The following is a 55,999-nucleotide window of genomic DNA, read 5'->3' on the forward strand; positions in this document are numbered from 1 at the left end:
CAAAACCATGAGTGTTTTCGATTCAATTGTTCAATGGGAGAAAAGAACTGGCCACCTTGTTTTAAAAAGAACAATTCTATAGTTGGCGTAGATATAATCTAGTTTGTTTTTTAATTTTAACCATTATTTCAATCACACTGGAATCCAACCCGGATGAAGGTGACTTCCGCGGCTAAATGCTGCGCAGCATCCGATTTCGTGGCTTTTGATCGAACGACTTTGAACGCCTTTCGGGTTCATCAAGGGCATTCAGGAAGACTCAGAAGATTGTTCGGCTGGTCACCGTCCGCAGTCGTCTTCAGATATTTGTTTCCAGAAGCACTTACGGCCACAACCACATTTACGCGATCACCGGCAGGCTGTTCCACGTAGAATGCAAACTCACTGCTTTCGATGCCTTGAATGGCTCTGTCTAAATTGAGTTTCCAGCGGTTACCGTCTGGGTTCGTGCCGCCAATACTGCTTATGCGCTCCCAAGCGCTTTGTCGGTCAGTTTTTTTAATGCATCTAACTCTGGCGGTAATGGTCATAATAAATTCCTCCCAATAGCAACTGGAAGGTATCACACTTATGACGCGAATGTCGGGTTGGGTACTTTCATCGCCAATCAGGGCCATCGTAGTCGTGAGGTGGCTCTATTTCATTCCAGCGAGCGGCAACTTCACTGCATGACGCTTCAACACGCTCTCTAAAGCGTTCGTGTGAACGGCTTGCTTTGACAACTTTTGTCTCCGCAAGATCAACGGCCATGCACAGTCGGGGCAAAGGCTGCATTTGTCCGTCTTCCAAGGCCCACAATATCAGGGCGGATGCGGCGGCGAGCCTATCCGTTATTGCGGTTCGGTCGGAAGAAAACGCATATAAGAGGATCAAACCGCCAGCGAAAATTTCGCCATCTTGTGACTGTGTGACCAATGCGTCGAGCGACACTTTGAGCTTCACACCAGAAATAGATTTCAGGAGAGTCTTGGGGTTGGCCGATAGCTCATATCGGCCAAATCGTCGTGGCGTAAATGTGTCCTGAAATGCTCGAACCGCTTTTATACAGCGAAGCGCTTCGTCGCGATTGTATCCGCTTTCCATGAGCGTCCTGGCCTCAAGTTTACCTGCTAGGAAATCGAGTCCGTCTCGATCAAAATTGTCTGTGGTCAGAGCTCTCTTCAACGCTTGGCGTACTTGAGAGTACGCTGCAACTTCAACCTTTTTTGGGAATTTTGCGGCACATATTAATTTGGTGCGCTGTGTCGCATGCACTGTCGATAGATAGTCAGATATGTGGTTCACTGAGAACTGAGGATAGCGGTTAAATCCGTAGTTTGGAGTGTCAGTCATGGATGATATCGCTTTGATTGCAAAATTGGATAATGACACCACGCTTTACGTGTCACCCATGCACGACGAAACATATCGCGAGTATATTGAGGACGATACTCTCGGTGGTTCTATGGGTTATTTCATCACCCGCGAACGAAAAAATCAATTTGAAGTTCTCGCCAAGGCTGCAAATCTTGATGCAGCACGCGAAATTTTTGGCATGCTCACAGCTAATCTTCATGGTTCTCGATAAGGCGAGTAAGGGCACGAGTGCAAGTCAAGATCGATCTCGTATTTTATGGTTTTAACCACACCACAATCTGCTGTGGTTGACCTTACCCCTTGTAGAACCGTTTTTGCCCGCTTGACTGGACCCGATGACGCAAGAGCTACCCTCTGGGTTTACCGGTTTGAGGCTGTCTTGGAAGCTTACGTCACCAGGAACCCAAGACAGCATGTTTTGGGAGGTTCAAATGATAGATCTGCCCTAAATCGTTAGTCATCGAAATTAATGGCTTCTGTTTTGCCCCTCGTTTTCCAAACCATTTCTCGCCGATGGCGATTAGGTCTGTATTACCTGGTGTTTCAAGAAACTGATCGAGAAGCTTTTCGGTTAGCTCGGGGTCGGGTAGTGTGAAAAAATCGCCTGCCGCCTTGAGTTCGCTCGCATTCGCAGCTTCGTCGCCCAGGCGTTTTTGGAGCATCTTGCGGGTAATTGATGCTGGTGGATTGTATTTGGCAAAGGCCTCTGGAAAGACAGGCGCCATGAAATCAATGATATGCGTTTCTGTCTGAATCCACATATGAAAGGCTTCCGGGTCAGACGAAAGGCCCTGATCCCCCTGCCTTCCGAAACAGGCGACGTCTGGCTCGTCGTTGACGCACAGTGCAAATGCGCCGGCTACTGGCCGGGATGGAATTTTGTAATGTTTGTTAAGCAGGTAGGAGCCTAATGAGGCAAAGAATATGCATGCCTTCTCAACCTTTCCAATATCCTGCAGAATGCCATGAGCAATGCGGTAGATACGATTGTATTCAAACAGGGGGAACAAGAACTTTTTGCTGGTGAGCTTACTACCGTTCATTTGCTTTCATCATTTTTCGCGCTCCACGGGAGTTCCCGGTAAAAAGCATCGACCCGAGCAAAACATTCATCAAAATCCGGCACCTCCCCTATTTCGAGCTCAAGTGTTTTCCATTCCTCTTTGGCTCTGCGAATAATTTCCGGTTGGGACAGAGATTCAGGATGAGGTTCGATATGACGTGCCCTGCATTTTTTCAAAAGCACCTCACATAGCCGGCTTTTTTCATCCTTGTCCAAACTGAAACGCATTAGCAACGCATCTAGATCGTATATGTCCTGACGCCGGTAGCGGTTGCGCATTTCCTGTTGCAGCAGGGCACGAAGCTTCTCCGCCATCAGGTCGATCAGCGAATAGGCATAAAAAGATCCCCCCGTGTCGGCGAGATTCACGATTTGAATTGCCCCGACAGGTTCCCTGAAACTGATATCGACGTCCAGCACATTGGCTGCCCTTCCCTGCTCCAGCATGTCTGCTTGTCTGGTTCCCCGATCGGCATATGCAACTTTGAGCATCAGGGCCGGTCCTTCGGCTTTAGGGAAGAGTTTGGCATTGGGGAGATATCTGCACGACTGGACGGCACATATCAGTTCGGGGTAACCGAGCTCTGCTGTCGCCCGTGGAAAGACTGCGTCAAGTTCCTTCTTGAAATCATCAGCTATACCGGGTTCCGGATCGAGGCAGGCTGTGAAATCCAGATCACCGGTCTGGCGAGGGCTGCCATAAACAACTCCCATCAGAATCCCGCCTTTCAGAAAAACCTGGTGGCGATAGGATTGGATCATGCCGAGGGCTGTAAGGAAGACTTCGGTTGCCTGGCGTTCGTGATAGGCTTGGGGATCAGCCCTGGCCTTCTCCACCCACTCACCGATGTTCACTGTAACGCTTTCAGTCTGTTCTTCTTCACCCGACATTTATCGAAAGCATCCAATCTTCTGAGTATCTGTTTGCAAAGGGAGCCCCTGGATCCAGAATCCGACTACCGCCTCTTTGCGCAAATTGTTTCCATGCAAGAACGCGGGTATCCCGAATTCCGAGACGTTCTTCAAGGATGTACCCTGCCCGGACTTTGTGGATAGGTTTGGGAGCCACATCGATGCGCTTAATGATCTCTTCGGCATAGGTCTTGGCATGTTCCTCCCATGTTTCCAGAACGTGGAGCATGCCGCCACATCGCTCCGGCATGTCAACCATATCCAGAAACGTTTGACCAATCGATGCAACACGTGCGTACGATCCCCGGACCTGGCGCCACTCACCATGCATTTTGGTTTCAAGGGCATTGATTGCCCTCTTGCGCACGGTCTTGGGATGGTGAACTGCATGAAGCGGAACAACGTAGATATGCGTTTGCTCGGATAGATCGGGATAGTCAGCTATGAACTGCCTTGCCAAGGCTTCTGTAAGCTGTGCCGGCGAAGGCTGGGTGATGAATAATGGCTTCGAGCGTCTGTTTGTCAGCCCGTATTGTTGCATTGCGGACAGATGGGAAATGTAGCAATAGCGGTCAGCTAGGCAGACAATTTCGTCGGCCGACCTATCGCCTTCTGTTTGAACACGCCACATCCTGGAGTAATCGGCATCCTTGTGAAGCAGCCCCTCGTTCCGCAGAGCGTCTCGCACGCGGTAAAACGTTTCTTGAGAGGGAAATTCACCCCTCAGATATTTAACCTTTCCCTCGCGGTAAATATCCCAGACGTGTTTGAAAATTTCGTAGTTGGAAACCAGAGGGATCGAATCATCGATCAACCGCTCCGCTAGGGCTTCGCCCAAGCGGGTCATGCGTTTTATGTCTGTAAAAAATTGGTGCTTCTTGTCCATTTAAATCCGATTACAATACCTTTTACGTCCTAAGGACGTAAAAGGTATTGTAATCCGTTATATCCACACACCACCTAGAAGTCAATAATCGTTGACAAAACGAGTTCGCGTGATACCCTTAGGCACCCGTCCTTAGGACGGGTGCCTAAGGGTATCAGGGTAAACCTTCAATCCAAAAATTAGACAAAAAAATTTGACGACGAAGCCCGTTAATAAAGGAAACGCCCATTTCGTTAATTAAGCGCCGCCACTAATTAAATTGCTGAAAACAGCTGGCGGTCAGGAACTTGAACCGGAAGAGTCATGGCGCGCTTTAACAAAGCGGCCGATGTCAGCGGGAACGAACGTCCACTTTTTATTCGACTGACCATCCGACCCAGTAACCGCAGGCCGTTTCCACAGTCCGAAATGCTGTTCTAGTGACTCCAGAAAATACAACATGATCAGTGACAATATAAGAACGAACGCATTACTCACAGTTCCATAGATTGACATTTCGATTACGCTGAATACGCGACCCATCAACATCAACAAGGAACAAATAAAACCTAAAACGATAAGAAGTTTAACCTTTAAGGCGTTTCTCTTCCAAAACCGCTCGAAATGGCTCATCGAAATATGTGCTCGGATCATTTCCATGTCTTCTCGTGGAAAGGAAACTTGCCCATTTTCAAATGGAACCCCATGCATGGCACACATTTCGGCAATTTTCTTGCGATGTAGTGCCAACATTGCTTCGTAATAAATCGAATCTTCACCCGACAAGTCAGCCATTGCCTGCGAAACTTTCTTTTTGTTCCAATTTTTTCTGCTTCAGTTCATGGAAATAAAACTGATCGAACATCTTACAAATTAGCTGCACCTCTTGATCTGCGGTCAAATCTAGTCCGCATTCTTCCGCAAAGGTGCGAGCAGCCAAGACTGCCGATTTGACGATTTGTGTTGCAGCTTCTCGCGTGGGGTCTCCGTCTCCCAAAAACAGCCACGCTGGGGAAACGTCAAAGTCATGACATAGCGCCAAAACCACAGTGCTCGGGATCGGCGTGGCCCCTCTTTCGTAGTTTTTATATGCAGTGCCCGAGACCCCAAGATCTTTGGCAAATTGAAGCTGGCTCTTTCCAACGCGAACGCGGAACTCCCGTAGTCGGTTGTGCAAATCCATTTTTCGCCTTGCGTATAGACCGAATTGTGTCTATTTTCGCCTTTATTGACCCATATTCGCTGTATGGTGCCACGCCCACCTATTCCGTTCAAGGGAAAGGCTGAAATGAATCTAGAAACCCCGAAACAAGCCGCTGAACGTACAATCTTCACCGAGAAACGCATCCGTGCCTGGATCAGCCAGGGCAAGATCCGGCACGTGAGGATTGATGGGAGCCTGTTCCTTCCAGAAGGAGCAATTGAAGAGTTGATTGAACGAAGCACGATTGAGCCATGCCAAGACCCGCAGACCCACCAAAACTCAAAAAGCGCAAGAACCGGCCGTTCTTCTTCATTGTCTTCCACGATCCCGAGACTGGAAAAAGACGTGAGTGTTCAACAGGTACTTCGAACCGTGACGAAGCTGAGGAAAAGCTCGAAGACTTCCTGAGGGATAGGCGTACCCAACGAACAGGGCGCCCCGTTCCGCCACACAAAATGAAAATTGCCCAAACGTTGGATGACTACGCAAACTTCAAAATGGGAAAGAAAGCGGCAGAACGCCTGAGCTACTCGTTATCCAATCTCCTTACATTCTGGCAGGATAAAACCGTTGATCAGATCAACCCGGAGACGGTCGAGCAATACTGGAGGACGAGTTCTCGCAAGCGGTCGACCTGCCGCCGCGAACTCACGGACCTTAGATCCGCAGTCAATCATGCAATCCGAATGAACCGTTTGCAGGAGTTTCGCTTTCCTGAACTTCCAAAGGACGGCAAACCCAGGAAGCGATGGCTGACGCAGTCCGAGTATGTGCGCCTGTTTTGGGCTGCTGGCGATGAGTACCGAAGCAAATTCACTTTGCGGCTATTTCTGATGATCGCCTATTACACGGGAGCCCGTAAAAACGCGATCATGGAGCTGGAATGGTCGCAAATCGATTTCGAGGCGGGGATGCTGAATTTCAACAAGGAAGGCGCGGAGTTCGATGAGGAAGATGATCCAGAGGGTGGCAAACCTCGATCTTATATCCCGATGCCTCCGGAGCTATCGAGGCATCTGAAACGCAGGTTCGACCTTTATGGCGACAAGACCAACTTCGTCTTTCATCAAAAACACGATCCGACAAGACGCGTCAAAAGTATCGACAAAGGCTTTCGGCAAGCGGCAAAAAAAGCAGGCTTGAAGCAGGTCACACCACACACGCTTCGCCATACCCGCGTGAGTCTTCTGGTTCAGGCTGGCGAGAAAATCTCCGACGTCTCAGAGTACATGGCGATGAGCTTCCAGACCCTGGAGAAGGTCTATTCTCATTTCAATACGGACCATATTCGTGACATGGCGCAGCGATTAGGACGTTCGCGAAATGCTCGCGGAATCAATTCCAGGGAAAGAGAAATCCGGGAAAAATCGGAAAATTTCGAGAACACGGAAAATCGAGAAATCGCATGAATTCAATATCTTATGGATTTACACAATCCTCCGAAGGCAGAGGTCACAGGTTCGAATCCTGTCGGGTGCGCCAATTCTCCTGACTTTCATTATCTTGATCAGCCATTGGGCATTGGCTCGCTGCGATGGGCGTTTTTGCCTTTCTGTGAACACCCTTCTCTACCTGAATTTCAAAGCGACCAAATCGGGCGCTCAGAGGACCGGCCTGGGCAGGCAGGCTGCAGGATATTTTTGCGAAAGGACGGCTTTCTGTTCGTGGGCGGGGCCTGAGGGCACGTTGCAGCCCGTTTGCGGTTGACTGAAACGCAAACAGCCCCGATTGTAACCGGGGCTGTGCAGGTTGATCCGCTGGAAAAGGCCTGGACCTAGAACTCCAGGGCGCGGTCGCCGTTGGCGTCCTTGATGCGGGTCGGCAGGCCGATGCGGTTGAGGATGCCGAGGAAGGGATGCGGCGGCAGTTCTTCCACGTTGGCCATCTTCTTCACGTCCCATTCGCCAGTGGCGATCAGCATGGCAGCCGCGACCGGCGGAACGCCCGCAGTGTAGGAAATGCCCTGGCTGCCGACTTCCTCATAAGCTTCCTTGTGGTCGGCAACATTGTAGATGAACACCTCGTGCTCCTTGCCGTCCTTGGTGCCTTTCACGAAATCACCGATGCAGGTCTTGCCGGTGTATTCAGGCGCCAGCGAAGACGGATCCGGCAGACACGCCTTGACCACCTTCAGCGGTACGACTTCCAGTCCTTCCGCCGTCTTGACCGGCTGCTCGGACAGGAGGCCGATGTTCTTCAGAACGGTGAAGACGTTGATGTAGTGCTCGCCGAAGCCCATCCAGAACCGGACGTCCGCGCCGTCCATGTTCTTTGCAAGGGAATGCACTTCGTCGTGGCCACACAGATAGGCCATGCGCTTGCCGACCACCGGCAGGTCATATTCCTTGCCGATCTCGAACATCTTGTTTTCCTGCCACTTGCCCTGCTGCCAGGAATAGACCGTGCCGGTGAACTCCCGGAAGTTGATCTCCGGATCAAAGTTGGTGGCGAAATAGCGCTGGTGGCTGCCGGCGTTGATGTCGACGATATCGACCTCGGTCACCTTGTCGAGATAGTCGTCCTTGGCAAGGCGGGCATAGGCGTTGACGACGCCCGGGTCGAAACCGGCGCCCAGAATGGCGGTGACGCCCTTTGCGGCGCATTCCTCGGCCCGTTTCCATTCGTAGTTGCCATACCAGGGCGGGGTCTCGCAGATCTTGCCCGGCTCTTCGTGAATGGCCGTGTCGATATAGGCCGCTCCCGTCTCCAGACAGGCGCTGAGGACGGACATGTTCAGGAAGGCGGTGCCGACATTGATGACGATCTGCGCACCGGTTTTGCGGATCAGCGCGCTGGTTGCGGCAATGTCCAGAGCGTTGAGTTCGTGTCCTTCCAGAACACCCGGCTGCTTCAGCGCCTTCTTGGCATGCACGGTTGCGATGATGTCGTCGCATTTGGATTTGGTGCGCGAGGCGATATGTATATCGCCGAGAACATCATTGTTCTGAGCGCACTTATGCGCCACCACCTGAGCGACACCTCCGGCGCCGATGATGAGAACAGTCTTTTTCATTTGATAAAGATACCTTCCTTGGACCTTGGGGGTGTTCGGGGTTCAAGTCTCAAGACAGACTTTGCTCGTAGTCCTGGTACGAAAACTCACGAGCAACGTGGACAGTGCCGTCCACTTCCTTGACCGCAATCGCGGGCATTTTCACGCCATTAAACCAGTTTTTCTTGACCATCGTGTAACCCGCCGCATCTTGAATGGAAACCCGGTCACCGGTCTTGAGTTCGGCAGGGAAGTTGAACTCGCCGAATATGTCGCCGGCAAGGCAGGACTTGCCACAAATCATGTAGCTGTGCGGCCCTTCGTTGGGGGTCACCTTCGCGGTCTCGCGGTAAATCAGCAGATCGAGCATATGAGCCTCGATGGACGCATCGACGATGGCCAGGTTCTTGCCGTTGAAGAGCGTGTCGAGCACCGTTGTCTCCAGTGTGGTCGACCGGGTGATCGAGGCTTCGCCCGGTTCCAGGTAAACCTGAACGCCGTATTTTTCGGCGAAGGCCTTGAGGCGGTCGGCGAAGAGGTCGAGTGGGTAGTCGTCCCCCGTGAAATGGATACCGCCCCCCAGGCTGACCCATTCCGCCCGGCTCAAAAGCCCGCCGAACTTTTCCTCGATATCGCCAAGCATGCGGTCGAACAGCGCAAAATCGGCATTTTCGCAGTTGTTGTGGATCATGAAACCGCTGATCCGGTCCATGACCTTTTCAATCTTGGTGACGTCCCATTCTCCGAGGCGGGAGAAAGGCCGGGCCGGGTCGGCAAGGTCAAAACTGGAGGAGCTGACCATCGGGTTGAGGCGCAGCCCGCGCACGATGCCTGCGGATTTGTCCGCGAACCGTTCCAGCTGGCTGATGGAATTGAAGATGATCTTGTCGGCATGGGAGATCACTTCATCGATCTCGTAGTCGGCATAGGCCACGGAATAGGCGTGGGTTTCCTTGCCGAAGCGCTCATGCCCCAGCCGGACTTCGTTCAGAGAAGACGACGTGGTGCCGTCCATGTACTCGCGCATGAAGTCGAAAACACACCAGGTCGCAAAGCACTTGAGCGCCAGCAGGGCCTTCGCGCCAGACCGCTCTCGAACGTAGGCGATCTTCTCCATGTTGCGGAGCAGCTTCGCCTTGTCGATCAGATAGTAGGGTGTCTCGATCATCTGGTTCCGTCGCCATCGTTGCCTGCGACCGGTTCGGGCCGCGCGGACAGGTGATTGGGAGCGATTTCCGGTTGCCCGGTTGTCCGGACCGGCCGGTTCGCCACAAGGCGTTCCAGCTTCGCTGTCGGCGTGACGGATACCGTCTCCATGCAGGACCTTGCAAGGGCCCGAGACGTCTTTCTTTCAACTGCCAGTCAGCCGGTTGAACCGCAATCTCCCGGTTTATCCGAGCTGCTATGCTTTACGTGAATGGAACGCAGAACAGTTATGCAAAAATAGGAGGGAGATTCGTGCTTTCACTCATTGAAATCTTAACTTTCCTCCCGTATTTGTCCGGCAGATCAAATATTCACCAGCCCGCTCAAGAGTTGGGCAAATTCTGGAGGTCGGCATGACCCGGGACGATCTCATTCGCGAATACAAGGCACAGAGCGGCTCCTGGCCGGCGCTTGTCGGCGTTTACGCCGTTATCGTGGGTGCGATGGCTCTTTCCGGCTACCTGATGGTCGGCTGATCCCGCACGCCTGACGAAACGTCGGCAGAGTTTCAATCACCCCCGGAGCGACCTCCGGGGGTGATTGCATTTTAAGGCAGGCAAACCGCCGGCGATCAAACGTCGGCGGCTTCGCCAATGGAATCGGTGCCGCGCTCTTCCAGAAGCGTCGTCAGCCAGTTCGGATCCATTTCGGGAACCGAAGACAGAAGCAGATCCGTGTAGGGATGATGCGGCGGCGTGAACATCTCGTCCTTCGGCCCCTGCTCCACCACCTTGCCGCGCTGCATCACCACAACCTCGTCCGCGATGGAGCGCACCGTCGCCAGGTCATGGGTAATGAACATGTAGGCCAGGTTGAACTCCTGCTGCAGCCGATCGAGCAGCTTCAGGATACCTTCCGCCACAAGCTGGTCGAGCGCGCTCGTCACCTCGTCGCAGATGATGAAGGCCGGGTCGGCCGCCAGGGCCCTGGCAATGCCCACACGCTGTTTCTGGCCGCCGGAAAGCTCCGGCGGATAACGATTGTAGAATTTTGACGGGTCCAGCTCGATCAGGTCCAAAAGCTCGTCGACACGGTTTTTCAGTTTCGCGCCGTGCAGCCCGCCATAGAACTGGGCCGGACGACCGATGATCTCGCTGATCCTGATCTTCGGGTTCAGCGCGGTATCGGCCATCTGGTAGATCATCTGCGCCTGGCGAAGCTGATCCTTGCTGCGGTCCTGATAGCGCGGCGGCAACGGCTCGCCCTTGAACAGGATCTGCCCCTTGGTGGGCGGCAACAGACCGGTGATACAGCGCGCCGTTGTCGACTTGCCGGAACCGGATTCGCCGACAACCGCAACCGTCATGCCCGGATAGATGTCGAAGGAGACATCATCCAGCACCTTGGTCTTGCCGTAAGCCGCATCAATTCCCTGCACGGAAACGATCGGAATGGCACCTGCCTCGGTCGGCCGCTGCTTCTGCGGCCGCTGGAAGCTGCGGACGGCCCAAAGGCTCTTGGTGTAGTCCTCCTTGGGAGACCCGAGCATCTGCTCGGTCGGCGCCTCTTCGACTTCCTCGCCCTTGAGCAACACCTTGATAGTATCGGCCATCTGCGCCACCACCGCTAGATCGTGCGTGATGTAGATCGCCGCGGTGTTGAACTGGTCGACAATGTCCCGGATCGCCGCCAGAACCTCGATCTGCGTGGTCACGTCCAGCGCGGTGGTCGGCTCATCGAAGATGATGAGATCCGGCCGGCACGCCATGGCCATGGCGGTCATCGCGCGCTGCAACTGGCCGCCAGAGACCTGGTGGGGATAGCGGAAGCCGATTTCGTTCGGGTTGGGAAGGCGCAGCCGCTCGTAAAGCTCCATGGCGTCTTCCTGCGCCTCGACCCGCTTTTGAATGCGGTACTGGATCGGCGCTTCCGTGTGCTGGTCGATAATCCGGTGTGCCGGATTGAACGAGGCAGCTGCCGACTGGGCGACATAGGCGATGCGCGATCCGCGCAACGCCCGGAGATCGCTCTCCGGCGTCGTCGTCAGTTCCATGCCGTCGAACTCGATGGAGCCGCCGGAAATCCGGCAACCGTCGCGGGCAAAGCCCATGGAGGCGAGGCCGATGGTCGATTTGCCGGCACCCGATTCTCCGATCAGCCCCAACACTTCCCCCTTGTGCAGGGTAAGGTTGACGCCATGAACGATCTCGACCCATTTTTCGTCCGAGTATCCCTCGATCCGGAGATCGGTGACCCGAAGCAGTACGTCTTTTTTCGGCACCATTCTCAAACCTCCTTCAGGCCGGAAGACCGGAACAGCATCCAGTCGACGACGAAATTCACCGCGACAGTCAGAAGCGCAATGGCGGCCGCCGGGATCAGCGGCGTCATTTCGCCAAAGGAAATCAATGTCGCGTTCTCACGCACCATGGAGCCCCAGTCGGCGGTCGGCGGCTGAATACCGAGGCCAAGGAACGACAGGCCTGCGATCAGCAGGAACACGAAGCAGAATTCGAGACCGAATTCGGCGATCAGCGGTGCTGTCGAGTTAGGCAGGATTTCCCGGCGGATCAGGTACCAGGTGCCCTCGCCGCGCAGCTTGGCCGCTTCGATGTAGTCCATCACCACCACGTTGCCGGCAACCGCACGGGTAAGGCGGAAGACGCGTGGCGAATAGATGACGGCAACGACAATCACGATCACCACCAGGTTGGTGCCGAAGATACTGAGCATCAGCAGGGCGAAGATCAGTGACGGAACGGACATGATGACGTCTGCGACACGGCCGATGAACTGATCGAACCAACCGCCCTTGGTGGCAGCAAGCAGGCCTGCAAATGCTCCCATGAAGAAGGCCAGCATGGTTGCCAGCAGCGCGAGACCGACAGAGTTGCGGGCACCGTAGATGATACGGCTGAACATGTCGCGGCCGAGCTGGTCGGCCCCCAGAAGCATGGTTTCATCCGGCGGTGCAAAGGCCGACGAAATGACTTGCGCTTCACCGAAAGGTGCAATCACGGGGGCAAAGACCCCGGCGATGGCGTAGGTGAAGATCACGAACATGCCGAAGGCGGCCGTGAGAGGTGCGGTCCGCAACTCCTTGGAGACACCGGCGGGCGTGATGATGATCAGGAATTCCCGGAACGCGTAGGATGTTCCGGCGGCCAGTGCCAGAAGACCGGCAGCCGTAGTGATGAACCGCAGCGCCGGAGCGCCGCCGATGATCCCCGCGATGAAGGAGATCATCGTCAGGGAAAAGACAAGAATGAAGACGTTGCGCTTGTTGAAATAGGCCGCCAGGCAGGAAGCCCCGATCAGCAGCGCATAGTAGCCAATAACGAATGTGCTCATGTCGCTGCCCTTATTTCGGATGCCGCAAACGCGGATTGGTCAGGATCGCGCCCACATCGGCTGCCAGGTTCAGCAGGATGAAGGTTGCCGCGAAGATCAGACAGCAGGCCTGCACGATCGGGAAATCGCGTTTGGCAACCGCGTCCACCAGAAGCTGGCCCACGCCCGGATAGACGAAGACAACTTCCACCAGAACCACACCGGTAATGAGGTAGGCGAGATTGAGGGCGACGACGTTGATGATCGGCGCCCAGGCGTTGGGCAGAGCGTGTTTGACGATCACCTTCCAGGGCGGAACGCCTTTCAGCCGTGCCATCTCGATGTAGGGCGAGGCCAGAAGGTTGATGATCGCCGCGCGTGTCATGCGCATCATGTGCGCCGTCACCACCAGCACCAGGGTCAGCGCCGGCAGGAAGGTTCGATGCAACAGATCCCCGAAGCTCATGTCCGCGCTGAGGCTGGCAATGGCGGGGAAGTAGTTGGTCTTGACCGCCAGGTAGAGAATGAGGATGTAGCCGAGAAAGAATTCCGGAGAGGAAATCGATGTCAGCGTGACCACGTTGGCGACCCTGTCGAACAGGGTATTGCGCAGGAGAGCGACAATCACGCCGAGAACAATGGAAACCGGCACCGCGATGACAGCCGCGTAGGTCGCCAGGAAAAGCGTGTTGACGAACCGGTCGCTGATGGCAGCACTGACCCGCTCGCCAGAGACGAGCGAGACGCCGAAGTCACCGGTGAGTGCACCGCCGAGCCATTGGAAATATCGCAGGATCGCGGGCTGGTCGAGGCCGAGCTTCTCTCGCAGGGCGGCGACGGTTTCAGGCGTTGCTCCCTGTCCAAGAACGGCCTGGGCAATATCGCCGGGCAGCAGTTCAACTGCAAAAAAGATCAGGATAGAGACCACTAGTAGCGTGATCGCACCTAAGCCAAGTCTCTTTAGGACCAGCTGTAGGATGTCCCCCATTTGTCCCTCCAGAATAGGAAAGCCCGGCACGGCACATAGCGCCGCCGGACACATATCGGGCAGGTTCCTGTCAGCTCTTTTTGCTTTGCGTTGGCAGGAGCCCTGTCCGTCCAGGTCGGCCCGTCCCGCGTCCGGGGCAGGGCCAAATTGCAGGCGGCGGCCTTAGCCGCCGCCTAACCCCTCAATCAGGACTCGAACCACCAGCGGCTGGCGGCACGCGCGCCGTCATTTTCCCAGCTGGCAGCCAGTTTCTCGGGCGTGCCCACCTTCGCGCTGTTGGCGTAAACGAAGTTGTTGAAGAACGGGATGATGGTGCCGCCATCGTCCCGGGCCAGCATCGCCATCTCGCGGTACATTTCCGCGCGCCGGGTGTCGTCCAACTCGGCCTTGGCCTGAAGCAGAAGCTCGTTGAAGCGCGGGTTTTTCCAGTGAGACTCGTTCCAGGCCGCGTCGTTCTTGTAGGCCAGCGTGTACATGACATCAGGTGTCGGACGCGCACCCCAGGACACGAGACAGAACGGCTTCTTCAGCCAGACGTCGGAATAGTAACCGTCGTTCGGTTCACGCACGACATTGATGTTGATACCCGCCGCCTTGGCGTGTTCGGCATAAAGTACCGCCATGTCGACCGCACCCGCATAGACGCTGTCCGCGGTGCTGAGGCTGACCGTGAGACCTTCCGCGCCCGCTTTCTTGAGCAGGGACTTGGCCTGGTCCGGATCGTAATCACGCTGCGGGATGTCGTCCGGCCAGTAAGGCTGGGCCGGCGAATGGTGGAAGTCATTGCCCTTGGTGGCAGCACCGAAGGTGATCTTCTCGATGATGTCATCCCGGTTCATGGCCAGCTTAAGCGCGTTGCGCACGTCCGGATTGTCGAACGGTGCCGTGTCACAGAACATCGGCAGCGTGATCGCGCCCGCGGACGGGATGTTGTGGATCTTGATGTTCGGATTGCGCTGCAGCAGACCCATGGTCTTCAGCTCGATCAGCGAGACCGCATCCACATCGCCGGTCACAAGCGCCGTCTGACGAGCGTTCGGATCGTTCAGGGTGATCAGCTCGACCTTGTCGAAATAGGCGCCCTCACGGTGCCAGCCGTCATGCCGGCTGAGGCTGAACTGGACGCCGAACTCGCCGTTGTCGATCTTGTAGGGACCTGTGCCGTCGCCGGACTGCCAGTCGATCGTGCCGTCGTCGTTGGCCGGGCAGATCGCCATGTGATAGTCGGTCATCAGCCATGGGAAGTCGGCGTTGCCGCCGGACAGCTTCACGACAACGGTGTAGTCGCCATCCTTGGTGATGTCGGTGACATCCGTCAGCAGCGCCTTGGCTGCGGAGGTTGTCTTGTCGCCGCGGTGGTGGTTCAGCGATGCGATGACATCGTCAGCCGTCAGTTTCCTGCCGCTGTGGAACTCGGCGTTTTCAGTAATCTTGAAGGTCCATTCGGACGCATCCTCGCTGGCTTCCCAGCTGTCGGCCAGATCCGGCCCAAGCGACCCGTCGCCCATGATCATAGTCAGGTAGCTGCGGTGCGTGTGGGCGAGGAAAATCATCACGCGGGTCAGATAGGTACCCGGATCGTGAGAATCTGAGGTGTTGCCGTCGTGGATCCCCCAGCGGAACGTCCCGCCCTGCTTGGGCTGGGCTTTCGCCTCGGTCGACCACAGGCCTGTTGCGGTGCTTGCTGTCAATCCGGCCAGCACGGAATAGCGAAGGAAATCACGCTTACTGATTCCTCCCGTGCGGGCCGCTGCTTCAAGCCTTTCGAGCATCTCGGCATCTTTGGACTTCGTCATCTGTCTCCCCTTCCGGTTCTTCTTGAACAGTCACTTGCCAATTTCCCAAACGTAGCATCCGTTGTTTTTTTGTAACCATGATGCTCATTTGCGACATTTACATAGCAAAACACGAACTGCCCCTGCTCGGCCACCCCCATGGATAAATTCCTCATTTAAAATGTTTAATGTTGACTGGCTGCCCAGATATTGTGCACAGCAACATTATTATGAATGATTTTTGATTTTCAGACAGGCACGGAAAATGCTACGCGCGTATATTCTGGTCTACTGATACAGATCTCAGATAATTCTTTTAGATGAAAAACGATTATTCTCCAACAATGTCGGAAAATGCAGTGCCAGTTCGTATTTCGGCACTGTCGGGCGGTAAATCAGGCGCATTCTTCTTGTCAAAATAACCGATTACCGGAGAACAAGATGAGTGTTGCCCAACGCAGCCGCAGCGGCGGCCGTGCCGGCCGCCGGGCTATTCGCACCGCTCCCGACCATACCATGCAGCCCGGTCTGCGGCGCACCCTTCCCCTGTGCGAACCCATGGACGAAGAGCAGATCCGAAAGCTGGACGATGCCTCCATGGCAATCCTGGAAGAGGTTGGTATCGTCTTTCGCGATCCGATTGCCCTTGCAGACTGGAAGCGGGCCGGTGCCAAGGTCGAGGGAGAGAAGGTCTACCTGGACCGGGAGCTGGTGCGTGAGCTCATCAGTTCGATCCCATCCAGCTTCACCTATCATGCCCGCAATCCGGCAAAGAATGTCCCGCTCGGAGGAGATCGTTCGATCTTCGTGCCGATGACCGGGGCACCATTTCTGCGTGATCTCGACAATGAGCGGCGCAATCCAACGCTTGCGGACCTGGCCATGTTCCACAAGCTCAGCCACATGCTGCCGGCCCTGCATTCCAGCGCCCACCACATCGTGGAGCCCTACGACCACCCCATCAGCCACCGGCACCTGCGCATCACCTATTCTTCGATCAAGTATTCGGACAAGACCTTCATGGGCATGACGACAAGCCCGAAGAACGCCGAAGATGTCATGGAAATGTGCGCGATCCTGTTCGGTGAGGACTATCTGGAGACCCATCCGGTCACAACAGGAAACTGCAACGGCAATTCTCCGCTGGTTTGGGACGAGACCATGCTGGGAGCTATGCGGGCCTTTTCGAAACGGAATCAGCCCGTGCTCTGCTCCCCCTTCGTGCTTGGCGGAGCCAATACCCCGGCAAGCGTCGTCCCCGCCGTCGCCCAGCTCAACGCGGAAGCCCTGAGCGCCCTTGCCTACACCCAGGTGATCCGGAAGGGCGCACCTGCGATTTACGGGCATTATCTGTCGACGGTCTCGATGAAATCCGGTGCGCCGATGGCCGGCACCCCCGAGATCAGCCTGATGAACTTCATGATCGGGCAGATGGCGCGGTTCTACGATGTGCCCTGGCGGACCTCCGGATCGCTCGGCGGTGCCAAGACCTTTGACGCGCAAGCCGGGTATGAGAGCGCAGCAACGCTGAGCGCCGTTATCCATTCAGGTGCCAACTACGTCTGGCACGCGGCCGGCTGGAACGAGGCCGGGATGCATTGCTCCGTTGCCAAGTTCATCGTCGACGCCGAGCAATGCGCAATGGCCTACCGCATGGCGGAGGGCCCGCGCTGGGACGATTTCGACGAAGGCCTTGCCGCCATTCGCGACGTCGGCCCTGGCGGGCATTACCTGGGGCACCCGCACACCCAGGAGAATTTCCAGCGGGCGTTCTTCATGCCGGAGACCTTCGACAACAATTCCATCGAGCAATGGAAGGCCGAGGGAGAAGTGGAGATCACCGAACGGGCGCTTGGCATCGCCCGCAAGCTTCTGTCCGAGTATCAGGAGCCTGCTCTCGACCCCGCCAAAAACGAGGCCCTTCTCGACTACATCGCGCGGCGCGAGCGTGAAATCCCGGCGGCAGATGCGCTGAACCAGGACTATTGAACCGCGGTACCGGCCCAAAACCGGGCTGCCTGTGCATTCTCTTCTGCCCTACGAGGCGGTTCATGAAAATCAAGTCTGTCGAGCTCTTCCGCCATGACCTGCCGGTCAGGGGCGGCCCCTACAAGATGGCAAACGCCGAGGTCTGGTCTCTCCAGACCACCCTGGTCAAGCTGACTGCGGACAACGGACTTACCGGCTGGGGGGAAACCTGCCCCGTCGGCCCGACGTACGCCGAAGCATATTCCGGCGGAGCGCAGGCGGCGCTGCAGCAGCTCGCCCCCGCGCTGATTGGCCAGGACGTTCGGCCCCTGACGATCGGTCGTCTCATGAACGGCCAGCTCAACGGGCACAACTACGCAAAGGCGGCAATCGACATTGCCGTTCATGACCTGCTCGGCAAACATCTGGGCCTTAGGGTTGCCGACCTTCTCGGTGGTGTCGCAGCGGAACGCGTTCCCTCTTATTACGCAACCGGTGTCGGTGCTCCCGAAGAGATCGCCAGCATTGCCGCGGAGAAACGGGACGAAGGCTACCCGCGCCTGCAGGTCAAGATGAGCGGGAAGGACGTCGAGCGCGATATCGAGACGATCCGCAGGGTCTGGGACAAGATCGCCGGATCCGGCATGCGTCTTGCGGTCGACGGCAACCGAGGCTGGACCACACGAGACGCGCTGCGTGTCAGTCGCGAATGCCCGGATATTCCGTTCATTCTGGAACAGCCCTGTAACCGGATCGAGGACCTGGAGAAGATCAGGCCGCAGATCCACCATGGACTTTACATGGACGAGAACGGTGTCGACCTGGCAACGGTCATCCGTGCCGCCGGGCGCGGACTGGTCGATGGATTCGGCATGAAAGTGACCCGGATCGGCGGACTGCAGCAGATGGCTGCGTTCCGGGATATCTGCGAAGCCGTCTCGCTGCCACATACCTGCGACGATGCCTGGGGCGGCGACATCATCGCCGCCGCCTGCACCCATGTTGCTGCCACTGTGAAGCCGTCTCTGCTGGAAGGGGTCTGGCTTGCGGAACCCATGATCGAAGGCAGTTATTCCATCGGCGAAGGCGTTCGCATCCGGGACGGTCACATTGCCCTGCCACAAGGCCCGGGCCTTGGTGTCGAACCGGATGAGACCCTGTTCGGCACCGCCATGGCTTCTTTCTGAACTGGAGACCGACATGCGTTTTAAAGGCAAACGCGCCCTTGTGACGGGCGCCGCCGGTGGGATCGGCAAAGTCATCTCCCAGATGCTGCGGGCAGAAGGGGCACGCGTGGCTGCAGCCGACCGGAATTGCGATGCCGTTGATGCGGAAGTCCGGATTTCGGGAAACCTGCTGGACCCGGCTTATGCAGACGCACTGCCCCTCACGGCGGCCAAGGCACTTGGCGGCCTCGACATCATCATCAACAACGCCGGTGTCATTACCCGCGGACCGGTGACCGAGACCAGCGATCAGGACTGGGCGCTGTCGGTCGGGGTCAATGTCGAAGCTCCTTTCCGCATCTGCAGGGCGGGTATCCCGTTGCTGGCGGAGGCCGGAGGTGGGGCCATCGTCAACATCGCCTCTTGCTGGGGTGTTCATCCGTGCCCGAACCACGCTGTCTATTGCATGACCAAGGCGGCGATCGCTTCCCTGACCCAGTGCATGGGCCGGGACCATGCCCACCAGGGCATCCACATCAATGCCGTCTGCCCGAACGAGGTCGACACACCGATGCTGCGTACCGGGTTCGAAAAGCGCGGCTTTGATCCCGCAACGGCGATTGCCGAACTCGGCAGGACCGTTCCGCTTGGCCGGGTGGCGCGGCCGGACGATATCGCGGACGTCGTTCTGTTTCTTGCCTCCGATGCCGCGCGCTACATGTGCGGCTCGCTGGTTGAGGTCAACGGCGGGAAACCGGTGTCATGATGCGCTTCGAAGGAAAGATTGCCCTTGTCACGGGCGGGCGAAGCGGCATTGGTCGTGCCATTGCCCGGCGCTTGCAAAATGAAGGTGCCAGGGTCTTCACGGCCCAGCGCGGCGAGGATCCCGAGTTTGAGCATGTCCGGGCGGATTTTGCCGACATGGACGCCCCCGCCCGCATTATCGAAGACGTTGTAACGAACAGTGGCAGGCTGGATGTGCTCGTCAACAATGCCGGCCTGATGCGGGAAGCGGCGATCGAAGATATGTCGCTCGCCGACTGGCAACACTCGTTGGCGGTCAATCTGACCGCGCCTTTCCTGATGATCAAACATGCCTTGCCGCATTTGCGCCAGACACGCGGAAGCGTCGTCAATGTCGGCTCCATCGAAGGCATCGGCTGCAATCCGCTACACGCTGCCTATTCCGCCTCCAAGGCCGGGCTTCACGGCCTGACGCGCGCCGTTGCGGTCGATCACGGCAAGGACGGTGTCCGCTGCAACGCGGTTGCACCAGGCTGGATCGATACGGAACTCAATCTCGAATTCATCAAGGCGACCCCGGATCCAGATGCCTTCCGGCGCGATATTGGCAAGATCCACCCGGCTGGCCGGACGGGCAAGCCGGAGGAAGTTGCCGCCTTGGTCGCTTTCCTGGCAGCGGAGGAAAGCGGTTTCATAACAGGGCAGGTCTACACCGTTGATGGTGGCAGAATGACCCGGTTAAGCTTGCCCTGAAGGGCTTGAAGCGGTTCAAAATGCCTGCCGAATAGCGGACTTCATTGTCCTGACAAGATCCTGATTGGCGCTGGCTGCAACGCCGATGACAAGTTTCGACATGGGAGTCGAGGCAAACCCATGCTCGTTACCAAGCACCTTGAGGTGGCCCGCGAGAGTAGACCGACCCAGAAGCCCAATCGCAATACCCGCTTCCACGGCAGCCGTTACCCCCGCCACGCTCTGGCTTGAAAAGGCAATCCGGTAAGGCCTCCCTCTTGCCTCAAGCGATTTGAGGGCCGCCTCACGCCACCAGCAGGCGCGGTCGAAAAGGGCGACCGGAACCGGCTCTTCGGCCAGAAGATCCCGGTAACGCGACATTACCCAGCAGGTCGGGTCCTCGAAAACCACTTCTTCGTTTCTGCCGATCGTTTCCACCTCATAGACGGCAAGATCCAACCTTCCCCTGGACAGCAATTCCGGGAAATCGGTGCTGATCGTACAGGTTACCTCAAGCTCCACCTGCGGGTGCGATTGTGCGAAGGCAGACAGGATCTTCGCAAGCTTTGCCTGGCCATGGTCGTCAGGAATGCCGAGGCGAAGCTTTCCGCGCAAACCATCGGCGGTGATTTCCCTCAGGACGGCATCCAGCCGTTCTTTCACATCCCTTGCGACCGGCATCAGGCGCTGTCCGGTTTCCGTAAGTGTCACGCCGCGACCGGTCCGCTCGAACAGATCCCGCCCGATCACCTCTTCAAGGCGCATGATCTGAAGACTGGTTGCCGATTGTGATCGGCCAATCAGGCGGGCACCTTCCGTGACGCTGCCCGTCCCGGCAACCGCCAGAAAAGTTCGGAGGAGTTCACTGTCGAGATTATTCATCCAATTTTTCAATATCTGACATTTAAGATATTCGTTTCACCAATACTTAGATCACGCCTAGTCTGAAGCCGTCAATCACTGGAGGCCTTCATGGAAGGACAGACGGCAACAGCCACGTTTTCTGGATCCCGAAGAATTGCCGCCGGAGCCGGAGCTGGCCTTCTCGCCGGGCTTGTCTGGCTGTGGCCGCAGTTCTTCAAACAGGGGATCCTGTTCACCGGACAGGGTCTCCTTCAAGTTGCTCCGCTCGTCGTGCCGGGCATAGCCCTCACGGCCTGGATCATGGCCAGCGGTGCCGACAGGATCATCGGCCGCGCGTTTGAAGGACGGCTCATGCGCGCGGTCCTCGTGGCGTCTGCCATGGGGGCGATCACGCCGGTCTGCGGGGTGACGATCCTGCCTCTGATGGCCGGGTTGCTGGCAGCCGGGGTTCCCCTTGCCCCGGTCATGGCGTTCTGGCTGTCCTCGCCGATTACCGACCCGGCCATGCTGGCGACTACGGCGGCGACCCTCGGTGTCCCCTTTGCAGTCGGCAAGACCGTGGCGGCCTTCGGTCTGGGTGTATTTGGCGGATCCGTCACAGCAGCGCTCACGCGTGAGCGAAGCGGTGAAGCGGCGCTGCGGTCTGGTGGGCTCGCCGCGAAATTGACGGCGCGGTGCTGTGACGGCGCGACATCGTTTGAACCGCGTGTCTGGCGCAACAGCAGCCGGCGCAAGGCCTTCGCGCGGCAGGCAGCGGCAACGACACGGCTGATCCTGATCTGCCTGATCCCGGCCTTCTTTGCCGAATATGCGCTGAATGCAGCTCTGCCCCCGGGATCGCTGGCAGCCTATGTTGGCTCGAGCACCTGGTGGGCCATACCCGCCGCCGTCTTCGTCGGCGCACCGGCCTATATCGACGGTTATGCGGCCTTGCCGCTGACCCGCGGTCTCGTCGACAACGGCATGTCGCCCGGCGCGGCGATGGCGTTTCTGGTCTCCGGAGGTGTTGTCAGCATCTGGGGAGCACTTGCGATATTTCCCGTGCTGAAACTGCGCCCATTTCTGCTTTACCTGGTGCTTGCCGTTACCGGGTCACTGATCTCGGGCTATGTGTTCGAATGGGTCTACTGACGTCCGGTCGGTCTCTGGCCGGGATCATTCCTCGGCCGCGCGCCATTCCTTCCAGCGCAGCACGACATTGGCGCCGATTTCCCGGAATGGCTGTGGCGGCAGTTTTTTCGGCCGGGCTTCAGCACCGAAATGACGGGTAATACTGCTGGTCCGGCCCAGCGCGAGATCAGCAGCGCCCATGCCGGTCAGGGTTCCGCGTGCGGTGCCGAGACCGTTTTGCACGCAACCGGAAAACACGTCCTGCTCCAGTTCGCGCATGACCGCGACACCGTTCAGCGACAGGCAAAGGTGTCCTGCCCACTTGTATTCCATCTTCAACCCTGCCAACTGCGGAAAACGCCGGTCGAACTTGCGTTGCATGACACGGGCCGCACGTTCCACGCTTGCCGGGGTCAGCCGCATGTCGGGTTTCAGCACAGCGCAGGTTCTCGTAACGATCCTGTTTCCACCCTGACCGGCGTCGATCCGGCGCAAGGTCGTCCCCATAGGATCAGATGGCGTGATGCCCCAACGGCTTTGGCCGCCAAGTTTCTTCAACGCCTCACTGTCCAGCTCGGGCGTCATGACGGCAAACAGGAACAGCTGCATCAGCCGGTCTCGTTCGAAACCGAAACTCTCCAGATGACCATTGACCGTGAGGATGACTTTTGCCGTTGAAACGGATCCGGATCGCGTTTCCACCTTCCAGCTTTCGCCTTCCCTGGCGAAAGATAGGACCGGGCTTTGCTCGAAAACCTGCACGCCTTCCCGCCGAAGTCCGGCGGCAAGTCCGCGGATATATCCGGCAGGCTGCAGCATGACGGTACCGGGGGTATAAAGTCCGCCAACGTAGTGTCTGCTACCGGTCAGGTCCGCCATCTGTTGCCGGTCGAGCAGCTCATATTTTTCACCGAGGCTCGTCAGATGGTCGGCATAACTGCGGTTATGATGATCGGCCTTGATACTAGCCGCACCGTTGATCTTGCCTGCCGGATCAAAAAAGTTCCTGTCGATTCCGTAGTCCTCGACCGCGCCACGCGCAAAGCCGATTGCCTCTCGATTGAGGGCGATCAGAGACTTGTCGTCACCGTTACCGGCATAATCCTCCGATGTCAGCTCATGCGGCAGGTCGATCATGAATCCGGAATTGCGTCCGGCCGACCCTTCCGCAACCCGGCAAGCGTCGAGCACGACAACCTTGAGATTTCGGTCTGACTGGAGCAGGCGCCGCGCCGCCGACAGACCGGCAAAACCGGCGCCGATGATCGTGACATCCGCGCTGATCTGTTCGCTCAGCAGCTGCGCAGGCTGCTGCTTCGGCAGGATGGTGTTCCAGGCCGCCGGGCCTTGCAGGTTCGGCAGAGTGTCGGCGGCCCGTTTCGTCATCCGACGGCCTCGTCCTCGTCGTCGGACAGATCCAGCCAGATGGTCTTCAGCTGAGTGTACTGGTCGTGTGCCGCCAAACTGTTGTCCCGCCCGCCGAAACCGGACTGTTTGAACCCTCCGAACGGTGTGGTGATGTCGCCTTCACCAAAGCAATTGACGGTCACGGTGCCGGCACGGATCGCCCGGGCACCACGCAGCGCCTTTCTGGCGTTGCCGGTGAAGATCGAGGCTGCAAGGCCATACTGCGTATCGTTGGCCAGCGCGATAGCCTCATCGAAGCTTCTCACGGTCAGAACGCTCAAGACAGGACCGAAGATTTCCTCCCGCGCAATGGTGGACACCGGATCGGTTTCCAGAACGGTCGGTTCGACGAAGGCGCCATCGCGGCTGCCGCCGCCCATCAACACCTTTGCACCCTTGTCCAGATAGGAACTGACCTTGGCGAAATGATCGCTGGAGACGAGCGCACCGACGCGATGCTCCGGATCAAGGGGATCGCCCATCGTCCATTCCCGCGCATGGGCCAGGATGCGCTCCAGCAGTGCTTCCTTGATGTCTTCTTCCACGATCAGGCGGGAACTTGCCGAACAGTTCTCGCCCATGTTCCAGAACGCGCCATTGACGACGTGAGCAGCCACCCTGTCGAGATTTTCGGCGTCCTTCAGGACAACGCTCGGGTTCTTGCCGCCCATTTCCAGAACGACCTCCTTCAGGTTGCTGTCGGCAGCATAGCGCAGGAACCGGCGGCCGGTTTCCGTCGAGCCGGTGAAGGAGATCATGTCGACATCCATGTGCCGGCCAAGCGGTTCGCCGACGTCCGGACCGGACCCGGGAACGACATTGAAGACACCCCGCGGAATGCCGGCTTCCATGGCAAGTTCCGCAATGCGCAGGGCGGTGAGCGATGTTTCTTCGGCCGGCTTGACGATGACCGAACATCCTGCCGCCAGCGCCGGACCGATTTTCCAGGCGAGCATCAGCAGCGGAAAGTTCCAGGGCAGAACCAGCCCGACGACGCCAACCGGTTCGCGCACGATCATGGCGATGTGATCATCGGAGGCGGGCGAGACCTGGTCGTAGATCTTGTCGATCGCCTCTGCGTGCCATTTCAGGCAATGGATCGTCTCCGGCACATCCACGGTTTCGCAATCGTAGATCGTCTTGCCGCTGTCGAGGCTCTCCATCACGGCCAGCTCCCGCCGGTTGCGGGTGATGAGCTTGGCAAAGCGGATCAGCGTGTCCTTGCGGTCCGCCGGATGCAGCTTCGACCAGCGGCCGTCCTCAAAGGCCTCCCGGGCCTTCAGCACTGCGAAATCGACATCCTCGGCCCCGCAGGCTGCCACGGAGGCGAGTGTCTCGCCGGTGGCGGGATTGACCGTCTCGAAGGTCTTTCCCGATGCCGCCGGGCGGTAAGAGCCGTCGATGAAGGCATTTGTCGGCAAGGTCAGGCCGGCAGCGAGCGCCTTGTATTCCTCGCGCGTCAGAAGGTCGGTCATGATCATTCTCCCGCCGTGATGTCTTGAATGGTGGATTTCAGAACCCGGACGACCTGGTCGAGCTGGCGCTTGTCGTCCTTGTTGAGTGCCTTCAACGGCGGGCGCGGCGGACCGGCATAGAGCCCGCTCATTTCCACCCCGTGCTTGACGCATTGAATGAACTTGCCGCCCTGTTCCAGAACGCGCATCAGCGGCATCATTGCCGACATGATCCGCCGCCCCTTGCTGAAATCCCCTTCGACGGCGCAGGCCCGGTAAAGGGCAACATGTTCTTCGGGCAGGAAATTCGAGCCGGCGCATACCCAGCTGCGTGCCCCCCAGGCGAAGAATTCCAGCGCCTGATCGTCCATGCCGCAGGACATCTGGATGTGCGGGTAGTCGCGCGCCAGAAGGTGAACGCGGTTGATGTCGCCAGAGCTCTCCTTGATGGCGCAGACATTGCGCGAACGGCCAACCCGGTCGAGGAATTCCTCGCCCATGTTCACCCCCATCCGGCCTGGATAGTTATAGAGCATGATCGGAAGATCGGCGGCCCGGTCGATGGTCAGGACATTGAGCGCGTTTTCCCGCTCCGTCGGCACCGAATAGGGCGGTGTTGCCACCAGAATGGCATCGGCACCGAGCTCCGCTGCACCTTCTGCGAGCGCGATGGAATCCGGTGTCCTCATGGTTCCCGTTCCCACGATCAGAGGCAGGCGGCCTGCAAGCCTTTGCGCGGTAAAGCGCGCCAGTTCGAGACGTTCCTCGACGGTCTGGGCATAGTTTTCGCCCGTTGATCCACCGGAAATCAGGCCGTGCACACCATTGTCGACAAGATGGTCGACTACAGCGGCCAGGGCATCCCAGACCACGTTGCCTTCGCCGTTATAGGGCGTGACCACGGGCGTGTAGATGCCTTCGAACTTCATGATTGGGGTCATCGCGGTGTCTGCCTCATGCGGATTTGAGTTTGGGTGGGATGCCGAGCGGAGCTTCCAGGCCTTCAGGCATGACAAACAGTTCGATCTGGTCACGCGAGAGAGCCCAGTGCTCCAGCGCCAGTTCCGCGGCGCGGTTGTCGTCGCCCTGCTCGATCGCCTCGATCATCTCGTCATGCTGGCGGCCGGCCAGCTCGAGGCGATCTTCCTTCGCACCGGACTTGGGGCGGAAGAAGGTCATGCCGATCCGGGTATGGTCGATCAGCAACCGGTCAAGGCTCGCCAGCAGGTAACTGTTACCCGCCATGTGGCCGGTGATGCGGTGGAAACGGTCGTTTGTAAGTGCGCGTTCAATCACGTCGCCACTTGCCATGGCGGCCCGGAACTCTTTCTGCGCCTGACGCAGTTCCTCGATCTGTGCCGGCGTCGCGTTCTGCGCGGCGAGCCGAAGCACGGCGCTGTAGATCAACGGTGCGGCAAGGAAGAAGTCCCGCAGCGTGTAGTGGGTCATGTCGGAAACGCGCGCACCCCGATTGAGCTGCAGCGTGACATAGCCTTCACCGGCCAGTTGCTGCAGCACCTCGCGCAAAGGTGTGCGGGAGAGGCCGTAGAGATCACACAGATCGGTTTCTTCCAGCGGGCTGCCGGGCTTGCGCTCCAATGTCAGGATCGCGCGTTTCAGATCCTCATAGGCATTCGACTTTGCCGTGCCGCGTACAGGGGGCATGGGACGCTCCATTCCGAATTCAGTTGACTCGTTTGTATACATGATGTGTACAATATCAACACAATAATAATACATGCGCCCGAAAGGCCGTGATCGGCCAGAGGCGACAGAGGCCGGAGAAAAGCGACATGTCCCGAACCACTGACGTCACCTTCCTGTTGCTTGAAGATTTTTCGCATATCGCCTTCGCCTGCGCGGTGGAGCCGCTGCGTATCGCCAACCTGCTTCAGGGAGAGGAAATCTACCGGTGGCGACTGGCCTCACCCGATGGTCAAAGGGCGGTCTGCTCCAACGGAACCGTGACGCTGGTGGATCAGGGCCTCGGTCCCTTGCCCGCGCGCTCCAGCCTGTTCCTGATCTCCGGTCAGAATGTCGGCGACCGGGCGGCGCCGGAGGTGCTGAGCTTCCTGCGGCGGGAGCGTGCCCGGGGCACCCAGATCGGTGCGATCTGTTCGGGTGCCTACATTCTTGCCAAGGCTGGCTTGTTGAACGACCGCCGCGCAGCCATTCACTGGTCGTTCCACGACAGTTTCGAGGAAACCTTTCCGGACGTGCAGTTGTGCAAGAATGTCTTCGTCACGGACGAGGCCTTCGTCACCGCATCCGGCGGCACCGCGGCGACCGACATGATGCTGCACCTGATCGGCGAAGCCCACGGTACGGACCTGGCGGTCGCGATTGCGGACATGATGGTCTATTCCGGTGTTCGGCCTGCCAACGCGGCCCAGCAGATTTCACTACAGGCGCGGCACGGAATCCGGAACCCGCATATTGCCGAGGCAATTCGTCTGTTGAACGAAAGCGCGCCCTATTATCTGCCGACATCCGAGATCGCCCGCAAGATCGGCATTTCCACCCGGCAGCTTGAGCGGTTGTTCCAGAAACACCTGAAGGTGTCGCCGAAACGGTTTGCCATAGACCAGAAGCTGACGCGTGCCCGCAATCTTCTGCTGCAGACCGAACGGTCCGTGTCTGAGATCGCCCTGGCCTGCGGCTACGAATCCGCTTCGCATTTCATCCGCACCTACCAAAACAGGTTCGGCGTGACGCCGCACAATCAGCGTCTTTGCTCCGCGGGTACACAGGCTGCGTTTCAAAGGGCATGACCGGGTCCTGGGGCTGCGATCTGCCCGCGTTTTGAAATGCGGCCCCTATTCCTGGCAAGCCGGTTCCGGCTTCTCCGCCTGGTCCAATGCCCCATCCTCCTTGCGTGTCTTCGGCCCGTGACTTAGATCCTTGTCTGAAGCCGGTCCGGACCGGAGCGCAAACGGAGGCCGCATCCATTCTTCCCGTCAGAATTGCAGGCACTGGACATGCCTTGCCTGCAAAGTCCGTCACCTCGGAAGCCCTCGATCTTCAGCTGGGCTTTCCTGCCGGACATCTTCAAAAACTGTCCGGCGTTTCAAGCCGGTTTGTCGCAGCAGAGGAAAGCCAGATAGATCTGGCGGTTGCGGCTTGCCAAGCCGCGCTTGAAAAGGCAGGCCAGGCGCCTCGGGGCGTCGATCTCGTCCTCGGTGCGTGCGGTATTCCCTACCAGACCCTGCCGGCAACCGCGCCACTGGTGATGCAGAGACTGGGTTTTGCCGATGGCACGGCGGCGGCCTACGACGTCAATGCGACTTGTCTTTCCTTCCTGACCGCCTTCGAGCTTGCCGCCAACAAACTTGCGCTGGGGCAAGCAACGTCGGTGCTGGTGTTTGCCGCGGACATTGCCTCGCGCGCACTGCCCTGGGAAGACCAGCCCGATGTTGCCGCCCTGTTCGGCGATGGCGCGGCTGCCGTCGTCCTGACGACAGGAGGCAGTGATGGCCCGGGCATTGCAGCCTCGCTGCTGCGAACCTACCCCTCCGCCTATGCTGCATGCGAGATCGGGGCCGGAGGCACTCGGTTCGATTTTCACAAGGACCACGAGGCCTTCGCCCGGCATGCCGTGTTCCACATGGACGGCAAGGACCTCTTCCGTGTCACGCACAAGCACTTTCCGCAGTTCGTCGACCAGCTGCTGTCGAAAGCCGGATGGGCCCGGCAGGATATCGACCTCGTCGTTCCGCACCAGGCAAGCCCGCTCGCGCTGGAGCACATGATCCGGGAAACCGGCATGGAGCGCACCCGCGTGGTCGACATCGGCTGCACCCACGGCAACCAGATTGCAGCATCGCTGCCAACCGCGCTCGACATTGCCTGGCGCCAGGGCCGGATCGAGCCCGGCATGCGCGTGCTGTTGCTCGGGACATCGGCCGGTGTGACCTTCGGCGGCATGGCCCTTGAGGTTTGACCATGGGGCGCTTGCTGGTCACTGGAGCAACGGGATTTCTGGGCGGAGCCCTGATCCGTCATTTGCGCGCCAAAGGCTCCAACCCGATCGCTCTTGGCCGCAGCGAGTTGCAGTGTCAGCACCTTGAGGCCGAGGGCTTCGACGTCGTTCGCATGGATCTTTCCAACCCCTGCGACAAGGGTCAAATTGCGCCTTTTGGTCCGGTCGGCGACATTGTTCATTGCGCCGCGCTCTCCGCGCCCTGGGGACGACGTAGCGCCTTTATGTCGGCGAATGTCACCGGGACAAAACACCTGCTTGATCTTGCGGAAAAGCTTGGCGTGCGGCGGTTCGTCAACATTTCCTCGCCCACCGTCTATTTCGAGATGAAGGACAAGGAGAACGTCCGGGAAGATGCGCTGTTGCCGCCGCCCATCAACGCTTATGCGGCGACAAAGGCCGAGGCCGAACGGCTGGTGCTAACCCGCGCCGACCTTGGCCCGATCAACCTGCGTCCACGCGGCCTTTACGGCGCCGGTGACACAACCCTTCTGCCGCGTTTGCTTGCCGCGGCCCACAAGCGGCCCTTGCCGTTTTTCCGGAATGGAGCTGCCTCCATCGACCTGACCCATGTCGATGATCTGCTCTCAGCCATCGAGACGGCCCTTGAAGCCTCACCTGAATGCGAAGGCGAGACGTTCAACATTTCCGGAGGCGAACCTTTGCCGGTGCGTTTCATTGTCGAGCGTGTCTGTGCCGCCAAAGGCGTTCCGGTTCGCTGGCAGAACCGCCCCCTGGCCCCGGCTGTCCTGGCGGCCAGGCTTCTGGAGACGGCAAGTCTGATCGTGCCTGGCGCCGGCGAACCTCTGGCGACACCCTATACGCTCGGGCTCTTCGCCTTCCGACAGAGCCTCGACATTTCCAAGGCGGAGCGGTTACTGGGCTGGCGACCGCAGATCGACTTCGAAAGCGGTCTTGCAAAAACACTTGGCGAAGGGAAAGCCCATTGACCCCGGTGTTTGCAAACAGCGCTTTTGTTTCCGCGCCGGAGCGGTTGGTGGTCCGTAGGGGTGGGCGTCACCCGCTCCGCTTCAAGGTACGCTATGGGGTTCACCAGCACCCGACTGCCGGACTGGTGCTGATCGATACAGGTTACGGCCCCCGGGTCACGGAAGGTTCAGGGCGCAGTCTGCCGCTTCGGATCTATGCCAGTCTGCTCCGACCGAAGCTGATCGAAGAGCACCAGCCCACCCGTGTGCTTGATCGCCTGGGCGCAAGCACAGCAGATGTTGCAGCCATCGTGCTGACCCATTTTCACGCCGATCATGTTGCCGCGCTTCACCTTTTCCCGAAGGCGAGGATCTATGCGAAGGCAGCAGTGCACGCTCGTATCGAGGCGCGCTCAAGGTTTTCCAATCTGCGCCACGGCGTCTTTGACGAGTTGCTGCCACAGGATCTCTCCAGCCGGATCGTCGATATTGACCAACTGCCGGTCAAGCCCGCTCCCAATGGACTTGGCGAAGGGGCTGATCTCTTTGGGGATGGTGAGACGCTGGCCGTCAATCTGCCCGGTCATGCGGAAGGCCATTTCGGCATTTGCTTTGCCGCACAGCCGGTGCCATTGCTTTATGCGGTCGACACCCAATGGTGTGCGGCAGCGCTTGAACCCGGCAAGGCCCCCGGACTGCCCGCGGCTCTTGTCGCTTCGGATCGCCGGGCACTTGCGGCAAGCAGCCGCCGGGTTGCCGCCTTCCGGGAGCAAGGCGGCGATGTTCTGCTGTGCCATGATCCGTCCGACAGTCCATACGATTTGCCGGAGGTTTCGGCATGAGCGGGCGTTTTCAGACTGGCATTGCCTTTGCCGAAACCCTCTGGACCGGCCGCAGTGGCCGATCTCGAAAGGCTTTCGAGGACTGGCAGGAACGTCGACTGGATGGCTGGTTGCGCCGGTCGCTTCCCAAGGTCGATTTCTACCGCGACGCGCCGCCACGCCTCGACCAACTGCCGGTGATCGACAAAGCCATCGTGATGAGCCGGTTCGAGGCCTTCAACAGGGCCCGGATCACCGCCGAGGCCGGATGGCAGGCATTGGAGGCGGGCGGCGAGATCAACGGGATCAACATCGGAGCCAGTACGGGCACCAGCGGCAACCGCGGCCTCTACGCCATTACCGCACCAGAACGGTTCCGTTGGCTCGGCACTATTCTGGCCAAGACCTTACCCCGCTTTCTCTGGCATCCGGAACGGGTTGCGATCATCCTGCCGCAGTCCTCCTCGCTTTACGAAAGCCCGGCCAGACTGCGGCAACTGCAATTGCGGTTCTTCGATCTGCGCCATGGCATCGCTTCCTGGCTGGACCAACTGGAAACCTTCAATCCGACGACCATCGTCGCACCGCCGAGGGTGTTGCGGCACCTGGCGGAAACGTCGGACCGACTTGCCCCTCGCAAGCTTTATGCAGGTGCGGAAACGCTCGACCCGATCGACCGGGTCGTTGTCGAGAAGAGGTTCGGCATTCCTCTCGGGCAGATCTACATGGCAACCGAAGGCCTTTTTGCCGTGACGTGTGCCCATGGCCGCCTGCATCTTGCCGAGGATGCCAATTTTTTCGAGTTCGAGCCGGTCGCAAACGATCTCGTCACTCCGTTGGTGACAGGCTTTCGCCGCGATTTCCAGATCATGGCACGATACCGGATGAACGATCTCCTGCGCCTGTCGTCGACACCATGCACCTGCGGCTCGCCGCTTCAGACGGTTGATGAAGTGATCGGGAGGATGGACGATATCTTCATCTTCACCAGCGACGCGGGAACGGACGTGCCGGTTACGCCCGACATTCTGCGCAATTCGGTTCTGGATGCCTCCCGCGAGATTTCCGATTTTCGCCTTGTGCAGGAAGCAGATGGATCGGTGACCCTGCTACTGCCACCGGAGGTGGCGGAGACGAGCGCTGAAGCGGCCCTTTCGGCACTTGGCAAAACCCTGAGCGCACTGGACCTCGTGCCAGCAATTTCGCTCCGCCGGGAAAGGCTGCCCCTGGAAAGCACCCGCAAACTGCGGCGGGTGGAAAGCCGGATAAGGCGGCAGGCTCAATCATGACCACAACGCAAGATCCAGTCATGCGGGATACGTCGGTCAACGGAGGTGTGAGCAACGCCCCGGAGAACGTTCATGCCTTTGTCCGTCTGTGCAACGACTTTGCCATGCCTGATCTTGTTGCCAACCTCACGACGCGTGTCAGCTCGCTGGAGATTGCAGGGCGGTGTTTTCCGGTGACGATCAACGAACCGAGCCGTCCGCCGACGTGTTACATCTGTTCACCCAGCGCTGCCTATATCGACTATGCAATCGAGGAAACGCGCAATTTCCTGAAGTCGCCACTGACCTACCATCTGGTGCGACCGCTGATCCGGGCCTGTGCGCCGCTGATCGCGGCCAGCGGGCTTGATCGACAGGTGCAGGTGAACAACTGGCTGCTATCAACCAATCCAGTTCCGGAAATCGATGCAGCCGCAGCCCGCGAGATCGCCAGTACCCTTTCTCAGCGCCATCCGGAGCATGCCATTGTCATCCGCTCGCTCAATGACCGGGCGGACCGGTCATCGATGAACGCCCTCAGGCAAGCTGGGTTCAGGCTTCTGGCGGCACGACGGATCTATCTCTACTCCGGTGACCAAACGCCAGGACGGCCGACGCAAAACCGCCACTACGACACAAGGCTGATGCAACAGACGCCCTATCGGCTCGCGGAAAACGACAGCTTCGAGGGTTCGGATTTTGACCGTGCCGCGGAGCTCTACAAGATGCTCTATCTCGACAAGTACACACCGCTCAATCCGCAGTACACCGCAACCTACATCCGGGAATGCCACCGCAGAGGCCTGTTCCAACTGCTTGGTTATCGCGATGACAGCGGCCAGTTGGTGGCTGTAGCCGGTTTCTTTGCCAACGGCTGCACATTGACGCAGCCGCTGGTTGGATACGACACCCGCCTGCCGATGAAAGACGGGCTCTACCGGCTGGTCATGGCGGCAGGCCAGGACATTGCAGACCGGCACACTCTCTTTTTCAACATGAGCGCGGGCGCCGGCCACTTCAAACGGCTGCGCGGGGCAGAACCGGAAATCGAGTTCAACGCCGTCTATGCGGGTCATCTGTCCCGGCGCAGGCAACTGGCAGTGCGAAGCCTCGAAAAACTTCTGTCGCGCATCGGCATTCCCCTTCTGGAGGCCTTCGACCTATGACTTCATCAAAGGATTTCTGGCAGGCCGCGGCGCTCGTGAAGGATTTGAAGCGCCGACCGGCCCGTGTCGAATTCGGCGGCGAACCTGTGGTGTTGTTCAAGAGTGCATCCGGCATTTCGGCTCTGGCCGACCGTTGTCCGCACCGGCTGATGGAACTGTCGAAAGGAAAGGTCGTCGGAGGCGAGATCGAATGCCCCTATCACGGCTGGCGTTTTGACGGCGACGGACGCTGCACCGCCATTCCGGGACACATGGGCGACGTGCCGGGGTACCGGATTTCCGGCCTCAAGACCTTCGTGAAGGACGGCGTGGTCTTTCTTTCCAATGGAGACCCCTCAGGTGAACCCTACCTGCATCCGATGGAAAGCGGAAAGACAGTGGTGCGCCTCGTGCGCAGCAGCACCAACTCGACATTGATCGATGCTGCCGAAAACATCCTCGATGCGACCCACACCCATTTCACCCACAAGGGCCTGCTGCGCGGCCTCAGCAGCAAGCGGCATCGGGTTCGGGTCGATATCACCGGTGGGCCTGGCTGGGTCGAGGCGGTTTATACCGGGGAGGACCAGCAGCATGGCCTGATCAGCAGGCTGCTGGAAGCCGGGCGGGTGCGGACTGTCGGGCGGTATCGCTTTCCCGGTATCGCCGAGCTGGAATATTGGGGCGAAAACGGCCTTGCACTGGCAACCACCTTCCATTTGCGGCAGGCGGCCGACGGACTTGTTGAAGGTATCGGTTGCCTGATCGGACCGAACGAGGGACTGCTCGACCTAGTCAAGTCCTGGATGTTCCAGCCGATGTTCCGCATCGCTCTGGAACAAGACCGCCGCGTGCTGAAATCCTCACTTGAAAACGCGGCGCGCTTTCCGAACGCAAAACCTCTGATCGGACCGCTCGACTATTTGCGAAGGGACATCGAGGCAATTGAAAAAGGCGATCTGCCAGGTGCGGCAGTATCCCCCAGAAGCGCCTACATCGAACTTTGATCCGGCCCGTTCCACTCGATGTCCCTCGTGGTGGCGCTTTGAAGACTGATGCGGTTGCGCATGGCTATGGTCGCGATTTCCAGCAAGGCGGGTATTTGCGCGCACCCCGGCGACGGATCGTTCTTGGTTCGGAGGATCTCCTCGGCCGCACCGAGAACCTCCCGGAAACGGGCGAAATCTCGTGAGCGGAGCGCTGAAGGCAGACCGTAGACCCACATGGCCAGCCGCACGGCCTGAATGCCCGTTACGTCCGGCAAGACTTCGTCACCACCTTGCAAAAGCGTGCGGACGAACCGGTCCGCGTCCTTGAAAAAATGCAGGCCGCTGGTCGCGCGCGGATTGCATTCCAGCGGGCGCACAGAGCCGTCATCAAGGCGCATCAGGTCAAACGAAACCTGCCCTGTCCAACCGGTGTTCCCGACGAATGTTTCGATAAAAGCCCGTGTTGCCGGGTCCGTTACCGGTTCAAAACAGATCCCCGCGCCAGCACCGGCCCGGTAAAGTGAACGGTACATCGACATTGCCAGCACCTTGCCCATGCGCGCCAGAACGTAGGCACTGATCTCGTCTCCTTCCAACCGTTCCTGGGCGACCCAGGGCATTGCAGCGCTCGGCACCACCTGCTTCAACTTGCGGGACGCTGGCGAAACAAGGACCTGACCGGCGAAGCGCGACCAGACGGGCTTGAACACAAGGTTTTCGGCCTGCTTGCCAAGGTCGGTGACATCTTGCCGAGATGTCAGCAGCTGTGTTTCGGGCACGGCAATCCCGAACCCTTCACACAACCTGATGAAGTCATGCTTGTTGTGGGACGTCTGAAGCAGGTCGAGACCTGGCGCGAACAGCTCCGCCCCAAGGCCACGCCTCTCCCGAATTGCCGCCAGGTAGAAGATCTCCTCGCAAGTCGGGACAATCAGGGACGGCTTTTCGCGTTCGATCAGCGCCTCGAGCGCATCAGTGAAATCTTCCGGATCAAACCTTGGCGATGGCAGACGCTGATAGAGTGCGCAGGCACGACTTGCCCGGGAGACTGGGCGCGCGGGCATATCGGCCAGAACAACACGCCAACCAGCGGCATGAAACAGCCGGGCGTGATGCAGGGCAACAGGCGCGCGAGCACCTGTTATCAGAACAGTCTGGCCGGATGAGGCATGGCAGCCGGGCTGCATCGTCGTCAGATTCCCTTATCGAATGCAGATCCCGGCATCCGACGCCCCTCAGCGTTCGGCTTCGTAGCGCGCCTTGGTTTCCTCGTTCATCGGGTAAAGGCCCGGCAGCTTCGCACCTGCGTCGACCTGCTCGACGATCCAGGCCTCCATGCGTTCCTGTTCCGGGGCTTCTTTCAGCACGTCATCAAGCGTGGCGGCAGGGATCACGACCGCACCATCGCCGTCTGCCACGATGATATCGCCCGGAATGATCGCAACGCCGCCGCAGCCGATGGTTTCCTGCCAGCCGACGAAGGTTAGACCGGCCACCGAAGGCGGGGCCGAGACACCGCTGCACCAGACCGGCAGATCCGACGCCAGCACACCGGTCAGATCGCGCACTGTGCCGTCTGTGACCATGCCAGCGACATTGCGTTTGCGCATACGGGCACACAGGATATCGCCGAAGACACCGGCATCGCGGATGCCCATCGCATCGATGACCGCGACGCATCCTTCCGGCATCTCCTCGATGGCCGCGCGTGTCGAAATGGGAGAGCCCCAGGACGCGGGCGTTGCCAGGTCCTCACGCGCAGGCACGAAACGAAGGGTAAATGCCGGCCCGACGATCCGTGGTCTGGAGCGATCAAGCGGCATCGCCCCGCGGATCCAGACGTTGCGCAGTCCCTTTTTCAGAAGGATCGTGGTGAGTGTCGCCGTGCTGACGGATTTCAGGATTTCGACGGCTTCAGCGGACAGGGTCATTAAGGCCTCCGGAAGATGGCGCTGACAAGAAGCAGCAGAACAGAAACAGTACCCAAAAAGCGATGCCGCCAGTCCTGCCAAGGGTGGGCTGCCCGCGGCACGGGAGCCGGCGGATCAACCGGCATATTCCGCCGGATCGCATTGCCGGCCAAGGGATTTTTGAAACGGGAAAGTCAGGAACCGGCCTGGCGGATCACGAGCTGTGGAAAGCCCTGCACCGCGGCGATCGGAACTTCATGGCCTGAGGCTCTGAGCAGGATTACGAGCCCTGCCCGATCACTTGACCGGCGCTTTGCAGGCAACCTTCACGGCACTGATAGCGCCAGCTGCGGCCTGCGCCGTGATCAGGATGGCCTTGCCGAGATTTTCACTATCATGTCCGGGAGACTGGCGGGACGACTGAAAGCCTGTTGCAACGAGGACGGATATTAGGCCTGCGACATGCGCAATTCATCCGGCCTTCTTGAAACCGAGGCCGGAAGTCTGCGGGCATTTCCGTTGCGCTTGCATCAGCACGTCCTCACGCGCCCGAGTGCGGGATCAGGAAATCGTCAGTTCAAGCGCCGGGTGCAGACGCTGCAGGTTGCGGAGTGATTTCGACTGCCAGGGAATGGACTTGGAGCCCAGAACCCGAACGCCGACTTCCGGCTGCTTTCTGATTTCGATCGTGAACTTTGCGAGCAGATTGATGCCGGAGCTGTTCAGGAATTCCAGGCTTGTCAGGTCCATGGTGATGAGTTCCGGCTTGGCCGCCAGAACGGAATTCATGATGTCCAGAATAGGTGCGTAGGCATCTGTTCCTGAAAGCCGCATCGTTCCTTCGTAGTGGATGGCGGAGCCTTCAGTCCAAACGCGGTAATCGTTCGTGCTGATTTCCATTGTGATTTCTTCCTTTGGAATATGTCAGCGATCAGGAAAGTCGCAAAGAAGCATATGTCGTCAACTCAACGCCTTCACTTACACGCTCAGACGCGAAAGACCAGCCCAATTTGGCCTCGTAGTCGCTCATAAGTGTGAGCAAACCCAGGCCTGAGCCGGAGGAGTCCGGGTTGAGGGCGTTCTCCTCGATGCGTTCCAGGAGCAGCTCTCCCGGTTCGCGGTCGAGCAGGGCTTTCAGGTGCCCCTGAAACTTGACGGCCGTTTCCTGGTCGATCCGGTTCACGATCCGGATTTCAAACGTCTGTTCTTCCAGCGAGCTGTGAATCGCGATGTCGCCGCCGTGACGGAACTTGATCGCATTTTCCAGAATCTCGTTGATCATGTAACTGATGCTGTGCCGCGCATCGACAGGATCGATGTCTTTGCCGCAAGCCCTGCTGAAATATTCACCGATAAAATCCGATGTCAGGCCGCAATGATGCCAGCTCAGCTCCAGCGGCTCTGCCATCAGCGTGAGACAAAACTGTCTCGCGTCTCCGCCGTTCAAAGCAGCCGTCTCTCCAAAATCCTCGACCATGCCTTACCTATGCTTCAAGACAACAAGAGTGATGTCATCAAATACCCTGTAGTCGCCGATATGCGACTTCACATCATTAATGACCGCCGCGGCAATACCTTTAGCGGATTTTTCGCGATTTTCATGGGCGCTCTGGGCAAGCCGGTCGAGGCCATACATCTCGCCCTTCGCATTTTCCGCTTCCGTGATCCCGTCCGTATGCAGGATCAGGATGTCGTCGGGTCCGAACGCAAGATCCAGTGTGGCCACGAAGGGTGAAATATCGGCCTCCAGCCCGACCGGGAAACCGAGGTCCATCGTGTCGATCCGCTCGGTTTCGCCATTGGCACGTATGATCAGCACTTCCTCGTGCTGGCCGGACAAGGTGACCTGTCCGTCCTCGTAGTCGACGAAGGCAAGGGTCAGGTGCTTGTCGGAATTGGTACGGGTGATGTTCTTGTAGACAGCGCGGTTGAGCACATCCAGGAAGGCAATCGGGTCCTTGTCCCCCTTCTCCTGAAGCGCACGGGCAACCGACTGCACCATGAGCATCAACACGCCGCTTTCCAGGCCGTGGCCGGTCACGTCGCCGATACCGACCTTGATGCGGCTGCCGTCGAACAGGACGTCGTAGTAATCGCCGCCGACTTCGTCTGCCGGTTCCATGAAGGCGGCAATCTCGATCTGCGGGATGACTTCCAGTTCGCTCAGCCGGGGCAGAACCATTTCCTGAATGCGCTTGGCGACATCCAGCTCGGCCCCGAGGCGCAGGTTTTCCGATTTCAGCCGCTTGTTGAGCTCGCCGATCTCGTGGTTCGCGGTTTCCAGCTTCCTGGTCCGCTCCTCGACGAGATTTTCAAGGTTCTCCGTGTGATAGCTGATCTCTTCCGCCATCCGGTTAAACGCAAGCCCCACGGCCGCAACTTCGTCGCGGGTCGGAATGGCAACGCGAACCGAATAGTCCTTGTTCTGCAGCGCGCGCGCTGCGGCAGCCAGTTGCGACAAGCCCTTGGTGATACGGCCGGAAATGGCATAGACCGCAACGAACACCACGAAGATACTGACGCAGAAGGCAATCAGCTGGTAGTTCAGGATGCGGGCGGTCGCTTCGGAGATGTTGTTGGTGGCATCGATCAGCGACTGGTAGATCTCGCGTTCGGAAACGACAAAGCCCAGCGTCATCGTTTCCGAGGTGATGCCGGTTCCATCCCACAGGTTGGTCGGGTTGAGCTGCTTGAGGACCAGAAGATAGGGGACCTCTTCACCGTCATTTTCAAGGAAGATGTGCTTGATGACGGTCTCGTCCTTGGCACTGAGTTCAAGAGACGAGATGGCGGGCTGGCTGCTTTCCTTGAGGTTCCGGTTCACGCCGGTAACACCCTGGCCACTGACGTCGCTCGAAACCAGACCCAGTGTGGCCTCGCCGGCTTTCGGCGTTGCCACCACGTTGCCGTCGGACATCGTCAGGAAGCCGAAGCCGCTTTCCGAAATCTCAAGGCTTTCGACGAGCGAAGTCAGCTGTTCGAGCGTGATGTCGACCGCGACCATGCCCGCAACATCCTTGCGATCCTGCGTCCACAGGGGATGGAAGAAGCTGACGATCAGCTTGCCCGTGATCGCATCGATGTAGGGAGCTGTGGTGACGATATTGGATTCGACCGGCTTGGAAGACGGATCCTTGATCCAGCCTTGCCAACCTTCGTAGACCCCGGGAAAGAAGAAATCCCAGAAGTTCGCGCCTTCGTTATGGCCGGGGTAAAGCAGGTCGAATGTCTGCGCCTGTTCCGAATAAGGGGTCGCGCGCATGATCGACGCGTCCTTGGGGCCGACATAATAGATCTGCAGCTTGGGAGCGCCTGTCGACATCATCGAAGGCCCGACAAGGCTGAGGAAGGAGCTGTGCTTCAGCTCATCGGCGGCCTTGGGAAGCGGGTTCTTGTCTTCATCGAGCAAGTAGCCCCAGACGCTGACTGCGGAAGGAACACCCTCTGTGTTCTGCGACCAGCCGCCTTTTTCGTCGTAGACCAGTCCGGAGGAAAATTCCGAACTGTCTTCAATCGTGTTGCCGACCGCTTCCTGGATATCCGGGTGGTCGATCAGCGTCTGCATCGACGAGGCAAGCGTCGCAAGTTCCGAATGAACGCGCTCGATCAGAAGGTCGGCGCGGAACGCGGTCGTGTCGATGTAGGTTTCCAGATAGTCTTCGGTCGCGGTGGTCAGGCCTTCACCGACCTGCTCCGTTGCATCCCTGGACAGTTTCTGCACGTTCCAGATGCCGATGCCACCGGCAAGCGCCAGATCGAACAGCACCGCCACGCCCACGACAAGAATGAACTTGGCGCGAAAGCTTCGCAGGGAAAAGCGACCTATCTGCTTTTCACTCTGAGGGCCCTTTACCGGTGCATTCATAGCGGCTTACGCCCCGAGGCAACCCAGATCGGCCAACCCGCATACCCCTTGGGGTGGAGCGCTGCGAAAATATGATCATCAAAACCCTTGGCGAAGCGTTCGATGAACTCGGGGCTGTCGCCGCGTTCCTGCGCCATTTTGCCGGCAAAGAGATTTTTCCACGAGGCGATGACGTCGGCGAAATCCTGCGGGTCGCCGTCGGTGTTGGTGACCATGAAGGAGCCGATGGTGACGTTTTCAAAACCACCGTCGATCAGGAGACGCCGGCATTTCGGGCCGATTTCGATATCCATATCGAAATGGTGCCAGAGTTTGGCGACCTCGTTATAGGTCCACTGGATAGATTCCGATCTCGGTTCGCCAAGGCAATGGGAGTTCTTTTCGTTGGTCACGTAAATGCGGCCACCCGGCTTGCAGATACGGTAGAGCTCCTTGAGGATCAGTTCCGGCTGATCGAACACCTGCAGGGAATGGCGGCAGGTCACGAAGTCGAACTGATTGTCCTCCAGCAGCATGTCCGCGGCGTCGCCAAAGACATAGTCAATGCCCTTGATGCCGAAGTCGGCGGCGACACGGCGTGCGTAGTCGAGGCTGGATCTGGAATGGTCCAGCGCGACAAGCCGGTCGGGCTCGAACTCCTTCTGCAGGAGCACGGCGAAATCGCCGATGCCGCAGCAAATGTCGGCCACCTGCATCCCAGGCTTCAGGCCGTGGCGGCGAAGGAGTTCCTTCTCATGGCGCCAGGTAAGCTTGGTCTGTGTCCGCAGGACATGAATGAATTCACTGTCCTCGACGAAGGACTGTCCCGGGTAGAATTCGTTGTCGTATTCGCTGACGGTGATCTTTTCGGACATCGTCTCCAGCACGGCGAACTTGCGCGTTGCCCAGCCGACGACACTCGACGTCGTCACATGAACGCTCAGGTCGCTGCGGTTGCGCACAAGATCCAGGATCTTGCCGGCAAATGCGTGGAAGGCGACGTTGTTCATGCGCACCAGGCGCCTGACGTTGACGTAGAATTTTCCGCTCACCTTGGCGACGGACTGTTCCATCGCGGAAAAGCAGCCATGCAGTTCCTCGGCCCGCTGCGGGCGCAAGCTGCCATGGAGCGAGAACTCCTGATCGTTCTCGTTGAAGGTCCATTGAAAGGCCTGTGTCATATTATCAGCGATCATTCAGTGTCGTCCTCAAGCACGAGCTCTGCAACCAGGCTCATGCGGCCGTCTTCGCTCCGTCCGATGGCAAGCCGGGCGCCATAGTCGACGCCGAGTTCCAGGAGCCCCAGGCTCGCATCCGGTTCGGCGTCGGCAAACAGCGCTTCCAGATAAAGCGTTTCGGCGTCCTCGCCGTTGACCTTCGCAATGGCGGTTTCATAGATCTTGTAGGTTTCTTCGTCCGCAGGGAAAGTCAGTTCGATCCTGTCGACATTGCCGTCGCGCTGAACTGCGCATTGCAGTTTGCCGCCCGAGCCGTGCGTGCGGTACACCGCTTCCAGCAACTCGTTCAAAGCCGACGAATAAAGATTGGAAAACAGGAGCGAATCCAGCCGGTTGTGGCTGACCATCCGGGCAATGTATCCCGACATGAGATCGCAATGGGTCCAGTCGGTGCAAAAATCCTTGATGTCCAAATCCAGGTGAATCATCTGCGGCAGACCGGAATTAGATGATATGCCTTCAGAAGGTGCCTGCATTTTTATTCCCCCGCTGGCGTGGTCAATTGCACCTCAAAGCGATGCACTTCTGTTATACGAGAAAGCTGGAAATTTTGGTCGATTGGACTCGTGTCATCGATAATTCATGTATTTAACAATACGGTGTCGCTCATTGCCAAGGATATATCAACCGCGATTGCTCCAATGTTTTCTGCTTCATTAACATAGCAGCAGAACTCTAAACTTTGGGTTTCCACCGCGCGTCCGTAAAGGCATCATATTTACAACATGACAAGCACCAGTAATTTTGGCGCCGCTGCCCAACCAGACACTTCCGCTGGCGAACTCGCGCGAGTGCGCAGAGAACTTGAGGAATTGCGCGCGGAACATGACGACCTCAAGCTGCTTTACGAGGCAACGATCGAACATGGCGAAGCCGTGGAAGACCAGTTGGCTGAATACAACATCTTGCTGACCCGCACCCAGGAGCGCCTGGAAGCGGAGCTTCGTGATGCCGGCAATTATGTTTATTCCATCCTGCCGGAAAGGCGACCGGAAGCCCCGAAAGCGGACTGGCTTCTGGTGCCGTCAACCGAACTGGGCGGTGATTCGTTCGGATATCACGACCTCGACGACGATCATTTCGCAATCTATCTGATCGACGTCTGCGGCCATGGTGTCGGGGCCGCATTGCTGTCTGTCGCGATCATCAACGTTCTGCGCTCGAATGCGCTTGGGGGCACCGATTTTCGTGACCCGGCAAACGTTCTTGCCAAACTGAACAATGCCTTTCCGATGGAACGGCAGAACAACATGTTCTTCACCATCTGGTATGGCGTCTACCGGCGCTCGACCCGGCAACTGGCCTACGCCTCCGGCGGCCACCCTGCTGCCATTCTCATGCGGCCTTCGGCATCGGGGCTGGACGTCATCGGCCTCGGAACGCCGGAAGGCATGGTTATCGGCGCCATCCCCGATATGGAATTCGATGGCGGTACATTCGACATTCGCCCGGGCGACCGATTGCTCGTCATCAGTGACGGCACCTATGAAATCGAGGATGCGGATGGCCGGACACTGACCTGGGCCGAGCTCGCGGACAAATCGAAATCCGTGGACGGAACCGTCCCTCAAGCCATCTACGACTGGCTGGCCGCATTCCACGACAATGCGCCCCTGCCGGACGATTTCTCCATGATGGAATTTGCCTTCTGAGGGAACCGCCTTGCAGCAAGGCGCCCGTCAATCCTTGGCGCGAGGCACCAGAACCGTGGTGTGGTTGACGTTTCCGATCCGTTGGGTCGCCACGTCATCGGCCAGCTGGTGCACCAGATAAAGGCCCAGACCGCCAATGCCCATGTCCTCGACTGTGTCCGCTTCCGGTGGACCGGACGGCATGCCGCTGTTGTCGAATGGTCTCGCCCTGTCGGACAGGACGAGCTTGACGTGTGTCGGCCCAAGCGCCGCCGAGATCGCGATCTGGTCCTTGCCGCCATCCGGATAGCCGTAGGCAACGGTATTGGCGAACAGCTCTTCAACGACCAGGCACAGGGTACGGCGGACCGCGTCGGACAGGCCCGCTCCTGTGCAGAACCGCTCCAGCACGGTATAGACCGCCGGCAGGTCCTCCAGGTCGTTTCGAACTGTCACCGTCTCGAGATCCACCATCCCGTTCCCTGCCGGCCGTTGGTCAAATCAATCTGCTGGGCGTGAGCTTCGCTCAACCCGCCAGCGCCTTTGCGTCTTCCCGGCTTTCCGCCACCTGCATGATCTTCAGAAAGCCGGAGATCTTGAGGACGTCGACCACGGACTGGTTCACCTGAAACAGCACCAGCTTGTCTCCGGACGGAGCCAGAAGCTTGGCAACGATCAACAGTGATCTGAGCCCGAAACTGGTGACGTAGTCCACTTGCCCCATGTCGATCAGCAAGGTTGCCGGCTTTTCCTCGATCAGGTTCTTCAGATAGGTTTCGAAGGTTTTTGCGCTGAGCGTGTCCAGCTTGCCGACAGGACGAACAACGATCTGGTCGCCGTCCGTCTCGTGGCCGATGGTGATTTCTGCGACTTCTGCGGTCATTGCCATTTCCCAAATCTGCATCGGTGCCCGGACTGCGAAAGCCGGCAGCCTCCGGTTTCAACCGATGAAAGCATCTGCCACGCAATTTCAGCGTGAAACTTGTACATTTTATAAAGGCGCACCACGCGAAAGGCTACGAGACCAGGGATAAGCAAATTTCTGCACACTTCCCGGCCACTCTCGATCCGGCTCGCGTTCGGTCTGCTTGCCGGGGACAGCTATCCAGACGCTGCGACGGGCCTCCTTATCCAGAGGCACATGACCGGCGCCTAGCTGGAAACCGGAGACTTCTTTTCCGAAGAATGACTGCGCGTTAAGATCGAACCCGGACTGGTCCTGCGGCGCTTACTCGGGAGAACGTGCGTTTGAATACGGTCGACACTTCTGCCGCTGTTGCGTTGCTGCGATCCGAAGCAGCGACCCGGCGCGGACGCCGACACAAGGTCAACCAGGACAGCCACTTTGCGGCCCCGTCGCATGGGCTCTTCACGATTGCCGATGGCATGGGCGGTCACAGAGAGGGTGACGTCGCCAGCCGTGCGACGGTTCACGCCATCTCGCAACTGACCAACATGCCGCCGAGCAGCCATGAAGCCCGGCAGATTGCCCTCGAAGCCAAGCTCAACCACGTCAACCACGGTCTTTACGCCGGTTTTCTCGCTGTCCCCGAACAAGACATTTCCGGCACGACAAGTCTCAGCCTGATCATCAGCGGGACACAAGCCAGCTGCATCTGGGCCGGAGATTCGCGTCTTTACCTTTTGCGCCAGCAGCAACTGTTCCTCATCTCGGAGGACCATGCCGACAAAGCCGGATGGCTGACTGCCGCTGTCGGCATCCACAACACGCTTCAGCTTGACCGCCGAACGCTGGAGATGATGCCCGGCGATGTTTTTGTACTTTGCACCGACGGACTGTTGAAAGGCATGGACGAAACCATGCTGGCCAGGATGGCCAACGAGGGGGCCTTCGGTCTTGCTGACCGGCTTGTTTCGCGCGCTGTGGCCGGCGGGTCCTCGGACGACATCACGGTGATAACCGTTTGGACGGATACAGATGCTCAACCGCCGGAAGCCGGCAGATAGAAGGAATGCTGCTGGCCCGAGGCCCAGCCACCCTGCACGATTGCGGTTACGCCGATCAGATCCTGATCTTCCACCGCCATTCGTTCCACTTCGAAAGTGACCTTGTCTGAGAGGGATCTGCTCAGCACTTCCAGGCTCGTTGCAACGGCAGCCTCGCGCTCGTCAGCATCCTGCCCTGCAAACACGGCCTCGCCGAGAGCTTCCTGGAACAGGGAAAACAGGCGGGACACCAGAAGGGCCTGATCCAGTGCGCCCCGACCGTCCTCGCCGGGCTGGACCGTCACGGCCCGACGGAATACGAGGCTGGTTCTGTTGGCGACACCCTCCAGCACGTTGATGCCGGCAAGCGCGAGCGACGGTGCCGTATCCGAACCGACGGCAAACCGTGTTGCCATGGCAACGTCACCGCCCATCGACCGGCTTTCGACAAGCTCCAGCGCATCATAATCCTTCGGCATGCCGACGGGGAGCCGCGGAAACACGTCTGTTTCAAGCTGGACCAGTATTTCGGAAAGGGCGACAAAAGCACCCGACACAAACAGCGCCGGCGCACCGTCCTCTTCGGCGGTCAACCGGGCATCGTTCCAGAACAGTGCCAGGTGAGAGGCGGCATCGCCGGCCCTCAAGCCTGCAAAACCTTCGAAGCCCGGCTTGTCGAGCAACTGATGTGGCGTTTCGATGTCGGCAACTTCCTCACCCGGAACTCCGGCAAAGTGCCCGGCAAGCGCGGCAAGCCCGACCGTGTCGCTTTCGGCGCATTCCCGCGCAAGCACCTTCAGCCGTTCCGTGTCGCGTGGGCCCAGGCCGATTTCGTTCGCAAACAGGGCGATATCGTAGAGTTCTGCCTGCAGGGCCTCGCCGGTTTCGCCCAGAACCTCCTGCAGATCGACGGCATCAAGATCGTGATCGAGCTGAAGGAGATAAAGTTCCAGCGGCAGGTCCAACGGAACTTCACTCAGGAGCAGGTCCAATCCATGCCAGTTCAGCAGCACCGTGCTCAGTTTCGGGCTCTCGAAGAAGAGACGCGCCTGTGCCTGCTGCAGCGTATCGGCTGGCGCATCCTTCTTTTTCCCCTCGACAGGTGCACTTGAAACCTGGCCCGTTTCCTGGAGGGTCTTTTGAATGAAGGCATCCACGGCGGTTTTCGCGGCACTGCCGCTTTCGCCGGGAGCAGCCTTTTCCTCCGGAGTGCGGATCATCGACAGGAGGGCGTCGAGCCCCTCGGTTCCCTTGCTGCTGCTCGAGGCATCGTTTTCCTTACGCTTGCCTTGCGCTGAGGCCGGCAATTCGTCGTCTTTCAGCAGTCTTTCCAGCAATGACTTCTGCTCATCCAGTGCCGACTTGCCGACCTTGTCGTAACGCTGGTCATGAACGGCAAGCTGATCCTGGTCACCGGAAGCCGCCTCGAGATCCCGCACAAAGCGAAATTCGCGCAGCAGTTTTGTTGGATGCAGATCTTTCAGGCGCGCGAAGAAAACCTGTTCTTCCAGCTCGGGTGGATGCGAACCGAGCATATTGGCCGCCGAGACGGAAAAGGATGGTGTTTTCTGTTCCAGGATTTCCTCGGCGTCCTGGCCGGTAATATTGAAAGCCACGCCGGTTGCCGCAAGGCCGAAGTCTCCTGCGATCAGCACCCTGAAAGGCGGTGCCGGCTTGATCGGGATTGCACTGTGCCCCTTGTTTCCGAGGCCAATCGAGAAGCTGGCGATACCGCCTTTGATGTCGTCTTCCCCGGTCATTTCGATCAACCCCTATTAATGATTGTAAATTTCACTCAAATTGACACGAAGGCGAATGTGACTTGCGCGATCAAGATATTGCCGTCGGTTTCATACCCTTGGTGCCAACGCACCGTTGCAGCGCGAGAAGGGCTAGCAGAGCCGGTTTCAAGGTTGCGCGCAGTCTATTCCTCTTTCATCCCTCGCCGATACATTACCTGCCGTTCGGGTAATCTATCAGGGGTGGATGGGCGTTTCAAAAATTGCCCCCGGATCGTTCGACGATCCGATCAACGCCCAGGTCATCCAAGCATAAATGCGCGAAGCCAGCTGGAACAAAACGACTGCAGCGCGCATACTGAGCGTCGGCTGGCGAACCATACCCCACGCGTTTACCCAGCTCTACCTTTGTCGCCCCAGCGGCTTCCGCTGCTCCTGTTCCGGGGCCAAGAGAAGCTTCGGGCCGAATTGTCGCCAGGGATCCTGCAGATTTGACGTCAGACACGACCTCCGCCACGCACAAGCTGATAACCGCCTTCGTGTCCGGCAAGCTGTCTTATGACGCCTTGTCGAAGCAGCTGCGGACCAGTGCACAGCAATCAGCGAAGGCCCTTGATGAAACGCGGCAGGCAATCCGGGATTTTGTCGAAGCGGGCCAGCTTCCGAACGAGCTCGGCCAGAGGCTGCAGAACCAGTTGCCGGCGGGCGATGCCAAGCATTCCGGTTACAACGTGATTGACGGTCTGCCACGTCCACATGCTGTTCACGGCACACAGCAGGAACCGGTATCGGCACCCTCACCTGCGCAGGCAGCAACGCCCCCTGCAAACATGCCGCCATTGCCATTACTTAACGAGCCAGCCGGGGCAACGGATGACGAGACTGCAAGTGACGTAACACGGGGCAAGATGGACGAGGCCATTTTGACCTCACTCGTTGCGGGCTACGCCGGCTTTCGCAGTCGACGCTCGAATGCCGCCGAAGAACCACCACCTCCAGCCGACAGCGGCAAACTGGACAAATACCTGACCGAATTCAAAAGTGCCCGGTTTCGTTCCGACGCGCGCCGCGTTTCCGGCGGCGGACAAAGAGACAGTCTCGACGTCAACAAGCTGGCGACACCCCAGGTGAAACGCGCCGGTGTCGGCTCCATTTTGCGTGACCGGTTCATTCTGGACATCGAGATCGGGAGCGGCGGCATGGGGCATGTTTATTCAGCCGTTGACCGCCGGCGCCTGGAGGCAGCTCACGACCAGCCTTACGTCGCCATCAAGCTTCTGAACGAAAGCTATCGCAACGACACCGAAGCCGTGCGGCTTCTGGAGGCCGAGGCGCGCAAGTCTCAGGCACTCGCACATCCGAATATAACCACCGTCTACGACTTCGATCGAGACAAGGCCGATGTGTTTATCGTCATGGAGCAGCTAAACGGCGTCGGTCTTGATCGCCGGATCGGCCGGGCCCTTGGCAAACCCCTGCCTCTGGGCGAATGCGCCAGGATCCTGCGCGGCACCTGTGCTGGTCTGTCCCACGCGCACAGCCGGGGCGTCGTTCATTCGGATCTGAAGCCCGGCAACATCTTTCTGCTGACGGATGGCACGATCAAGCTCCTTGATTTCGGTTTGGCGGCAGCGGCAAGCGCCAGTGCGGACCATCCGATCCGGGATAGCCTGACCTCGGCCTACGCAAGCCCCGAGCAATTCCGGCAAGCGGACCGTGACCCCCGCGACGATGTCTTTGCGCTTGGCTGCATCACCTACCAGATCCTGACCGGCGGCCATCCGTTCCAGTTCCGGCCGATAGACGAGGTCGCGCGGGAAGGTCTCGTGCCGGCGCCTATCGAGGGGCTCTCCCCGCAAGCCTGGAACACCTTGCGCCAGGCGCTCGAGTTAGACCGCAACAAACGCCTTGGAGACGTCGACAGTTTCCTGAAGGGCCTGTTTGAAATGCAGGACTGAGCCGAGACCACCCGGAAACCTGGCCTGCAACTGTAATCACTCGATGGAATCGACGATCGTCTCGATTGCCCGCGTGAAACCGTGGTCCGGCTGCTGGGTGCTGATCAGGCCTGTGCTGCCGATTTGGATGAGATCCGTCGACAGCGGCAGGACAGCTGCCACCGGCGTGCGGTAGTTGGAAAAGATGCGCTGTGCCAACTCGTTGAAATCGAAGGTTTCCAGAGCCTTGTTGACCACCAGAAACAGCTGCGGCACCTCAAGCTTGCGTGCCAGTTCCAATGTGACTGCGGTGCCCTGATAATCCTGGATATCAGGACGAAGGATCAAAAGCAGCGCGTCGGAGATAGCGATGGAAAGCAGTGTTTCCTCGTTGACGCCCGGGTGGGTGTCGATCAGCAGATAATCGAGTTCCAGGCCCCGGCAGAGGTCCACAAAACCCCGGTTCAGATCCTCGACATCATATTTTTCCTTCAGGATCCGTGCGATCTCGCCGGTCTTGATCGATGAAGGCACCAGAAAGACCTTGCCACCGTCCGGCACCGTTGGATTGCCATCGCCATCGACCACGTTTTCCGTGACATCGACAGCGGTATCAGTCACCGAACAATGCCCCCACAGGTAGTTGTTCAGCGTGTTGTTGACCGTGTTGAGATCGACCTTGAAGAGGGTGTGAATGCCAGGGGACTGGATATCCGTATCGACAATGCCGACCCTGTGACCACGCAGGGCAAGCACCGCGGCCAGGTTGGCCGTGACGTTGGATTTGCCCGTGCCGCCGCGATAAGAATGAGTGGAAATGATTTTGGTCACGGATCGATCTCGAAGGATGTTTTGACAGTTCAGGACTTGTACCGGGATCGAAGATCCTTGGCGCGGGACTGCAGGGAGCGGAAATAGTCGGAATCGCTCACCTGTTCGATTTCAGCCTGCGCCTGTTCCTTGTCGTAGGTGACTTCGAACTTGTCCAGCCGGGTTTTCAGCTCGGCATTTTCCTTGCGCAGCTTCGCTTCGGCCGCTTCCAGCTGGCGCTTGGTTTCCGTCAGTTCCGCAATGAGCTGGCTGGAATGGAATTCGCGTGCCTCCACCTGCACCACCATGCCTGAAAAGGTTTCCGCCAGGGCGCGGATATCGGCTGCGACACCCTCGTCCGTGATCACCTGATAAAGCTCCTCGACCTCGTCGAAGCGACCGTTGGCGATCGCTTCACAGGTCCGGGCCAGACTGGCCAGAGCAGGTTTCATGGTGTCGGATGAGGTCATTCAGCCCTCCGCAGGCGCTCGAAGATAGCCCGGTTAAATCACGCCTTGCCGGGTAACCCAAGATGTTTGTTGAAGGGTCCTGCGATCGCCCCGGAGCATTTGCTGCATTGCGACAGGTTCCTTTCGAGACCGTCACTGGCGGCAAGATGCCCACACCTTGCCGCCAGGGTTCTTCGAAAACCAGAAAGTTTGCCGCCTTATCGTTTCGGCACGATGTTGTGCTCCGGTCCAAACGGGAAACCGGTAATGTTCTCAGCCCCGGTTTCCGAAACGATCAGGATGTCGTGTTCCCGGTAACCGCCTGCTCCGGCTTCGCCTTCCGGGATCATGATCATCGGCTCCATGGAGACGACCATGCCCGGTTGAAGCACCGTGTCGACATCCTCACGCAACTCCACCGAAGCTTCACGGCCGTAGTAGTGGCTGAGCACACCGAAGGAATGGCCGTAGCCGAAGCTGCGGTACTTCAGGAGATCGTGGCTACGGTAGATGTCATTCAGCTCGCTTGCGATATCGCAGCAGCGCGCACCCGGCTTGATCAGCTTCAGTCCCTCGCGGTGGACATGGCAGTTGATCTCCCAAAGCCGCAGGTGCTCGTCGGAGGCATATTCGCAGAACAGGGTCCGCTCCAGCGCCGTGTAATAGCCGAAGATCATCGGGAAACAGTTGAGGCTGAGGATATCGCCTGCTTCCACTTTCTTGTTGGTGACCGGGTTGTGAGCTCCGTCGGTGTTGATGCCGGACTGGAACCAGGTCCAGGTGTCCATCAGCTCGACGAACGGGAAGGACTTCGCGATTTCCCGGATCATGGCATTGGTCGAGGCCATGGCGACTTCGTGTTCCGGAACGCCGGCCTGAACCGCCTCCACCAGAGCCGCACCACCGATATCGCAGATGCGCGTGCCTTCGCGGATCAGCACGTGCTCCTCGGCGCTCTTGATCGTGCGCTGCGCCATTGCGTCGGCGGCAATGTCGACCAGCTCCACGCCCGGAAGCGCGGCTTCCAGAAGCTTCAGCATGTCGAGGGAGACGTGGTCGAACTCGATGCCGATGCGCTTGACCCCAGGATTGGGCATCCCAAGCAGCGACTGGATGGCGTGGAAGTAATTGTCCCGGCGCCAGTCGGTGTAGATCACGGTGTCGCCGTGAGTCCTGCGCCAGGGCTGACCACCGTCGATACCGGCCGCAATCGTGGTTGCCTTGTCCTGTGTGACCAGAAAGCCGTATTTGCGGCCGAAGTAACAATAGAGGAAGCCGGAGTAGTAGCAGATGTTGTGATAGGAGGTGAACAGGGCGGCATCGATCTGCCGGTCCGCCATCAGCTTGCGGAGCTTTGCCTGGCGGCTGTCCATTTCGGCAACCGAGAAGGGCGAAAACGCCTTCTCGCCGTTGTTCATTTCATAAATGCGGATCATGTCGTTGCTCATTGAAGGCTCCTTCCGTTCGTTCGAGCTTCGGTTTCCAGGGACCTGAAACGCAAAACGGGCCGGCTTCCGCGAAGAAGCCGGCCCGCCAGGCCCAAATTCAAAATGTCTTGCTACCGGGAGACCCTGTCTCCACCCGGTGACTGGCGTTCCGCCACCGGCTCACCTTGAAAGCAGCGGGGCGCTCCTTGCGCCCGCCCGGGATCAGCCCGGGGACAGACCTCTCAGGCGTTCGGACCTGCGGCGCAGCAGCTCCAGCACGGTCAACAGGCAGATGGAAATGGCCACCATCAGGGATGCCACCGCCAGAATGGTCGGCGAGATCTGTTCGCGAAGGCCGGTGAACATCTGCCAGGGCAATGTCTTCTGACCGGCGGACCCCAGGAACAGCACCACCACCACTTCATCGAAGGAGGTGATGAAGGCAAACAGCGCTCCGGAGACGACACCTGGAATGATCAGGGGCATCTGCACCTTGAAGAAGGTGGTAACCGGGTTGGCGCCCAGGCTGGCCGACGCCCGCACGAGACTGCGGTCGAAACCGACCAGTGTCGCCGTCACCGTGATGATGACGAAGGGCGTTCCAAGCGCGGCATGGGCCAGAACAACACCCCAATAGGTGCCCTGCAGGCCGATGCGCGAATAGAAGAAGTACATGCCTGCCGCCGAGATGATCAGCGGCACGATCATCGGCGAAATCAGCACTGCCATGATTGCGGACTTGTAGGGCACATGGGACTGGGACAGGCCGATTGCCGCCAGGGTGCCGAAGCCTGTTGCCAGAATGGTGGCGACAGGTGCGATCAGCACCGAGTTGGTCAGCGCCTGCTGCCAGTCCGGATTGGTGAAGAAGTCCTGGTAGTGCTTGAAGGAATAGCCTGCCGGGTCGAGCGCCAGCATCGCCTTGGTGAAGGTGAAGAAGTTCTCCGCGTTGAAGCTGAGCGGCAGGATCACCAGGATCGGGAAGATCAGGAAGAAGAAGATCAGCCCGCAGATCACCCGGAACGTATAGTACCAGGTCCGCTGGAGAGGAGACGCGTAGGGAGGAAGTGCACTCATGCCGCCACCTATCCGAGTTTCACGTTATCGATGCCGACGATCTTGTCGTAGACAACAAAGAGCACCAGAACCGCGACGAGCAGCAGCGTGCCGAGCGCTGCGCCCAGACCCCAGTTGAGCGACGACGAGATGTGGTAGGCAATCCGGTTGGAAATGAAGATGCCCGACGTTCCGCCCACCAGTTCCGGTGTGATGTAGTAACCGATCGACAGAATGAAGACGAGCACGGCACCCGCGCCGATGCCCGGCACGGTCTGCGGGAAATACACCCGCCAGAACGCGGTCCAGTCGTTGGCGCCAAGGCTCTTGGCCGCGCGCACATAGGACGGCGAAATGGTTTTCATGACCGAATACAGCGGCAGGATCATGAACGGCAGCAGGATATGCGTCATGGCGATGATGGTGCCGGTCTGGTTGTTGATCATGACCAGGCGTCCGGCGTCGCTGATGATGCCTGTCCAGACGAGGAAGTCGTTGATCACCCCCTGTTGCTGCAACAGCACCTTCCAGGCCGAGGTCCGCACCAGAAGCGATGTCCAGAACGGCAGAAGTACGAGGATCATCAGCAGGTTGGAGGAGCGCAGCGGCAAGGCGGACAAGAGGAACGCGATCGGATAGCCAAGAAGCAGGCACGACACGGTGATCGCGATTGACAGGAACAGGGTACGGCCGAACAGGAACATGTAGATCCGTTCGTCTTCCGGCTTCAGTTCGATCCCGTTCGCGGTCTGCTGCGCGTCGAAGGCATTCAGGAAATAGCCGGCCGTATAGCGCGGCGAGAACCGTTTGAGGACCTGCCAGGTCTCGACATTGCCCCAGTCCTTGTCGAGGTCAATGAACTGTTCCTTGAAGGGACCGGCTTCGTCCATGCGCTTGATGCCGCGCCCTGTCTTGCGGAACAGGCTGGAAACGCCGGTTTCCTCGTAGTTGAGGCGTGAGCCGAGGCGGGTATGGGTCTTTTCTTCGACGGCGACGGCCAGGTCGTCGTAAAGCGCCGCGAAGACAACCTCATCGGGCACATTGCCGGAGGTTGGATCCCACTCCTGAAGAGCGATGACGGTCTTGGGAAGCGTGTCTTCCACGATCCCGTTTTCGACCGAGCGGAACAGCATGTCCACGATCGGGGCAACGAAGGTGAGCAGGACAAAAATCAGCAGGGGCGCAATCAGCGCCAGGGCGCGCAGCTTCTCGCGGCGCAGCGCCTTGGCAAGGGCTGCCTTCAGCGGCTTGCCGTCTTGCGTCGTCAGAACCTCGCCCGCGTGGGTATCGCTCATGAAACAGTCTTCCGCAAATCCGTTGGAAGATCCGGGTGAGGCATTGCCTCACCCGGACCGGTTTCTCATCTGTCCGCGTTCATCCGAACGCGAACAGCATCAGTTGATTACTGGGCCAGCCACGCCTGGAACTTGGCGTCGATGTCGTCCCGGTAATCCGCCCACCACTCGTAGTTATAGAGGAAGGTGTTCTTGGCGTTGTTCGGGTCGGTCGGCATGTGTGGAGCCATTTCGATGCCGAGGTCGGCGTGCTTGCCAACCAGCGGTGCCGAGGACTTGCGAGCCGGGCCGTAGGAGATGTACTTCGCCTGATCCGCCAGACGCTGGGTGTCGGTGGCGTATTTGACGAAGTCCTTCACCATGGCGAGGCGGTCTTCCGGAAGACCGGCCGGGATGATCCAGCCGTCAAGGTCGAACACCTGAGCGTCCCACAGCATCTTGACCGGCTGCTTCTGCTCTTCGATCAGGGAGAACAGGCGGCCGTTGTAGGTGGAGCCGATCACGACTTCCTTGTCGGCCAGAAGCTGCGGGGTTTCCGCACCAGCAGACCACCACACGACGTTGTCCTTGATGGTGTCGAGCTTCTTGAAGGCCTGCTCCTGGCCTTCTTCGGTCTCAAGAACGTTGTAGACTTCTTCCTTCGGCACGCCGTCGCACAGAAGAGCCCATTCCATGTTGTTGATCGGGCGCTTTTCCAGCGAGCGCTTGCCCGGGAATGCTTCCAGATCGAACACGTCACAGATGTCGTCCGGCTCCTTGCCGTTCCACTCCGCAATGTCGGAACGATAGCCGAAGGTGGTGGAGTAGACGATCTGCGGAATGAAGCACTCGGAGACCAGCAGGTCGCCGAAGTCTTCAGAAGCCTTGGTACCGTCCGGTGCATCGGCAAGGTCGGTGTCCGGATCGATTTCCAGCGCCAGACCTTCGTCGCACAGACGGATCGCGTCGGAAGCAACCACGTCGACCAGATCCCACGTGATGTTGCCGGCTTCGTTCATGGCGCGCAGCTTGGCGACAGCCTCGTTCGAAGACTCGTCCCAGATCACGTTGATGTCGGAGTTTTCCGCGACATACGGATCGGCGTAGGCGTTTTTCTGGGAGGCCTGATAGGCGCCGCCCCAGGAAACGATGGTCATGTCCTTCGCCATGGCCGCGCTGCCGGCAAATGCCAGAGCGGTGCCTGCGAGAATTACAGTTTTGAGCTTCATGTGAGTTAGCTCCCTCTTTTAGGATTTAACGGATTTTTCCGTTGTGGTCGCTAGCGGCCGGTTGCCGGCCGCCGGGCGATTTCAGACAACCGCATCGAGCGCTTTACAGTCGTTCAGCGCCCAGCCGACGCGGACTGTCTCGCCGACGGCGAGTTTGCGCTTTTCTCCGCGGTTGCGAACCTTGACGATGAACTCGTCGTTGCCGCCCACGTTCATGCGAACGCGGATATGGTCACCGAGGTAGATGAGTTCCTCGATCCGGCCGTTGACCAGATTGTCCATCGTGTCATGGGTGTCGAACTCCACCCGTTCCGGCCGCAGGGACAGGGTCGTCCTGTCGCCGACGGCGGACACGTTGACCTTGTCAGCCTTAAGCTTAGTGCCGTCATCGAGTTCAACAAGGCACTCAGAGCCGTTGATCTCGACGACCTTGCCGTTCAGCTTGTTGTTTTCGCCGATGAACTGGGCGACGAAGGAATTCTTCGGATCTTCATAGAGATCGTCCGGCGTCGACAATTGCTGGATGACACCGTCGTTGAACACAGCCACGCGGTCCGACATGGTCAGCGCTTCGGTCTGGTCGTGGGTCACGTAGACGACGGTGACGCCCAGGTTCTCGTGAATGTGCTTGATCTCGTACTGCATCTGCTCGCGCAGCTGCTTGTCGAGCGCACCGAGAGGCTCGTCCATCAGCACCAGTTCCGGATCGAAAACCAGGGCGCGGGCCACTGCGACGCGTTGCTGCTGACCACCGGAGAGCTGTGCCGGACGGCGGTTGCCGAACGAACCGAGCTCGACCATCTCAAGAGCCCGTTTGACCTTTTCCTGCTGGTCGGCCTTGCCGACACCGCGAACCTGAAGCGGAAAGGCGAGGTTCTCGGCCACCGTCATGTGCGGAAACAGGGCGTAGTTCTGGAACACCATGCCGATGCCGCGCTTGTGCGGGGGCACGTTGTTGATCGGACGGTCGTTCAGGTAGATTTCGCCATGCGTTGCCGGTTCGAAGCCGGCCAGCATCATCAGGCAGGTTGTTTTGCCGGAACCGGACGGGCCGAGCATTGTCAGGAATTCGCCCGGCGGAATATCGAGATTGAGGTTCTTTACGACCAGGGTTTCCCCGTCATAGCTCTTTTGAACGCTGTCATACTTAACAGCAGCGCCCCGTGTGTTCGCCATTGTGTCCCCAAGTCAGCTTCTATCATTATTATTAGACGCACGACCAATAACCTCCAGGTAACCTCCGTTCCTGAAGAGCTATCAATGTGTGCGAACGCGCATAGAAAAACAAAATTACTGCCTTT

The 55,999-nt window shown here is 58.6% G+C and carries 55 protein-coding genes (1 of these 55 only partly in view); 19 read left to right on the plus strand and 36 right to left on the minus strand.

The genetic code is table 11. From position 1 onward, the window contains the following. Positions 1-82: the 3' end of a hypothetical protein gene (locus FIV03_RS04230; RefSeq protein ID WP_152508766.1), read on the plus strand. The gene continues 782 nt to the left of window position 1, outside the view; the window shows 82 of its 864 coding nt (coding positions 783-864); the start codon falls outside the window, past its left edge; the stop codon is at positions 80-82. A gap of 157 nt (positions 83-239) precedes the next feature. Here the strand turns inward: FIV03_RS04230 and FIV03_RS04235 are convergent, their stop codons facing one another. Further along, the gene (locus tag FIV03_RS04235) at positions 240-530 is read right to left on the minus strand and encodes a DUF3892 domain-containing protein (RefSeq protein WP_152508767.1); all 291 of its coding nucleotides are present in this window, start codon (positions 528-530) and stop codon (positions 240-242) included. A gap of 67 nt (positions 531-597) precedes the next feature. Then, positions 598-1,332 carry a hypothetical protein gene (locus FIV03_RS04240; RefSeq protein ID WP_152508768.1) on the minus strand — a complete coding sequence of 245 codons (735 nt, stop codon included), beginning with the start codon at positions 1,330-1,332 and terminating at the stop codon, positions 598-600. Here FIV03_RS04240 and FIV03_RS04245 point away from each other — a divergent pair. After that, a complete protein-coding gene (locus FIV03_RS04245) occupies positions 1,331-1,567 on the plus strand; it encodes a hypothetical protein (RefSeq protein ID WP_152508769.1) in 237 nt (78 codons plus the stop codon). The genes FIV03_RS04240 and FIV03_RS04245 overlap by 2 nt on opposite strands. 181 nt (positions 1,568-1,748) lie before the next feature. Here the strand turns inward: FIV03_RS04245 and FIV03_RS04250 are convergent, their stop codons facing one another. The 5 genes from FIV03_RS04250 to FIV03_RS04270 all read right to left on the minus strand — a co-directional run bounded on the left by FIV03_RS04250 (position 1,749) and on the right by FIV03_RS04270 (position 5,379). Further along, positions 1,749-2,399 (minus strand): DUF2026 family protein, encoded by a 651-nt coding sequence (locus FIV03_RS04250; RefSeq protein ID WP_152508770.1) that lies wholly within the window; start codon positions 2,397-2,399, stop codon positions 1,749-1,751. Next, positions 2,396-3,310, minus strand: a complete 915-nt coding sequence (locus tag FIV03_RS04255; RefSeq protein ID WP_152508771.1) for a nucleotidyl transferase AbiEii/AbiGii toxin family protein — start codon at positions 3,308-3,310, stop codon at positions 2,396-2,398. Before FIV03_RS04255 ends, FIV03_RS04250 begins: the two co-directional genes overlap by 4 nt. Further along, positions 3,300-4,217: a hypothetical protein gene (locus tag FIV03_RS04260; RefSeq protein ID WP_152508772.1), complete on the minus strand. Its 918-nt coding sequence runs from the start codon at positions 4,215-4,217 to the stop codon at positions 3,300-3,302. Before FIV03_RS04260 ends, FIV03_RS04255 begins: the two co-directional genes overlap by 11 nt. Before the next feature lie 279 nt (positions 4,218-4,496). After that, positions 4,497-4,991, minus strand: a complete 495-nt coding sequence (locus FIV03_RS04265; RefSeq protein WP_152508773.1) for a hypothetical protein — start codon at positions 4,989-4,991, stop codon at positions 4,497-4,499. Then, entirely contained in the window at positions 4,984-5,379 is a 396-nt protein-coding gene (locus tag FIV03_RS04270; RefSeq protein ID WP_075284336.1) for a helix-turn-helix transcriptional regulator, read from the minus strand. Before FIV03_RS04270 ends, FIV03_RS04265 begins: the two co-directional genes overlap by 8 nt. 272 nt (positions 5,380-5,651) lie before the next feature. Between FIV03_RS04270 and FIV03_RS04280 the strand changes: the two genes are divergently transcribed. After that, on the plus strand, positions 5,652-6,809 hold the full coding sequence (locus FIV03_RS04280; RefSeq protein ID WP_152508774.1) for a site-specific integrase: 1,158 nt from the start codon (positions 5,652-5,654) through the stop codon (positions 6,807-6,809). A gap of 365 nt (positions 6,810-7,174) precedes the next feature. On the opposite strand, the gene FIV03_RS04285 is transcribed toward FIV03_RS04280, so the two are convergent. Genes FIV03_RS04285 through FIV03_RS31505 form a run of 3 tightly spaced genes read right to left on the minus strand, consistent with a single transcriptional unit; the run spans position 7,175 to position 9,709 of the window. After that, on the minus strand, positions 7,175-8,413 hold the full coding sequence (locus FIV03_RS04285) for a saccharopine dehydrogenase family protein (protein WP_075283753.1): 1,239 nt from the start codon (positions 8,411-8,413) through the stop codon (positions 7,175-7,177). Between the two features lie 49 nt (positions 8,414-8,462). Then, positions 8,463-9,560 carry a carboxynorspermidine decarboxylase gene (nspC, locus tag FIV03_RS04290; RefSeq protein WP_152508775.1) on the minus strand — a complete coding sequence of 366 codons (1,098 nt, stop codon included), beginning with the start codon at positions 9,558-9,560 and terminating at the stop codon, positions 8,463-8,465. Continuing rightward, a complete protein-coding gene (locus FIV03_RS31505) occupies positions 9,557-9,709 on the minus strand; it encodes a hypothetical protein (protein WP_158514224.1) in 153 nt (50 codons plus the stop codon). Before FIV03_RS31505 ends, nspC begins: the two co-directional genes overlap by 4 nt. Before the next feature lie 242 nt (positions 9,710-9,951). Here FIV03_RS31505 and FIV03_RS31815 point away from each other — a divergent pair, with 242 nt between their 5' ends. Next, positions 9,952-10,074 carry a hypothetical protein gene (locus FIV03_RS31815; protein WP_022999159.1) on the plus strand — a complete coding sequence of 41 codons (123 nt, stop codon included), beginning with the start codon at positions 9,952-9,954 and terminating at the stop codon, positions 10,072-10,074. Positions 10,075-10,169: 95 nt separating this feature from the next. On the opposite strand, the gene FIV03_RS04295 is transcribed toward FIV03_RS31815, so the two are convergent. The 4 genes from FIV03_RS04295 to FIV03_RS04310 form a co-directional block, all read right to left on the minus strand. Beyond that, the gene (locus FIV03_RS04295; protein WP_152508776.1) at positions 10,170-11,822 is read right to left on the minus strand and encodes an ABC transporter ATP-binding protein; all 1,653 of its coding nucleotides are present in this window, start codon (positions 11,820-11,822) and stop codon (positions 10,170-10,172) included. 2 nt (positions 11,823-11,824) lie between these two features. After that, positions 11,825-12,889 carry an ABC transporter permease gene (locus tag FIV03_RS04300; protein WP_152508777.1) on the minus strand — a complete coding sequence of 355 codons (1,065 nt, stop codon included), beginning with the start codon at positions 12,887-12,889 and terminating at the stop codon, positions 11,825-11,827. A gap of 10 nt (positions 12,890-12,899) precedes the next feature. Continuing rightward, on the minus strand, positions 12,900-13,856 hold the full coding sequence (locus tag FIV03_RS04305) for an ABC transporter permease (RefSeq protein ID WP_031268720.1): 957 nt from the start codon (positions 13,854-13,856) through the stop codon (positions 12,900-12,902). A gap of 185 nt (positions 13,857-14,041) precedes the next feature. Then, on the minus strand, positions 14,042-15,652 hold the full coding sequence (locus FIV03_RS04310) for an ABC transporter substrate-binding protein (protein ID WP_022999163.1): 1,611 nt from the start codon (positions 15,650-15,652) through the stop codon (positions 14,042-14,044). 420 nt (positions 15,653-16,072) lie between these two features. Here FIV03_RS04310 and FIV03_RS04315 point away from each other — a divergent pair, with 420 nt between their 5' ends. The 4 genes from FIV03_RS04315 to FIV03_RS04330 all read left to right on the plus strand — a co-directional run bounded on the left by FIV03_RS04315 (position 16,073) and on the right by FIV03_RS04330 (position 20,262). After that, a complete protein-coding gene (locus FIV03_RS04315; protein WP_152508778.1) occupies positions 16,073-17,620 on the plus strand; it encodes a trimethylamine methyltransferase family protein in 1,548 nt (515 codons plus the stop codon). 62 nt (positions 17,621-17,682) lie between these two features. Then, entirely contained in the window at positions 17,683-18,786 is a 1,104-nt protein-coding gene (locus tag FIV03_RS04320) for an enolase C-terminal domain-like protein (RefSeq protein ID WP_152508779.1), read from the plus strand. Positions 18,787-18,799: 13 nt separating this feature from the next. Further along, complete coding sequence (locus tag FIV03_RS04325) at positions 18,800-19,531, plus strand: SDR family oxidoreductase (RefSeq protein ID WP_152508780.1); 732 nt, start codon at positions 18,800-18,802, stop codon at positions 19,529-19,531. Then, entirely contained in the window at positions 19,528-20,262 is a 735-nt protein-coding gene (locus FIV03_RS04330) for an SDR family oxidoreductase (protein ID WP_152508781.1), read from the plus strand. The genes FIV03_RS04325 and FIV03_RS04330 overlap by 4 nt, the downstream gene beginning before the upstream one ends. A gap of 15 nt (positions 20,263-20,277) precedes the next feature. On the opposite strand, the gene FIV03_RS04335 is transcribed toward FIV03_RS04330, so the two are convergent. After that, the gene (locus FIV03_RS04335) at positions 20,278-21,123 is read right to left on the minus strand and encodes a LysR substrate-binding domain-containing protein (RefSeq protein WP_055657034.1); all 846 of its coding nucleotides are present in this window, start codon (positions 21,121-21,123) and stop codon (positions 20,278-20,280) included. Between the two features lie 90 nt (positions 21,124-21,213). On the opposite strand from FIV03_RS04335, the gene FIV03_RS04340 reads away from it, so the two are divergent. Beyond that, positions 21,214-22,236, plus strand: coding sequence for a permease (locus FIV03_RS04340; RefSeq protein WP_152508782.1), 1,023 nt, complete (start codon positions 21,214-21,216; stop codon positions 22,234-22,236). A 24-nt stretch (positions 22,237-22,260) separates the two neighbouring features. On the opposite strand, the gene FIV03_RS04345 is transcribed toward FIV03_RS04340, so the two are convergent. The 4 genes from FIV03_RS04345 to FIV03_RS04360 are packed head-to-tail and all read right to left on the minus strand — an operon-like array spanning position 22,261 to position 26,741. Beyond that, entirely contained in the window at positions 22,261-23,601 is a 1,341-nt protein-coding gene (locus FIV03_RS04345) for an FAD-binding oxidoreductase (protein ID WP_152508783.1), read from the minus strand. Then, positions 23,598-25,097 carry an aldehyde dehydrogenase gene (locus FIV03_RS04350; protein ID WP_152508784.1) on the minus strand — a complete coding sequence of 500 codons (1,500 nt, stop codon included), beginning with the start codon at positions 25,095-25,097 and terminating at the stop codon, positions 23,598-23,600. Before FIV03_RS04350 ends, FIV03_RS04345 begins: the two co-directional genes overlap by 4 nt. Before the next feature lie 2 nt (positions 25,098-25,099). Further along, positions 25,100-26,005 (minus strand): dihydrodipicolinate synthase family protein, encoded by a 906-nt coding sequence (locus FIV03_RS04355; RefSeq protein WP_152511816.1) that lies wholly within the window; start codon positions 26,003-26,005, stop codon positions 25,100-25,102. A 25-nt stretch (positions 26,006-26,030) separates the two neighbouring features. Next, entirely contained in the window at positions 26,031-26,741 is a 711-nt protein-coding gene (locus FIV03_RS04360; protein WP_031268723.1) for a GntR family transcriptional regulator, read from the minus strand. A gap of 128 nt (positions 26,742-26,869) precedes the next feature. Between FIV03_RS04360 and FIV03_RS04365 the strand changes: the two genes are divergently transcribed. The 7 genes from FIV03_RS04365 to FIV03_RS04395 all read left to right on the plus strand — a co-directional run bounded on the left by FIV03_RS04365 (position 26,870) and on the right by FIV03_RS04395 (position 34,225). After that, the gene (locus FIV03_RS04365) at positions 26,870-27,847 is read left to right on the plus strand and encodes a GlxA family transcriptional regulator (RefSeq protein WP_022999174.1); all 978 of its coding nucleotides are present in this window, start codon (positions 26,870-26,872) and stop codon (positions 27,845-27,847) included. Positions 27,848-28,059: 212 nt separating this feature from the next. Continuing rightward, positions 28,060-29,016 (plus strand): 3-oxoacyl-[acyl-carrier-protein] synthase III C-terminal domain-containing protein, encoded by a 957-nt coding sequence (locus tag FIV03_RS04370; RefSeq protein WP_286202263.1) that lies wholly within the window; start codon positions 28,060-28,062, stop codon positions 29,014-29,016. Between the two features lie 2 nt (positions 29,017-29,018). Beyond that, on the plus strand, positions 29,019-30,005 hold the full coding sequence (locus FIV03_RS04375; protein WP_152508785.1) for an NAD(P)-dependent oxidoreductase: 987 nt from the start codon (positions 29,019-29,021) through the stop codon (positions 30,003-30,005). Positions 30,006-30,052: 47 nt separating this feature from the next. Further along, complete coding sequence (locus tag FIV03_RS04380) at positions 30,053-30,826, plus strand: MBL fold metallo-hydrolase (protein WP_286202264.1); 774 nt, start codon at positions 30,053-30,055, stop codon at positions 30,824-30,826. Next, a complete protein-coding gene (locus tag FIV03_RS04385; RefSeq protein WP_152508787.1) occupies positions 30,823-32,094 on the plus strand; it encodes a CoF synthetase in 1,272 nt (423 codons plus the stop codon). Before FIV03_RS04380 ends, FIV03_RS04385 begins: the two co-directional genes overlap by 4 nt. Beyond that, positions 32,091-33,239, plus strand: coding sequence for a GNAT family N-acetyltransferase (locus FIV03_RS04390; RefSeq protein ID WP_152508788.1), 1,149 nt, complete (start codon positions 32,091-32,093; stop codon positions 33,237-33,239). The genes FIV03_RS04385 and FIV03_RS04390 overlap by 4 nt, the downstream gene beginning before the upstream one ends. Continuing rightward, a complete protein-coding gene (locus tag FIV03_RS04395; protein WP_152508789.1) occupies positions 33,236-34,225 on the plus strand; it encodes a Rieske 2Fe-2S domain-containing protein in 990 nt (329 codons plus the stop codon). The genes FIV03_RS04390 and FIV03_RS04395 overlap by 4 nt, the downstream gene beginning before the upstream one ends. Here FIV03_RS04395 and FIV03_RS04400 read toward each other — a convergent pair. The 7 genes from FIV03_RS04400 to FIV03_RS04430 form a co-directional block, all read right to left on the minus strand. Then, positions 34,210-35,394, minus strand: coding sequence for an ATP-grasp domain-containing protein (locus FIV03_RS04400; protein ID WP_152508790.1), 1,185 nt, complete (start codon positions 35,392-35,394; stop codon positions 34,210-34,212). The two genes, FIV03_RS04395 and FIV03_RS04400, sit on opposite strands and share 16 nt — an antisense overlap. 48 nt (positions 35,395-35,442) lie before the next feature. Then, positions 35,443-36,138: a ribonuclease activity regulator RraA gene (locus FIV03_RS04405; protein ID WP_152508791.1), complete on the minus strand. Its 696-nt coding sequence runs from the start codon at positions 36,136-36,138 to the stop codon at positions 35,443-35,445. Between the two features lie 540 nt (positions 36,139-36,678). After that, positions 36,679-37,017, minus strand: a complete 339-nt coding sequence (locus FIV03_RS04410) for a hypothetical protein (RefSeq protein WP_022999184.1) — start codon at positions 37,015-37,017, stop codon at positions 36,679-36,681. A 31-nt stretch (positions 37,018-37,048) separates the two neighbouring features. Continuing rightward, entirely contained in the window at positions 37,049-37,594 is a 546-nt protein-coding gene (locus FIV03_RS04415; RefSeq protein ID WP_152508792.1) for an ATP-binding protein, read from the minus strand. 3 nt (positions 37,595-37,597) lie between these two features. Then, positions 37,598-39,982 carry a SpoIIE family protein phosphatase gene (locus FIV03_RS04420; RefSeq protein ID WP_152508793.1) on the minus strand — a complete coding sequence of 795 codons (2,385 nt, stop codon included), beginning with the start codon at positions 39,980-39,982 and terminating at the stop codon, positions 37,598-37,600. Next, positions 39,979-41,157: a class I SAM-dependent methyltransferase gene (locus FIV03_RS04425; RefSeq protein WP_152508794.1), complete on the minus strand. Its 1,179-nt coding sequence runs from the start codon at positions 41,155-41,157 to the stop codon at positions 39,979-39,981. The genes FIV03_RS04420 and FIV03_RS04425 overlap by 4 nt, the downstream gene beginning before the upstream one ends. Continuing rightward, the gene (locus tag FIV03_RS04430) at positions 41,154-41,675 is read right to left on the minus strand and encodes a hypothetical protein (RefSeq protein WP_022999188.1); all 522 of its coding nucleotides are present in this window, start codon (positions 41,673-41,675) and stop codon (positions 41,154-41,156) included. The genes FIV03_RS04425 and FIV03_RS04430 overlap by 4 nt, the downstream gene beginning before the upstream one ends. Positions 41,676-41,990: 315 nt before the next feature. Between FIV03_RS04430 and FIV03_RS04435 the strand changes: the two genes are divergently transcribed. Further along, positions 41,991-42,851: a SpoIIE family protein phosphatase gene (locus tag FIV03_RS04435; protein ID WP_173013768.1), complete on the plus strand. Its 861-nt coding sequence runs from the start codon at positions 41,991-41,993 to the stop codon at positions 42,849-42,851. A gap of 27 nt (positions 42,852-42,878) precedes the next feature. Here FIV03_RS04435 and FIV03_RS04440 read toward each other — a convergent pair whose 3' ends face one another. Further along, positions 42,879-43,304 (minus strand): ATP-binding protein, encoded by a 426-nt coding sequence (locus FIV03_RS04440; RefSeq protein WP_152508796.1) that lies wholly within the window; start codon positions 43,302-43,304, stop codon positions 42,879-42,881. Between the two features lie 52 nt (positions 43,305-43,356). Continuing rightward, entirely contained in the window at positions 43,357-43,713 is a 357-nt protein-coding gene (locus tag FIV03_RS04445) for an STAS domain-containing protein (RefSeq protein WP_173013769.1), read from the minus strand. A gap of 359 nt (positions 43,714-44,072) precedes the next feature. Here FIV03_RS04445 and FIV03_RS04450 point away from each other — a divergent pair, with 359 nt between their 5' ends. Beyond that, the gene (locus FIV03_RS04450; RefSeq protein ID WP_152508798.1) at positions 44,073-44,798 is read left to right on the plus strand and encodes a protein phosphatase 2C domain-containing protein; all 726 of its coding nucleotides are present in this window, start codon (positions 44,073-44,075) and stop codon (positions 44,796-44,798) included. On the opposite strand, the gene FIV03_RS04455 is transcribed toward FIV03_RS04450, so the two are convergent. Further along, positions 44,774-46,537, minus strand: a complete 1,764-nt coding sequence (locus FIV03_RS04455; protein ID WP_152508799.1) for a hypothetical protein — start codon at positions 46,535-46,537, stop codon at positions 44,774-44,776. The genes FIV03_RS04450 and FIV03_RS04455 overlap by 25 nt on opposite strands. Positions 46,538-47,007: 470 nt before the next feature. Between FIV03_RS04455 and FIV03_RS04460 the strand changes: the two genes are divergently transcribed. Continuing rightward, positions 47,008-48,474, plus strand: coding sequence for a serine/threonine-protein kinase (locus tag FIV03_RS04460; protein WP_152508800.1), 1,467 nt, complete (start codon positions 47,008-47,010; stop codon positions 48,472-48,474). 36 nt (positions 48,475-48,510) lie between these two features. On the opposite strand, the gene FIV03_RS04465 is transcribed toward FIV03_RS04460, so the two are convergent. The 7 genes from FIV03_RS04465 to FIV03_RS04495 all read right to left on the minus strand — a co-directional run bounded on the left by FIV03_RS04465 (position 48,511) and on the right by FIV03_RS04495 (position 55,874). Next, positions 48,511-49,284: a MinD/ParA family protein gene (locus FIV03_RS04465; RefSeq protein WP_055657002.1), complete on the minus strand. Its 774-nt coding sequence runs from the start codon at positions 49,282-49,284 to the stop codon at positions 48,511-48,513. A 29-nt stretch (positions 49,285-49,313) separates the two neighbouring features. Then, complete coding sequence (locus FIV03_RS04470; RefSeq protein WP_152508801.1) at positions 49,314-49,733, minus strand: hypothetical protein; 420 nt, start codon at positions 49,731-49,733, stop codon at positions 49,314-49,316. 197 nt (positions 49,734-49,930) lie between these two features. After that, positions 49,931-51,160, minus strand: a complete 1,230-nt coding sequence (locus FIV03_RS04475; protein ID WP_152508802.1) for a M24 family metallopeptidase — start codon at positions 51,158-51,160, stop codon at positions 49,931-49,933. A gap of 201 nt (positions 51,161-51,361) precedes the next feature. Continuing rightward, entirely contained in the window at positions 51,362-52,216 is an 855-nt protein-coding gene (locus tag FIV03_RS04480; protein WP_031268731.1) for an ABC transporter permease, read from the minus strand. A gap of 8 nt (positions 52,217-52,224) precedes the next feature. After that, positions 52,225-53,490, minus strand: coding sequence for an ABC transporter permease subunit (locus FIV03_RS04485; protein ID WP_152508803.1), 1,266 nt, complete (start codon positions 53,488-53,490; stop codon positions 52,225-52,227). A 107-nt stretch (positions 53,491-53,597) separates the two neighbouring features. After that, entirely contained in the window at positions 53,598-54,698 is a 1,101-nt protein-coding gene (locus FIV03_RS04490; RefSeq protein WP_152508804.1) for an extracellular solute-binding protein, read from the minus strand. Between the two features lie 81 nt (positions 54,699-54,779). Then, positions 54,780-55,874: an ABC transporter ATP-binding protein gene (locus FIV03_RS04495; RefSeq protein ID WP_022999203.1), complete on the minus strand. Its 1,095-nt coding sequence runs from the start codon at positions 55,872-55,874 to the stop codon at positions 54,780-54,782. Between the last annotated feature and the right edge of the window lie 125 nt (positions 55,875-55,999).

It is taken from the genome of Labrenzia sp. THAF187b, assembly GCF_009363375.1.
GTDB classification, from domain to species: Bacteria; Pseudomonadota; Alphaproteobacteria; order Rhizobiales; family Stappiaceae; genus Roseibium; species Roseibium algicola.

What these genes read in the sequence shown, in the direction of transcription:
- FIV03_RS04485 (WP_152508803.1), bottom strand. Translation starts at nt 53,490, where the DNA reads ATGAGCGATACCCACGCGGGCGAGGTTCTGACGACGCAAGACGGCAAG.
- FIV03_RS04410 (WP_022999184.1), bottom strand. Translation starts at nt 37,017, where the DNA reads ATGGAAATCAGCACGAACGATTACCGCGTTTGGACTGAAGGCTCCGCC.
- FIV03_RS04495 (WP_022999203.1), bottom strand. Translation starts at nt 55,874, where the DNA reads ATGGCGAACACACGGGGCGCTGCTGTTAAGTATGACAGCGTTCAAAAG.
- FIV03_RS04325 (WP_152508780.1), top strand. Translation starts at nt 18,800, where the DNA reads ATGCGTTTTAAAGGCAAACGCGCCCTTGTGACGGGCGCCGCCGGTGGG.
- nspC (WP_152508775.1), bottom strand. Translation starts at nt 9,560, where the DNA reads ATGATCGAGACACCCTACTATCTGATCGACAAGGCGAAGCTGCTCCGC.
- FIV03_RS04360 (WP_031268723.1), bottom strand. Translation starts at nt 26,741, where the DNA reads ATGCCCCCTGTACGCGGCACGGCAAAGTCGAATGCCTATGAGGATCTG.
- FIV03_RS04440 (WP_152508796.1), bottom strand. Translation starts at nt 43,304, where the DNA reads ATGGTGGATCTCGAGACGGTGACAGTTCGAAACGACCTGGAGGACCTG.
- FIV03_RS04395 (WP_152508789.1), top strand. Translation starts at nt 33,236, where the DNA reads ATGACTTCATCAAAGGATTTCTGGCAGGCCGCGGCGCTCGTGAAGGAT.
- FIV03_RS04295 (WP_152508776.1), bottom strand. Translation starts at nt 11,822, where the DNA reads ATGGTGCCGAAAAAAGACGTACTGCTTCGGGTCACCGATCTCCGGATC.
- FIV03_RS04340 (WP_152508782.1), top strand. Translation starts at nt 21,214, where the DNA reads ATGGAAGGACAGACGGCAACAGCCACGTTTTCTGGATCCCGAAGAATT.
- FIV03_RS04255 (WP_152508771.1), bottom strand. Translation starts at nt 3,310, where the DNA reads ATGTCGGGTGAAGAAGAACAGACTGAAAGCGTTACAGTGAACATCGGT.
- FIV03_RS04445 (WP_173013769.1), bottom strand. Translation starts at nt 43,713, where the DNA reads ATGACCGCAGAAGTCGCAGAAATCACCATCGGCCACGAGACGGACGGC.
- FIV03_RS04455 (WP_152508799.1), bottom strand. Translation starts at nt 46,537, where the DNA reads ATGACCGGGGAAGACGACATCAAAGGCGGTATCGCCAGCTTCTCGATT.
- FIV03_RS04240 (WP_152508768.1), bottom strand. Translation starts at nt 1,332, where the DNA reads ATGACTGACACTCCAAACTACGGATTTAACCGCTATCCTCAGTTCTCA.
- FIV03_RS04315 (WP_152508778.1), top strand. Translation starts at nt 16,073, where the DNA reads ATGAGTGTTGCCCAACGCAGCCGCAGCGGCGGCCGTGCCGGCCGCCGG.
- FIV03_RS04475 (WP_152508802.1), bottom strand. Translation starts at nt 51,160, where the DNA reads ATGAGCAACGACATGATCCGCATTTATGAAATGAACAACGGCGAGAAG.
- FIV03_RS04430 (WP_022999188.1), bottom strand. Translation starts at nt 41,675, where the DNA reads ATGCAGGCACCTTCTGAAGGCATATCATCTAATTCCGGTCTGCCGCAG.
- FIV03_RS04420 (WP_152508793.1), bottom strand. Translation starts at nt 39,982, where the DNA reads ATGAATGCACCGGTAAAGGGCCCTCAGAGTGAAAAGCAGATAGGTCGC.
- FIV03_RS04300 (WP_152508777.1), bottom strand. Translation starts at nt 12,889, where the DNA reads ATGAGCACATTCGTTATTGGCTACTATGCGCTGCTGATCGGGGCTTCC.
- FIV03_RS04345 (WP_152508783.1), bottom strand. Translation starts at nt 23,601, where the DNA reads ATGACGAAACGGGCCGCCGACACTCTGCCGAACCTGCAAGGCCCGGCG.
- FIV03_RS04310 (WP_022999163.1), bottom strand. Translation starts at nt 15,652, where the DNA reads ATGACGAAGTCCAAAGATGCCGAGATGCTCGAAAGGCTTGAAGCAGCG.
- FIV03_RS04250 (WP_152508770.1), bottom strand. Translation starts at nt 2,399, where the DNA reads ATGAACGGTAGTAAGCTCACCAGCAAAAAGTTCTTGTTCCCCCTGTTT.
- FIV03_RS04490 (WP_152508804.1), bottom strand. Translation starts at nt 54,698, where the DNA reads ATGAAGCTCAAAACTGTAATTCTCGCAGGCACCGCTCTGGCATTTGCC.
- FIV03_RS31815 (WP_022999159.1), top strand. Translation starts at nt 9,952, where the DNA reads ATGACCCGGGACGATCTCATTCGCGAATACAAGGCACAGAGCGGCTCC.
- FIV03_RS04390 (WP_152508788.1), top strand. Translation starts at nt 32,091, where the DNA reads ATGACCACAACGCAAGATCCAGTCATGCGGGATACGTCGGTCAACGGA.
- FIV03_RS04335 (WP_055657034.1), bottom strand. Translation starts at nt 21,123, where the DNA reads ATGAATAATCTCGACAGTGAACTCCTCCGAACTTTTCTGGCGGTTGCC.
- FIV03_RS04305 (WP_031268720.1), bottom strand. Translation starts at nt 13,856, where the DNA reads ATGGGGGACATCCTACAGCTGGTCCTAAAGAGACTTGGCTTAGGTGCG.
- FIV03_RS04265 (WP_152508773.1), bottom strand. Translation starts at nt 4,991, where the DNA reads ATGGCTGACTTGTCGGGTGAAGATTCGATTTATTACGAAGCAATGTTG.
- FIV03_RS04260 (WP_152508772.1), bottom strand. Translation starts at nt 4,217, where the DNA reads ATGGACAAGAAGCACCAATTTTTTACAGACATAAAACGCATGACCCGC.
- FIV03_RS04270 (WP_075284336.1), bottom strand. Translation starts at nt 5,379, where the DNA reads ATGGATTTGCACAACCGACTACGGGAGTTCCGCGTTCGCGTTGGAAAG.
- FIV03_RS04355 (WP_152511816.1), bottom strand. Translation starts at nt 26,005, where the DNA reads ATGAAGTTCGAAGGCATCTACACGCCCGTGGTCACGCCCTATAACGGC.
- FIV03_RS04235 (WP_152508767.1), bottom strand. Translation starts at nt 530, where the DNA reads ATGACCATTACCGCCAGAGTTAGATGCATTAAAAAAACTGACCGACAA.
- FIV03_RS04415 (WP_152508792.1), bottom strand. Translation starts at nt 37,594, where the DNA reads ATGGTCGAGGATTTTGGAGAGACGGCTGCTTTGAACGGCGGAGACGCG.
- FIV03_RS04350 (WP_152508784.1), bottom strand. Translation starts at nt 25,097, where the DNA reads ATGACCGACCTTCTGACGCGCGAGGAATACAAGGCGCTCGCTGCCGGC.
- FIV03_RS04285 (WP_075283753.1), bottom strand. Translation starts at nt 8,413, where the DNA reads ATGAAAAAGACTGTTCTCATCATCGGCGCCGGAGGTGTCGCTCAGGTG.
- FIV03_RS04320 (WP_152508779.1), top strand. Translation starts at nt 17,683, where the DNA reads ATGAAAATCAAGTCTGTCGAGCTCTTCCGCCATGACCTGCCGGTCAGG.
- FIV03_RS04405 (WP_152508791.1), bottom strand. Translation starts at nt 36,138, where the DNA reads ATGACCCTGTCCGCTGAAGCCGTCGAAATCCTGAAATCCGTCAGCACG.
- FIV03_RS04330 (WP_152508781.1), top strand. Translation starts at nt 19,528, where the DNA reads ATGATGCGCTTCGAAGGAAAGATTGCCCTTGTCACGGGCGGGCGAAGC.
- FIV03_RS04470 (WP_152508801.1), bottom strand. Translation starts at nt 49,733, where the DNA reads ATGACCTCATCCGACACCATGAAACCTGCTCTGGCCAGTCTGGCCCGG.
- FIV03_RS04280 (WP_152508774.1), top strand. Translation starts at nt 5,652, where the DNA reads ATGCCAAGACCCGCAGACCCACCAAAACTCAAAAAGCGCAAGAACCGG.
- FIV03_RS04375 (WP_152508785.1), top strand. Translation starts at nt 29,019, where the DNA reads ATGGGGCGCTTGCTGGTCACTGGAGCAACGGGATTTCTGGGCGGAGCC.
- FIV03_RS04365 (WP_022999174.1), top strand. Translation starts at nt 26,870, where the DNA reads ATGTCCCGAACCACTGACGTCACCTTCCTGTTGCTTGAAGATTTTTCG.
- FIV03_RS04425 (WP_152508794.1), bottom strand. Translation starts at nt 41,157, where the DNA reads ATGATCGCTGATAATATGACACAGGCCTTTCAATGGACCTTCAACGAG.
- FIV03_RS31505 (WP_158514224.1), bottom strand. Translation starts at nt 9,709, where the DNA reads ATGGAGACGGTATCCGTCACGCCGACAGCGAAGCTGGAACGCCTTGTG.
- FIV03_RS04400 (WP_152508790.1), bottom strand. Translation starts at nt 35,394, where the DNA reads ATGCAGCCCGGCTGCCATGCCTCATCCGGCCAGACTGTTCTGATAACA.
- FIV03_RS04385 (WP_152508787.1), top strand. Translation starts at nt 30,823, where the DNA reads ATGAGCGGGCGTTTTCAGACTGGCATTGCCTTTGCCGAAACCCTCTGG.
- FIV03_RS04480 (WP_031268731.1), bottom strand. Translation starts at nt 52,216, where the DNA reads ATGAGTGCACTTCCTCCCTACGCGTCTCCTCTCCAGCGGACCTGGTAC.
- FIV03_RS04245 (WP_152508769.1), top strand. Translation starts at nt 1,331, where the DNA reads ATGGATGATATCGCTTTGATTGCAAAATTGGATAATGACACCACGCTT.